We start from the raw sequence: 57,671 nt of genomic DNA, 5'->3' as shown, positions 1-57,671 counted from the left end.
GATTCCGGCGGCCGGCTGCTGATGTCCGATGTGGCGCAGCGGGTGGACGCCTACCGGCAGGTGCTGGCACCGGAAACCCAGATTGGTATCCACGCGCATCACAACCTGTCCCTCGGCGTCGCCAACAGCGTCGTCGCGGTCGAACACGGGCGCATCGCCGGTGACGGGCCGCTGGGTTCGGCGCACGGTCGGACGGTGCGGGTGGACGCGTCCCTGGCCGGGCAGGGCGCCGGAGCAGGCAACGCACCACTGGAGGTGTTCGTCGCGGTGGCGGAGTTGCACGGCTGGGAGCACGGGTGTGACGTGTTCGCGCTGATGGACGCCGCTGACGACATCGTGCGTCCGTTGCAGGACCGGCCGGTGCAGGTCGACCGCGAAACCCTCTCCCTCGGCTACGCGGGGGTGTATTCGAGTTTCCTGCGGCACGCGGAGCGGGCCTCGGACAAGTACGGGGTCGACGTGCGCTCGATCCTGGTCGAGTTGGGCCGCCGCCGCATGGTGGGCGGGCAGGAAGACATGATCGTGGACGTGGCACTGGACCTCGCCGGCAAGGAGACATCATGATCGGGCCGGACACTGTCGGTATCGCCGAGCGCCTCGGCGTGGCGGCCGACACCGCCACCGCCATCCCGCAGCTTGCTGCGGAGACGGGTCTGGACGTGGATGGCGCGTACGGGGTGCAGACCGCGTTGATCCAGCGTCGTCTCGACCGGGGTGAGCGGCTGATCGGGTTGAAGATGGGCCTGACCAGCAAGGCGAAGATGGCGCAGGTCGGTGTGGACGAGGTCATCTGGGGTCGGCTCACCGACGCCATGCGCGTCCCCGACGGCGGCACCCTCGACTCGACCAGGTTCATCCACCCGCGTGTCGAGCCGGAGGTGGCGTTCCTGCTGGACCGGCTGCCCGAGCCGGGCGAGCCGGTCGGGGACTTCACCGACGCCGTGCGCGCGGTCGCCCCGGCGATCGAGGTCATCGACTCCCGCTACGCCAACTTCACGTTCTCCCTGCCGGATGTGATCGCCGACAACACCTCCGCCGCCGCCTTCGTCATCGGCCCCTGGTCTCCGGTCCCCGACGGACTGGACAACCTCGGGGTGCTGCTGGAGATCGACGGACGCGTCGCGCAGGTCGGCTCCACCGCCGCGATCCTCGGCGATCCCCGCCGCGCCCTCGACGAAGGCATCCGCCTCGCCGGCCGCCACGGCGTACGCCTACGCGAGGGCTGGGTGTTCCTCGCCGGCGCCGCCACCGCCGCCGTGCCCCTGAAACCCGGCGCCCACGTGCGCGCCGTCGTCGAACACCTCGGCACCACCTCCCTGCGAGCGTCGGCATGACCGCCAACCAGGGCACGACCGCGAACGAGAGCACGACCGCGAACCAGGACACGCCCGCGAACCAGGGCACGAGCGCCGGCCAGGGCAGGGGCGCACAGGCGCACGTCGTGGCCGGCAAGGCCGTACCCCGAGGCGCGTTCCCGCACGTCAAGGTCGCCGGTGGGTTCGTGTTCGTCTCCGGCACCTCCAGCCGCCGTCCCGACAACACCTTCGCCGGGGTGCAGGTCGACGAGTTGGGCACGACGAACCTGGACATCCGCGCGCAGACCAGGGCCGTCATCGACAACATCGCCGACCTGCTCAAGACAGTCGGCGCCGACCTGAGCGACCTCGTGCAGGTCACCACCTACCTCGTCAACATGAACGACTTCGGCGGCTACAACCAGGTCTGGGCCGAATACTTCGACGCCACCGGCCCCACCCGCACCACCGTCGCCGTGCACCAGCTACCCCACCCGCACCTGCTCATCGAGATTCAGGCCGTGGCCCTTCTTCCGTCAGGAGGTCAGTCGTGAGTGAGATCGCGGAGCCGTTCAGCTTCCCCGGTTGGATCGCGGAGAACCAGCACCTGCTCAAGCCGCCGGTCGGCAACAAGGAGATGTTCCCGGGCGGGGACGACTTCATCGTGATGGTGGTGGGCGGGCCCAACCAGCGCACCGACTTCCATGTCGACCCGTACGAGGAGTTCTTCTACCAGGTCAAGGGCAACATGCACGTCAACCTGATGACCCCGGAGGGGCCGCGTACGGTGCACGTGCGCGAGGGTCAGATGTGGATGCTGCCGCGCAACACCCCGCACTCGCCGCAGCGGCCCGAGGCCGGCTCGATCGGCGTGGTCGTGGAGCGGGTCCGCGAGGAGGGCACGCTGGAGAAGTTCCAGTGGTACTGCGCCGAGTGCGGGCACAAGGTGCACGAGGTGGAGTTGCAGGTCCGCGACATCGCCGCCGACCTGCCCCCGGTGTTCCAGGCGTTCTACGCCGACGAGGCCGCCCGCACCTGCGGAAACTGCGGCGCGCTGCACCCGGGTAAGGGCTGATGCCTGCCGGGCCCGGGCCGGCGCGGCCTCCCGTGGTCGACGTGCACACGCACGTCGTACCGAAGGGGTGGCCGGACCTCGGCGCGGCGTGCGGTGGGTCCGGCTGGCCCTGGCTGCGGGTCGACTCAGAGCGGGCGGCCATGATCATGGTGGGGGAGGCGGAGTTCCGCCCGGTCGGGGCGGAGTGCTGGGACGCGCCGACCCGCCTCGGCGACATGGACGCCGACGGCGTGGACGTGCAGGTCGTGTCGCCCACCCCGGTCTTCTTCAGCTACGACCGGCCCGCCGACCAGGCAGTGAAGGTGGCCCGGATCTTCAACGACCGCACCCTGGAGGTCACCGCCGCCGGTGGCGACCGGCTGGTGCCGTTCTGCCAGGTGCCGTTGCAGGACCCGGAGGCGGCCTGCGCCGAGTTGGACCGCTGCCTCGCGGCCGGGCACGCCGGGGTGGAGATCGGCAACCACGTCGGCGACCGCGACCTGGACGACGCCGGGATCGTGGAGTTCCTGACGCACTGCGCCGAGGTGGGCGCGCCGGTCTTCGTGCATCCGTGGGACATGCCGGGCGGCCCCCGGCTGGACCGGTGGATGGCCCGCTGGCTCGCCGGGATGCCCGCCGAGACGCACCTGTCGGTGCTGGCGCTGATCCTCGGCGGCGTCTTCGACCGGGTGCCCGAGACGCTGCGGATCTGCTTCGCGCACGGCGGCGGCAGCTTCCCGTTCTGGCTGGGCCGCGCCGACAACGCCTGGCACCGCCGTGGCGACCTGGTACGCGGCGCCTCCACCGCCCCGCCCAGCTCGTACGTCGACCGGTTCTGCGTCGACTCGGTGGTCTTCTCCGCGCCCGCGCTGCGGCTGCTGGTCGACACGATGGGCGCCGAGCGGGTGCTCGTCGGCAGCGACTACCCGTACCCGCTGGGGGAGCGGCCGGTCGGCCGGGTGGTGCGCGAGGCGGACTTCCTCACCGGCGAGCAGCGCGACCTGCTGCTCGGCGGCAACGCGCTGCGCTTCCTCGGCACCCGCTCCTGAGCCGCGTCCGGGCGGCGCGGTCCCCGAGGGGCCCCGCGCCGCCCGGCGGGTGGAATCCGGAGCCGTCGCGGCCCCCAGTGCGCGCGACGGCTCCGGAGCATGGGGTTCAGGAGTGCGGGCAGGTGTCCCGGTACTCCTCGATCGCCGAGCCCCGCGGGGCCGGGCAGAGGAACTGCTCGTAGCGGGTGTCGTCGTCGACGAACCGCTTGAGCCAGGAGATGCTGTACTTGGCCACCGTCACGTTCGCCGAGGTCGGCGCGGAGTGACTCGCCGCGTTCAGCTCCAGGTACGCCTTGTCCAGAGTGGCCGGCAGGCTGGTGTAGAACGGCTCCGAGTGCGACGAGACCGGGGCCACGGTGTCGTTCTCGGCCCCGATGACCAGGGTCGGTACGCGCACCGTGGACCAGCTCTTCTGGGTGTGCCAGCCGGTCAGCGGGATCGCCGCCTGCAACGCGGGCCGGGTGCTGGCCGCCGACAGGCTGCCTCCGCCGCCCATCGAGTGACCCATCACGGCGAGCCGGTTCCGGTCGATCCGGGTGCGCACGGTGCTGGTGTTGGTCAGGTAGTCCAGAGCGGCCAGCAGTTGGGTGCCCCGGCTGGCCGGCTGGTCGTACACGGACCGGGTGTCGATGGTGATGACGACGAAGCCCTGCGAGGCCAGGCGGGGGCCGAGCCATGCGACCGACGTCTGGCGCGCGGTGAAGCCGGGGGAGATGGCGACCGCGCCGAAGGTGCCCTCGGCGGTGCTCGTCGGGTAGTAGATCGTCCCGCCGCCGAAGCCGCTGACGCTGCTGGCGGCCACGGTGGTCTGCGCGGTGGCGAACGGGCCCCGGGTGGCCTCGATGCTGGCCACGGTGGGCGCGGGGCCGCGCTCGTAGGGGTTGGCGGCGAGTGGCGCGGCCGTAGGCAGGTCCCGGGCGCCGGCCGGTGCGGCGGGGGCGGCGGCGAGGCTCGCGCCGACCAGGGCGAGGGCCAGCAGCGGACGGGTGGCGCGCGAGGACCAGCGGCGGCGGGGGACGGGGTGCAGAGCGGGTAGAGGTTGCACGGCGACGCTCCCTGCGGGGGTGGGGGTCGGTGGCGGCGTTGCGGGGGCCACCGCGTGGACGGTGATCGCCATCGATCGGGTCCATCCTGCGTGCCGGGTGCCGGTGGCCGGTCATCCCGATGTGGTCATGTCCGGGGGGATATGGCGCTCGTCGCACCGCCGCCCGGCCGTGTCGTACGGCACGCCGGCGGCCGGGCGGGCAGGATGAGGGAATGGCCGAGCCGCACGACCTGACCGCGCTGGAGCAGGCCGCCGCGATCGCCGGCGGCGAGCTGTCCAGCGTCGAACTGGTCGAGCACCACCTGACCCGGGTCGACGCGCTCGGCGACACCGTCGGCGCGTTCGTCACGGTCACCGGCGAGCGGGCCCGCGCGGCGGCCCGCGCCGCCGATGCCGTCCCCGCCGACGAGCGCGGCCCGTTGCACGGCGTGCCGACCGCGATCAAGGACCTGACCCTCACCGCCGGGGTGCGCACCACCTTCGGCTCGGCGGCGTTCGCCGACTTCGTGCCGCCCGTGGACGCCGACGTGGTCCGGTTCATGGCGGAGGCCGGGCTGGTCAGCCTGGGCAAGACCACCACCTCCGAGCTGGGCTGTTCGCTCTACTCGGAAGGGCTGGTCGCGCCGCCGGCCCGCAACCCGTGGGACCTGGCGTACACCGCCGGCGGCTCCAGCGGAGGGGCGGCGGCGGCCGTCGCGGCCGGGCTGGTGCCGGTCGCCCAGGGCTCCGACGGCGGCGGCTCGCTGCGCATCCCGGCGTCGCTGTGCGGCCTGCTCGGCTACAAGCCGAGCCGGGGGCTGGTCTCCGGGGGGCCGGTCGGCTCCGGGGCCTTCGGCCTGCCCACCAACGGCCCGATCGGGCGTACGGTCGCCGACGTGGCGGCGCTGCTCGACGTGCTGGCCCGGCCGGTGCCCGGCGAGCCCTACCTGGCGCCTGTCCCACCCCCGGACGGCTGGCTCGGCGCGGCCCGCGCGGCCGACCCGGGGCGGCTGCGCGTCGGGCGGTTCACCGCCCCGATGCTCGCCGACGAGCCGGTGCACCCCGACTGCCTGGCCGCCGTGGACCGGGCGGCGGCGCTGCTCACCGCCGCCGGCCACGAGGTGGTCGAGGTCCCCGCGCCCCTCGGGCCCGCCGTGTGGCCGCTGTTCGAGATCGTCTGGTACGTGCTGGCGCTCGCGCCCGTGCCGCACGGGCGGGAGAGCGCGCTGCTGCCGCTGACCCGCCACCTGCGGGCCCGGGGCGCGGAGATCTCCGCCGGCACCCTCACCGCCACGCTCGGCGAACTCCAGGCGCAGGTACGCCTCGGGGTGCGCCGCACCGCCGGCTGCGACCTGCTGCTCTGCCCGACCCTCGCCGCGCCGCAGGCGCCACTGGGCTGGTTCGCCGAGGGGGGCGACCCGGCCGAGGACTTCGACCGGCAGCGCCGGTTCTCGCCGTACTGCGCCGTGTTCAACGTCACGGGTGATCCGTCCGTGTCCCTGCCGGTGGGCGTCACCGCCGAGGGGCTGCCCGTGGGGGTCCTGCTGACCGGCCGGTACGGCGACGACGCGAGGTTGATCGCCACGGCTGCGCAACTGGAGCACTCCAGTGGCGGATGGGATCGCCACCCCGCAATCTGGCGGGCCGTGGGCTCCGCTAACGTGAATGGCAGCGGTGTCGGGAGGTCGGCGCCATGATCGTCCACCCGACCCGGATCCTTGAGGTCTCTTCTTCCGCCTGGGGGCGTTGGGATTGTCTGTAACCGAGACGTTGCTGGTCTTCGTCGGCATCCCGGCGGCCGCGGTGCTGGTGATCGCCGGTCTGGCGTACGCCGGTAGCCGTGGCGGCGGCGGTGGCGGCGCCAAGCGCTACCGGCCGGGCCGGTCCTTCGACTTCACTCCGGTCTGGTTCCTGGGCCGGCCGGAGCAGCTGGCCGACTCGGCCGGCACCGCCCTGGCAGCGGGCGCGCAGGCGCCGGCGCTGACCAGCCGCAAGCAGGAGCAGGCCGGCATCGAGGCGCCGGCCGGTGGAACCGGAGGCGCAAGTGACCGTTGGTGAGAAGCAGGCCGGGACGGGTAACCCGCCCGAGGTGCTGGACGGGCCGTTCTCGACCCGCCAGCTGCTGCGCATCGACGAGGCCCTGCGCCTGGCCGACCAGGGCACCGGCCTGGTCTTCTCGGTCTTCGTCGGCGGCCTCGACGAGCCGATCCGGGAGCACGCCGAGCGGCTGCACCGCCAGCTCGCCGAGCCCGACCGGTCGGTCCTGATCGCGGTGTCGCCCAACCAGCGGCAGCTGGAGATCGTCACCGGCCGGCACGCCCGCAAGCGCATCCCCGACACCTACGCCCGGCTCGCCGCGCTGTCGATGGTGGCGGCGTTCGGCGGCGGCGACCTGGCCGGCGGCATCATCAACGGCCTCGACCAGCTCGCCAGCCACGCCGGCAAGGGCTGACCGACCCGAACCCGACCGACATCCAACGGTGAAGCCCGGTCCGCGCCGCGGACCGGGCTTCAGCGTGTCGGGCGTACGTCAGGCGCTGCGCGCGTCCCGCTCGCGGGCCCGCAGGGCGCGGACGACTCCGTCGCGGCCCTCGCCCACCAGCCGGCGCAGCGGGGCCGAGTGGCCGTCGCCGGCCAGCCACGCGTCGGTGGCCGCCACCGTCTCGTCGTCCACCAGGTACGCCGGGTACGCCAGCTGCGCGAACTCCTGCGCCGGCTCGCTGTCCCGGCTGCCCCAGACCTGGTCCACCGTGGCGAAGTACGCGTCGCGGTAGGGCACCGTCAGCTCGACCTGCGCCGGGTGGATGAGGCCCTGCAACAGCGCCCGGTTGCGCCAGTTCGGCAGCGACTCCGGGCCGGTCAGCTCGGCCCACACGGCGGCCTTGTTCTCCGCCGTCGGCACCAGCGCGTGCGCGTACGCGGCCTCGCGCTCGCCGCTGGCCGTGCGGTCCCCGGCCAGCTCGGCCTCGATCTCGGCGGGACCGGCCGCGCCGTTGGCGACCAGCGCGCCCAGCACCGCCCAGCGCAGCTCGGTGTCGATGGACAGGCCGGCCGGAACGCCGGTGCCGGCCAGCCAGCCGCGCAGGGTGGCCAGGTCCTCGGCCGAGCGGGCCGCCGTGGCGTACGCGCGGGCCCAGGTCAGCTGGAAGCCGCTGCCCGGTTCCGCCGCCGCCAGCGTCGTCCGCGCGGTGCGGGCCAGCTCCGCCCAGCCGGTCGGCGCCCAGGCCGGGTCGGCGTAGAAGGTGAGCGCCGTCTTGGCCTGGCGCAGGGCGGCGTTGACCAGGTTGATGTCGGTCTCGGCGGGCAGCCCCGCCAGCACCAGCGCCACGTAGTCGCGGGCGGCCAGCTCGGCGTCGCGGGTCATGTCCCAGGCGGCGGTCCAGCACAGCGCGCGGGCCAGCGACGACTCGAAGCCGGCGATGTGCTGCACCACGGTGGACATCGACCGCTCGTCGAGGCGCAGCTTGGTGTAGGTGAGGTCGTCGTCGTTGAGCAACAGCACGTCGGCGGCGGGCACGCCGCGCAGCGCGGTCAGCTCGGTCCGCTCGCCGGCGACATCGATCTCGTGCCGCTCGCGGCGGACCAGCCGACCGTCGGTCAGGTCGTAGAGGCCCACCCCGATCCGGTGCGTACGCAGCGTCGGGTGCGCGGTGGGCGCCTCCTGGAGCACGACCACCTGCTCGTAGGTGCCGTCCGCGCCGATCGTCAGCTCCGGCCGCAGCGTGTTGACCTGCGCCGTCTCCAGCCACTGGGCGGCGAACTTGCGCAGCTCCCGGCCGGAGGCCGTCTCCAGCTCGGAGAGCAGGTCGTCGAAGGTGGCGTTGCCCCAGGCGTGCTTGGCGAAGTAGGCCCGCAGGCCGGCCAGGAACGGCTCCTCACCGACGTACGCGACGAGCTGCTTGAGCACGCTCGCGCCCTTGGCGTAGGTGATGCCGTCGAAGTTGACCTCGACCGCCTCCAGGTCCGGCATCTCGCAGTAGACCGGGTGGGTGGAGGAGAGCTGGTCCTGCCGGTAGCCCCAGTTCTTGCGGATGGACAGGAACGTCGTCCAGGCCTCGGTGAAGCGGGTGGCGTGGGTGTTGCACCAGTGACTGGCCCACTCGGCGAACGACTCGTTGAGCCACAGGTCGTTCCACCAGCGCATGGTGACCAGGTCACCGAACCACATGTGCGCCAGCTCGTGCAGGATCGTGTTGGCCCGCTGCTCGTACTCGTAGTCGGTCACCTGCGAGCGGAAGAGGTAGTGCGACTCGGCGTGCGTGACGCAGCCGAAGTTCTCCATGGCGCCGGCGTTGAAGTCGGGCACCCACAGCTGGTCGTACTTGGGCAGCGGGTAGCGCACGCCGAACTGCTCGTGGAAGAAGTCGAAGCCCTGCTTGGTGACCAGGAAGAGGTCGTCCGAGTCGAGATGCGGCGCCATCGAGGCCCGGCAGAACGCGCCCAGGTCGATGCCGTCGTGGCTGTCCCGCACCTCGTGGTACGGCCCGGCGCAGAGGGCGGTGATGTAGGTGCTCATCCGCACCGAGGTGGTGAGGTGGACCGTCTTCAGCCCCTCGCCCGCCGCCTCCTCCCGCTCCACCGGCATGTTCGAGACCACCTTCCAGTGGTCCGGGACGGTGGCGTGCCAGGTGTAGACGCTCTTCAGGTCGGGCTGGTCGAAGCAGGCGAAGACCCGCTGGGCGTCGGCCGTCTCGAACTGGCTGTAGAGGTAGGTCTCGCCGTCGACCGGGTCGACGGTGCGGTGCAGGCCCTGCCCGCTGTTCGAGTACGCGAAGTCCGCCTCGACGACAAGCGTGTTCTCGCTGTCCAGTCCCGACAGGGTCAGGCCCTTCTCGGCCGACCAGTCGCCCAGGTCCACCGGGGTCCCGTTCAGCGTCGCGGACCGCACCGAGTCGGCGGCCAGCTCGATGAAGGTGCTCGCGCCGGGTTCCGCGCACCGGAATCGCACCTCGGTCCTCGAACGGAAGGTGCGAGCCTCGGCCGCCGCCCGTACGGCGGACGAGAGGTCCAGACTGATGTCGTATCCGGTCACGTCGAGCAGGCGGGCCCGCTCCGTGGCCTCGACCTGCGTCAGGTTGCGCACTCCCGGCACTTTTCGTCTCCATCCCGTTTCGCCGCACGCCTTGGTGGCGCCGTCATCGACCGCTCGTGACGGCCGGATTCGAGTCTTCCATGCACGAACACCCTGTGGTGGGCGAGGTCACGCTCTCATTCCGCTGTCGGTCGATACCCGCTGGGGTGAAGATCGCAGGAGGCGCCGGGAGGCCGGCGCACCCCCGTTCTTCGAAGGGACGAGCCGTGAGCGAGCGTGCCGCCGTAGACATGTTCTTCGACCCCCTCTGCCCGTGGGCGTGGATCACCTCCCGCTGGCTGCTGGAGGTGGAGCAGGTCCGGGACGTGGACGTCCGGTTCCGTGTGATGAGCCTCTCGGTGCTCAACGAGGGCCGGGAGCTGCCGGAGCAGTACCAGGAGCTGATGCGGACCGGCTGGGGCCCGGTGCGGCTCTGCATCGCCGTCGAGCAGCGGTACGGCCAGGACGCCGTCCGGAAGCTCTACACCGCCCTCGGCACCCGGATCCACCTCGGGCAGGAGAAGCTCACGCGGGAGCTGTTCGTCGCCGCGCTGACCGACGTCGGGCTCGACCCGGCGCTGGCCGACGTGGCCGAGGGCACCGCCCACGACGAGGCGCTGCGGGCCAGCCACGAGGCCGGCATGCGTCCGGTCGGCACCGACGTCGGCACCCCGGTGATCCACGCGCCCGGCCCGGACGGCGGCACGGTCGCCTTCTTCGGCCCGGTGGTCACCCCGGCGCCGAAGGGGGAGGCCGCCGGCCGGCTCTGGGACGGCGTCCTGCTGGTCGCCGGCACCCCGGGCTTCTACGAGCTGAAGCGCACCCGCGACCGCGACCCCATCTTCGACTGAACCGCTCCTTCGCTCGGCCCCATCGTGGGCGCCTCCCGGACCGATCAGGGGGTTCGCGTCGTGAACCCCCTGGTCGGCGGCGGTGACGCGGGGCCCGGGGGAGGGCGGGGGCGTCACCGGGGTGGCGGCGGGATCGTTGGCCCGGGTGTCCGCCGCAGCGACCCGCAGGGCCGCACCCGCAGCTCGTGGAGGCAGTTCCGATGGCCAAGCACCGTGTGCCCGGTGACGACCCGTCGACCCGGGAGGGGGTGACCGAGCGCCCGGACGCGGCGTACTGGTCGGTCGACGACTCCCGCTGGCCGGCGGTCCGTCCCGACCTTCCCGCCCACATGGTGGACCTGCTCGCCCCGCCGATCGTGGTCGGCGTCGCCCGCGTGCCGGCCACCTCCCGGCTCACCCCGCCGGCCGAGCACCGGCCGGTGCCGGCCGCGCCGAGCGGGACCCGGCGGATCGTGCCCGCCGGGCCGGGCGTGCCGGGCCGGCGACCGGCGGGCGGCCCCACGCCGGGCGGCCGGCACCGCAGGGCTGCGGGACAGTCCGACCGCACCGCCTGAATCCGGCGCCCCGCCCCGGTAGCTCTTTCATCTGGTGGACCCCGCGCGGGTCCCGCGCCGGCGGGACTCGCGTCGCCGGTAGCGTCTCCGCACATGACGGTCGTGCATCCGATCGCCCGGGCCTGGATCACCACTGGCGGCACCGGCGCGCAGAACTACGACGAGTTCGCCGACGACGCGGAGATCACCGCGATCATCGAGGCGAACCCGCACAGTGCCCTCGGCATCGAGATGCCGCACCGGGCTCCGGAGAGCCTGGGCAGGTCCTTCCTCGACGCCCTGCCGGACGCGGTGACCCGGCTCGCCGAGGCCAAGGCCGACGGCAGCTACACGCCGGCCGAGCAGGTCGTGGTCCTCTACCGGATCAGCGCGCCGGGGGAGGAGAACGCGTACGGGCTCTTCGCCATGGTGGACACCGACCAGATCTCCACCCGCGCCGACGAGCCCGGCCTGGTCATCCGCAACGAGGACGTCTTCATCGCGAAGGTGCGGGAGCGGGTGGCGCTCGCCGAGGCGCTGGGGCACCTGCTGTCGCCCGTACTCCTGCTCCAGACCGGGCGCGGCGACGAGCTGCACGCCGCCCTCGCGGCGGCGACCGACGCCGCCGGCGCGCCGGCGGCGACCGACACCGACCAGGCCGGGCGCACCCACGCCATCTGGCTGCTCGGGCCGGGCCCGCGCCAGGACGAGCTGACCGCCCTGGCGGGCGGCGGCGAACTGGTCGTCGCCGACGGCAACCACCGCAGCCTGGCCGCGCAGACCGGCGGGCTGCCGCGTTTCCTGTCGGTCATCACGACCCCGGCGTCGGTGGCGATCCAGCCCTACAACCGGCTGGTGAGCGAGCTGACCACGACCGCCGACGACCTGCTCGCCCGGCTCCGCGCCGCCGGCGCGGAGATCAGCCCGATCGACGGCCCGGTCGAGGTCCCGGCGGCCGGCGGCACCGTGCACCTCCGCCTCTCCGGCCAGGGGTACGCGGTCACCCTGCCGCACGTAGGCGAGAACCGGCTGGAGAACCTGGACCACGCCCTGGTCGAGCGGCTGCTGCTGCGCGACGCGCTCGGGCTCGACCCGGGCGACAAGCGGATCACCTACGTCGGCGGCGACTACCCGGCAAGCTGGTTGACCGGCGAGGTCGACGCGGGCCGGGCCGAGCTGGCGGTGCTGGTCGCCCCGGTGACGGTGGACGACTTCGTCGCGGTCAACCTGGCGCGGGAGAAGATGCCGCGCAAGAGCACCTGGTTCACCCCGAAGGCCCGCGGCGGCCTGGTGGTCGCCGAGCTGTCCCGCTGACCCTGTGACGAATCCGCCTCCGGGACGCCGCCCGCGCGTCGTCCCGGAGGCGCGCCTGACAGACTGCGCGGTATGCGCGTCTACCTGGGATCCGACCACGCCGGTTTCGAGTTGAAGGTGCACCTGGTCAACCACCTGACCAAGGAGGGGCACGACGTGGTCGACGTCGGCCCGCACGCCTTCGACCCGGACGACGACTACCCGGCCTTCTGCCTGCACACCGGTGACCGGGTGGTGGCTGACGAGGGCAGCCTCGGAGTGGTCATCGGCGGCTCGGGCAACGGCGAGCAGATCGCCGCGAACAAGGTGGCCGGCGTCCGGGCGGCCCTCGCCTGGAGCATCGACACCGCCCAGCTGGCCCGCGAGCACAACGACGCGAACATCGTCGCGGTCGGCGCCCGCCAGCACACGCTGGACGAGGCCACCGCCATCGTCGAGGCGTTCCTGACGACCCCGTTCTCGGGCAACGAGCGGCACGCCCGCCGGATCGCCCAGGTGGCCGGCTACGAGAGCACCCGCCAGCTCCCCACGCTGCCCTGACCGCCGTGTCCCCTGCCCGGCGGTTCCCGCCAGGGTCGTGGGTCAGCGGCGGGGGAGGTCCTCGCGGGGCGTCCAGTTGCGGCGGATGATCACCACGCGTTCCTCGGCCGCCGCCAGGTCCTCGTCCGTGGGGCGGGAGGCGTCGCGGGCCCGCATCGCGGCGGTCACGCTCACCTGGGAGGAGCCGGGGCCGACGAGACCACGCAGGCCGCGGTCGCCCTCGTCACCCGGGCCGCCCCGGCGGGCACGCGGCGGCTCGGGGCCGTCGTGCACCCCGGCGGTCGTCGCGTTGGGGCCCCCCGTCGCGCCCGCGTCACTGCTCGGGTGCCGTACCCGGCGTCGGCGTCGCTCCGTGTCACCCATCAGCCGACCGTACCGCCCCGGCCCGATCGGCGCTGGCTCGTGGATCCGGCGCCGGCTCGTGGGTGCGGTGCCGGCTCGTGGGTGCGGTGCCGGCTCGCGGGTGCGGTGCCGGCTCGCGGGTCCGGCCTCGGCTCGCGGGTTCGGCGCGTATGGCGCGCGGAGTGGCCGGTGACCTCGGTCACGACGACCCGGTCGTCGGCGCACGCCGGGTCGGCCGGCGCCGCCGTGGCCAGCGGATCGGGGCCCGCGCCCGGGTGCGGCCTCGGCGACCGGTTTGCGGGCTGGCTACCCTCGGAACGGACGGCGGCCGGTGGTTGCCGTCGGTCCAGGGGAGGGGACGAGATGGTCGACCAGACGCAGCCGTGGGCCGAGCGGACCGTCGAGGTGCCGCCGCAGCCCGGTGCCGGGGTGCCGCCGCAGCGCGACGCGTACCAGCGGGGGGTGGCCTCGGTCGGGCAGTCCCGTACGACGCGTACCGAGCCGTTCCCCGTCGTCGAGCACGAGCCGACGGGCACCGGGTGGCCCAACGCGCCGGCCCCGCGCCGCCCGTTGAGCTGGCACGTCGAGCAGTTGAAGCGCGGCGGCGAGTGGAGTGCGGCCGGCGCGCTCTTCGCCTTCGTCTGCTGGGGGATCTGGGCCATCTCGGGCGGCGGGAACCTGGGCGGCCCGTTCCTGATCTTCCTGCTGAGCCTGCTGGTGGCCGTCGGCCTCTTCGCGTTGGCCCGGCTGCTCGGCCGGGTGGTGCTGGAGCGGCAGCTGGGCCGGGTGCGGCGCAGCGCGCGCGGGGCGCACCTGGTGACGGCGGTCTTCCTGGCCGGTCTCGGGATCGCCTACCTCCAGCAGACCGAGTGGGTCGTGTCGGCCTGGAACTGGATCAGCAACAACTGACCGTACGCCCGGGCGGGCCGGCCTGCGCCGCCCGCCCGCGCGCCCGGTCGCGGCGTCTCGCGACCTCCGGTCGTTCCACCAGGTCGCCGGCTGCTTACCCGGCCGGCCGCGGTTCATCCGCGCCCGGCCGGAGCTGATCCGCAGCTCAGTGCTTCCCGCCGTGGCCCTCCGAGTCGGCCTTCGGGGAGGCCACCCGGGCCGCCGGGTCCTCGACGCCGGGCTCCCCGCCGTCCGGCGCCACCATTCCGTCGTAGTTGTAGACCGTGCCGTCCTCGCCGTGCTGCTTCGTGGTCCGGACGTAGCGGTGCATCATGCCGTCGATCTCCACCTCGAGCAGGGCGTCGCCGCCCGTGTCGATGGTGCTGCCGTCCCGGGGTCCGCCAACGAGGTGTGCCTTCGTGTTCGTGTCCATGTCCAGGCCCGTACCCGGGCGGTCCCGGCGCAAAACGGGCGATGTGCGTCCGGCGCGCCGAATCCTGGTCGCCTGCGGTATGACCGACGCGGGATGTGTCGGGGCATTGCCATCCATCGATAGATATCCATAGGCTCCCGCCATCGGTTTCCGGCGCGCCGCCTCGGCCCGCCGCGAGGGTTCGGGAGGCTCCCATGGTCCGTTGGCGCACACTCGTCGGCCGGTTGGCCGCCGCGTTGGTGGCGGTCACCGCCGGCTCGTTCGTCCTGGCTGTTCCGGCCTCCGCCAAGCCCGGGCCCGAGGTGACCCCGTACGTCGTGGGCGGAACGCTGGCCGCGCAGGGCGAGTTCCCCTTCATGGTCCGGCTCTCCATGGGCTGCGGCGGTTCCCTCTACAGCCCGCGCCTGGTGCTGACGGCCGCGCACTGCGTCGGCGGGACCGGTACGAACACCAGCATCACCGCCACCCTCGGCGTCGTGGACCTCCAGTCGTCGAGCCGGATCCAGGTGCGCTCGAACTACGTCTACCGGGCGCCCGGCTACAACGGCAACGGCAAGGACTGGGCCCTGATCCGGCTGGCCACGCCGGTCACCACGCTCCCGACGCTGAAGATCGCCACCAGCACCGCGTACGACAACGGCACCTTCACGGTCGCCGGCTGGGGCGCCACCCGCGAGGGCGGCGCGCAACAGCGCTACCTGCGCAAGGCGAGCGTGCCGTTCGTCAGCGACGCGACCTGCAACTCCTACTACGGCGGCCAGATCATCGCGAACGAGGAGATCTGCGCCGGCTACGCCAGCGGCGGCATCGACACCTGCCAGGGAGACTCGGGCGGCCCGATGTTCCGGCGCGACGCGAGCAACGCCTGGATCCAGGTCGGCATCGTGAGCTGGGGCAACGGCTGCGCCCGGCCCTCCTACCCCGGCGTCTACACCCAGGTGAGCACCTTCGCCCCGGCGATCGCCTCGGCGGCGGCGAGCCTCGGCGGCTGACCCGGAACCAACCCTCGGGGCCCGGCCGGCTCGTCCGGCCGGGCCCCCGCGCGCGCTCCGGCCGGCCCTGCCTGTGCGCCCGCCCCGCCCGACGGTTCCGCGCGGCGGGCCGCTCGGGCCGCGGCCTCTACTTCAAGTGACAGAAAGCGAGGTGGCGAAAGTCGCATGCTCCCCTTCTTCGATCGGCCCCCTAATGCCCGTGATCGGCGATAGGGGCATGGATCGGCGCCGATAGGCGTAGGTCGCTTTGTCGCATGTCGATCTCGCCTGTCGATCGCCGTCTTGCGGGTGGTGAGGGGTGCGGGTAGGGGTTACCACCCCCAGTCCCTGTTCGTAATGATCGGACTGTCGTGTTTCGGGGTGTACGGGGAGGTAGTTCGTGGCACGCATGGGCGGGAATGGTCACTGCCGTTCGTTCAACGGGAACGGGAGGCTGGACATCATGGCCCGTGACGACGACACGGGTGAACTGCTGGTCTTCCCGCACAGCGGCAGCTTCCGTGGTGCCGCAACATACGACGAGCCCGTGCTGATCAGCACCGGCTTCCATCCGTACCGCCACCACGGGATGGTCCGTCCCATCGACGTCAACGGCAACGGCTACGCCGACGTCATCGGCGTCAGCATGACGCACATGAACGAGACGCACGGGATCTTCCTCTATCCGAACAGGGGTGGGCTGAACGGTCTCGACACCCTCGGCGAGCCGATCCGCATCTCCGGTGCCCGCGACGACAAGAAGTGGGAGACCCTCGGCATCGCCGACGTGGACCTGGACGGCTGCGACGACATGTTCGGCCGCGAGCAGGACGCGGGCCACGTCGACGCGTTCTTCAACAAGCGTCAGGTCACGCAGAACGAGACGTACGACCGCACCGCGCACCGCCTGGTCACGATCGACGTCGACGACTTCCCGCTCGCGATGGCCGACGTCACCGGCACCGGCCGGCCCGACCTGCTGGTCCGCCGCGCCAACGGCGACCTCGACCTGTACGAGTTCGCGCACGACACCTCCGGGGAGGGCCCCTGGTGGCGGGGCGAGGGTCAGTGGTTCACGCTCGGCAAGGGCTGGCAGGAGTTCGCGCACATCACGGTGACCGACATCGACCTCGACGGCCGCCCGGACCTGCTGGCCGTACGCGCCGACGGCACGCTCGTCGTCCACCTGCACAACGGCAAGTTCGATGCGGAGCGGCCCTCGACCACGTTCTCCGCGCCGGAGGTGCTCGCGACGGGTTGGCAGAAGTACTCGGTGGTGAGCTGACGTAGTCCGCCCACTGGAGGTCGGCCGGCCCGATGGCGCCGGCCTCTGCCCGGTGGTGGTCATCCAGTACTAAAAGGCCCATCGGTCCCGGTTACGCCCGGGGCCGATGGGCCTTTTCCGGTCCGGACGGGGTGGCCGTTCCCGTCCGGGCGGATGCGGCCCCGGCGGGTGTCTCGTACGTCCCGTGAACGGACCAGCCCCCCACCCCGTCGTACGTCGGGGTGGGGGGCGGTCGTGGCTCGCCCGGGGTCAGGCGTTGTCCAGCTCGCTGTCCAGAATGTCGAACAGGTCGTCCGCCGTGACCGAGGCGAGGTCCGTGGCCTCGGCCGGGCTGGACTTGTCGCGCCACCTGGTCAGCAGCCGTTGCAGGGCCGCGGCGATGTCCGTCTCCGCCGTCTGCGTCGCGTCCACCAGCTCCAGCGTCGCCTCGACCCTGGCGATGCTGTCGACGAGGGTGCGCAGGTTGAGCTGCGCCTGGTTGCCGCCCAGCTCCCCGATCAGGTGCTCCACGAGGGCCGCGGGCGTGGGGTGGTCGAACGTCAGCGTCGCCGGCATCCGCAGGCCGGTGGCCTGGTTGAGCCGGTTGCGCAGCTCCACCGCCGTCAGCGAGTCGAAGCCCAGCTGCTTGAACGCCTGGTCCGCCGCGATGGTCTCCACCGAGTCGTGGGCCAGCACGGCGGCGACGTTCGTGCGTACCAGGGTCAGCAGCACCTCGCGCTGTTCCGGCTCGGCGAGGCCGGCCAGCCGGCTGGACAGCGACGCCGCGCTGCCGGCCGAGGAGGCGCGCCGGGGGCGGGTGAAGGAGCGCAGCGGTGCCGGCGCCGACGTGCTCGTGCGCAGGACACCCACGTCCAACCTGATCGGGACCAGGCACGGCTCGTCGGTCCGGCAGGCCGCGTCGAACAGCGCGAGCCCCTCCTCGACGGTGTGCGCCAGCACGCCGGTGCGCCCGATGCGGGCGAGGTCGGCCTCGGTGAGCCCACCGGTCATCGCGCCACCGCTGCGCCACAGGCCCCAGGCCAGCGAGGTCGCCGTGCGGCCGGACGCCCGACGGTGCGTGGCGAGCGCGTCCAGGAAGGCGTTCGCCGCCGCGTAGTTCGCCTGGCCGGCCGTGCCCAGCACCCCGGTCGCCGAGGAGAACAGCACGAACAGCTCGACGTCGCCGGCCAGCTCGTGCAGGTTGAGCGCCGCGTCGACCTTCGCCCGCAGCACCGCGTCCACCCGTTCCGGCGTGAGCGACTCGACCGTACCGTCGTCCAGCACGCCCGCGGCGTGCACGACGCCGACCAGGTCGGGCAGGGACGCCAGGAGTTCCGCCAGCGCGGCCCGGTCGGCGGCGTCGCAGGCGGCGACCGTGATCCTGGCGCCCAGCGACTCCAGCTCGGCCGTCAGCTCCGCGGCGCCCGGCGCGGTCGGGCCACGGCGGGAGGTCAGCACGAGGTGCCGCGCACCGTGCGCGGCGACCAAATGGCGGGCCAGTTCCGCGCCCAGGGCCCCGGTGCCGCCGGTGACGAGCACGGTGCCCGCCGGGTCGAACAGCCGGCGGTCCGAGCCGGCCGCGAACGTCGCGAGCCGCGGCACGGTCAACACCCCGTCGCGGACGGCCACCTGTGGTTCCCCGGTCGCGACGGCCGCGCCGACGAGAGCCGGGTCGTCGGTGTCGACGAGGACGAAACGATCGGGATGCTCGGTCTGCGCCGAGCGGACCAGGCCCCAGACCGCCGCGCCCGCCGGGTTCGTGCCGTCGGTCGCACCCTGGGACACGAACACCAGCGGGGAGCGGTCGCCGGGCAGCCACTCCTGGACCGCCGCGAGCGCGTCGTGCACGGCGGCCCGTACCGCCTCGGCGTCCGTGCCGGTCCCGACCTGGAACACGTCGAAGGCGCCGGCGGGGGCCACGGGAATGGGGACCGGCTGCCACTCCAACCGGTGCAGCCCGTCCGGACCAGCGGTGGAGCGCAGCTGCTCGATCGTCACCGGGCGCGCGACCAGGGACTCGACCGTGGCCACCGGCATGCCGGTGCCGTCGGCGAGCGCCAGGGCGTACGCGTCGCCGGCGGTGGGCGTGATCCGCACCCGCAGGGCCGTCGCCCCGGTGGTCAGCACCCGTACGCCGTGCCAGCTGAACGGCAGGCGCAGCGGACCGTCGGCCCCGGTGGCCAAGGAGATCGGGTGCAGGGCCGCGTCCAGCAGCGCCGGATGCAGTCCGAAGCGGCCCGCCGGCGCGTCGACGGGGAGCGCGACCTCCGCGAGCAGTTCGTCGCCGCGCCGCCAGGCCGCCACCAGTCCCCGGAATGCGGGGCCGTAGTCGACGCCGAGGTCGGCGATGCGGTCGTACAGCTCCTCGACCGGGGCCGGCACGGCGTCGGCCGGCGGCCACTCACCGGCCCAGGCGGCCTCGGGCTCCCCGGCGGCGTCGAGCAGGCCGCTCGCGTGCTGCGTCCACGGCTCGCCGTCGAGCGCGTCCTCGCGCCGGGAGTGCACCCGCAGCGGCCGGCGTCCGGCCTCGTCGGGTTCCCCGACCTCCACCTGCACCCGTACCGCGCCGTCGGCCGGCAGCACCAGCGGCGCGTGCAGGGTCAGCTCCTCGATGCGGTCGAGGTCGACGTGCTCGGCGGCCCGCCGCGCGAGCTCGACGAACGCGGCACCCGGCAGCAGGACCGTGCCCAGGACGGCGTGGTCGGCGAGCCAGGGCTGTTCGCGCAGGGAAAGCCGGCCGGTGAGCACGCTCCGCTGGGAGTCGGCGAGCGCCAGCACCGCGCCGAGCAGCGGATGGTCCGCCGCCCCGAGCCCGAGCCCGGCGGCGTCCGCCGGCCCCTCGTCGGGGATCAGCCAGTACCGCTGGTGCTGGAACGGGTACGTCGGCAGCTCCACCTCGCGGGCGCCCGCCCGGTACGCGCCGGCGTCGGGGCCGGCCCCCGCGGTGAAGAGTCGCCCGACGGCCCTGAGGAGGGTCGCGGTCTCGGGCTGTCCCCGGCGGGTGGTGGCGATGGCGGTGGCGTCGCCGGTGGCGGCGGCCGTGGCGAGGACGGTGTCGGGGCCGATCTCGAGGAAGGTGCCGACGTGGTGCGTGCCGGCGAGAGCCTCGACGGCCTCGTGGAAGCGGACGGTGTGGCGCAGTTGGGTGACCCAGTGGTCGGGGGTGGAACGCAGCGGTCGGCCGTCGACGGTGGAGATGACGGGAACGGTGGGCTCCCGGTGGGTGATGGAGTCGGCGACGGCGCGGTACTCGTCGAGGACGGGGTCCATCAGGTGGGAGTGGAAGGCGTGGGAGACGGTGAGCCGCTTCGTCCGGTGGCCCTGCGCGGCGAGTGCCTCGGCGGCCGCGAGGGTGGCGGCCTCGTCGCCGGAGAGGACGAGGTCGGTGCCGGTGTTGACGGCGGCGACGCCGACGGAGTCGGAGAGGTACGGGGTGACCTGTTCCTCGGTGGCCTGCACGGCGACCATGGCGCCCCCGGTGGGGAGGGCCTGCATGAGCGTGGCGCGGGCGGCGACGAGCTTCGCGGCGTCGGCGAGGTCCCAGACACCGGCGACGTGGGCGGCGGCGAGTTCGCCGATGGAGTGTCCGGCGACGTGGTCGGGGCGGACGCCCCAGGATTCGAGGAGCCGGTAGAGGGCGACCTCGAAGGCGAACAGGGCGGGTTGGGTGTAGCCGGTCTGGTGCACCTCGTCGGTGTCGATGACCTTGCGCAGTGGTTGGTCGAGGTGCGCGTCGAGGGCGGCGCAGACCTCGTCGAAGGCGGCGGCGAAGACGGGGTACGCGGCGGCGAGCTCGGCGCCCATGCCCAGCCGCTGCGCGCCCTGCCCCGTGAACAGGAACGCCAACCTGCCGGCCCCGGGGGTGCCGGTGACCAGGTTGGTGGACTCCTGGCCGGCGGCCAGCGCGGCGAGGCCGTCGAGGAGTTCCCGCCGGTCGGTCCCGACGACGGCGGCCCGCTGCGTGAACCGGACCCGGGCGGCCAGGGTGCGCGCGACGTCGGCGTCCGGCAGTTCGGGGCGGGCCACGAGGTGGCCGTGCAGGCGGCGGGCCTGCTCCCGCAGGGCCTGCTCCGAACGGGCGGACAGCAGCCACGGCAGGGCCTGCGGCGGCGTGCCGGCGTCGGCGCTGTCGGCCTCGGCAGGGGGCTCCTCGATGATCACGTGCGCGTTCGTGCCGCTGACGCCGAACGAGGACACCCCGGCGCGGCGCGGGTGGCCGTTGCGCTGCCACTCGGCCGGCTCGGTCAGCAGCGCGACCGAGCCCGCCGACCAGTCGATCTTCGGGGACGGCTCGTCGACGTGCAGGGTGCGCGGCAGCAGCCCGTGCCGCAGGGCGAGGACCATCTTGATGACCCCGCCGACGCCGGCGGCGGCCTGGGCATGGCCGATGTTGGACTTGAGCGAGCCCAGCCAGAGCGGGCGTTCGCGGTCCTGGCCGTAGGTGGCGAGGATGGCCTGGGCCTCGATGGGGTCGCCCAGGGACGTGCCGGTGCCGTGCGCCTCGATGGCGTCCACCTGGTCGGCTGACAGCCCGGCGTTGGCCAGCGCCGACCGGATGACCCGCTGCTGCGAGGGCCCGTTGGGGGCGGTGAGGCCGTTGGAGGCGCCGTCCTGGTTGACGGCCGAGCCGCGGACGAGGGCGAGGACGCGGTGGCCGTTGCGGCGGGCGTCGGAGAGCCGCTCGACCACCAGCACGCCGACGCCCTCCGCCCAGCCGGTGCCGTCCGCGGCGGCGGCGAACGACTTGCACCGGCCGTCGCGGGCGAGGCCCCGCTGCTTGGAGAACTCGACGTACAGGCTGGGCGTGGACATGACGGTCACGCCGCCGGTCAGCGCGAGGGAGCACTCGCCGGAGCGCAGCGCCTGCACGGCGAGGTGCAGGGCGACCAGCGACGACGAGCAGGCGGTGTCGACGGTGACCGCCGGCCCCTCCAGCCCGAACGTGTACGCCACCCGGCCCGAGGCGACGCTGCCCGCGGTTCCGGTGCCCAGGAACCCCTCGACACCGTCGGGTACGGCGCTCGCCCCGGCGGCGTAGTCGTGCGTCATGAGGCCGGTGAACACACCGGTGGGTGAGCCGCGCAGCGCGTCCGCCCGGAGGCCGGCGTTCTCCAGCGCCGCCGAGCAGGTCTCCAGGAAGATCCGCTGCTGCGGGTCCATCGCCAGCGCCTCGCGGGGGCTGATGCCGAAGAACTCCGCGTCGAACCCGGCCGCGTCGAGCAGGAATCCGCCCCGGTCGACGTAGCTGGTGCCGGGGGTGTCCGGGTCGGGGTCGAACAGCGTGTCCAGCGACCAGCCGCGGTCGGTCGGGAAGCCGCTGATGCCCTCGCGGCCGTCGAGCAGCAGCTGCCAAAGCTCGTCGGGTGAGGTGACGCCGCCGGGGTAACGGCAGGCCATGCCGACGATCGCGATGGGCTCGTCGGTGGGGCGGGCGGCGACCGCCGCCACGACGGGGCGCGGTTCGTCCTCCCGGTCGCCCAGCTCGCCCCGCAGGTACTCGACGAGGGCCTCCGGGGTGGGGTAGTCGAAGGTCAGCGTCGCGGGCAGGCGCAGCCCCGTCGCGGTGTTGAGCCGGTTGCGCAGCTCGACGGCCATCAGCGAGTCGAAGCCGAGCTGGCGGAACGGTTCGGCCACGGAGACGGCGTCCGCGTCCGGCTGGGCGAGCACGGTCGCGACCTGCGTACGCACGATGTCGAGCAGCAGCCCGCGCTGCTCCTCCTCGCTGCGCCCGGCCAGCTCGCGGGCCAGCGCGGTGGCGCCCGGCCGGGTCGCGGCCTGCCGCCGGCGCGGCACTCTGGCCAGGCCGTGCAGCGGCGGCGCGGCGTTCGTGGCGGCGCGTACCGCGGCGACGTCGATGGTGACGGGCACCAGGTGCGCGAGGTCCGAGCGGCACGCGGCGTCGAACAGCGCGAGCCCTTCCTCGACGCTGTGCGGAAGGAGACCGCCGCGCGCGATGCGGGCCAGGTCGGTCTCGCCGAGCTGGCTGGTCATCGCGCTCTGCTCGGCCCACAGGCCCCAGGACAGCGAGGTGGCGGCCCGGCCCTCGGCCCGGCGCTGTGCGGCCAGGGCGTCGAGGAACGCGTTCGCCGCCGCGTAGTTCGCCTGCCCCGCGGTGCCGATGACGCTCGCGACGGAGGAGTAGAGCACGAACAGGTCGACGTCGCCGGCCAGCTCGTGCAGGTTGAGCGCGGCGTCGAGCTTGGGTCGCAGGACGGCGTCGAGGCGGTCGGGCGTGAGCGACTCCAGGATGCCGTCGTCGAGCACGCCCGCGGTGTGCACCACGCCCACCAGCGGCCGGGCGAGCCCGTCGAGCAGCGCCGACAGCGCCTCGCGGTCGGCGGTGTCGCACGCGACGACGTCGACCGTGGTGGCGCCGAGGGCGGTCAGTTCCTCGGCCAACGCGGCGGCGCCCGGCGCGTCCAGGCCCCGGCGGGAGGCGAGGACCAGGTGTTCCGCGCCGTGCCGGGTGACCAGGTGGCGGGCGAGCGCGGCGCCGAGCGTGCCGGTGCCACCGGTGATCAGGACGGCCCCCGTCGGGTCGAACAGCGCGCCGTCCGGGGTGGCGGCGGCGTGCCGCGCGAGCCGCGGCACGGTCAGCGCCCCGTCGCGGACGGCGAGCTGTGGCTCCCCGGTGGCGAGCGCGGCGGCAAGGGCGCGCTCCGACTTGTCGGTGCCGTCGGTCTCGACGAGGACGAAGCGGTCCGGGTGCTCGGTCTGGGCGGAGCGGACCATGCCCCACGCCGCCGCGCCCGCGAGGTCGCCGCCGCGGGTGACCACGGCCAGCCGCGCGGTGCCGGCCGCGGCCCGCTGAAGCGTCGCCAGCGTGTCGTGGAGGGACTGTCGTACGGCGTCGGCGGTGTCGCCCGCCTCGACCCGGAACACCTCGACGTCGGGCGTGCCGGTGCCGGTCGGGGCGGCCACGGGCACCCAGTCCGTGCGGTACAGCGCGGCGGTGGGGCCGCTCGCGCCGGCCAGGCCGTCCGTCGTGACCGGCCGGACCGCGACCGCGTCGGCGCTCAGCACCGGGTTGCCCTCGTCGTCGGTGGTGCTCACCCGCAGGGTGTTCTCGCCGGCCGGGGTCAGCCGGACCCGCAGCGCCGAGGCCCCCCGGCGGTGCAGCCGCACCCCCCGCCAGGAGAAGGGCAGCCAGGCCCGGCCGGCCGGGTTCCCGCCGCCGTCGAGGTGCAGCACGAGCGGGTGCATGGCGGCGTCGAGCAGCGCCGGGTGTACGCCGTAGCGCACGGCGGCCGGCTCGTCCTCGGTGCGCAGGGTGGCCCGGGCGAACAGCTCGTCGCCGCGCCGCCACACCTCCTGGACGCCCTGGAAGGCGGGGCCGTAGCAGAATCCGCGCGCCAGCAGCCAGCCGTAGAAGTCGCCGACGTCGACGGGCTCCGCGCCGGCTGGCGGCCACTCGTCCCGCACCGGGGCCGGCGCGGGCGCGTCGGCCAGCGTGCCCGAGGCGTGGCACGTCCACTCCGCGCCCGGCGGCTGCCCGGCCGGCTGGGAGTACACGCCGAACTCGCGGCGGCCCTGCTCGTCGGGTCGGCCGACCCACACCTGGAGGTTGACCCGCTGCTCCTCGGTCAGCGTCAGCGGGGCCTGGAGGGTGAGTTCCTCGATCGTGCCGCTGCCGGTGTGCTCGGCGGCGTGCGCGGCCAGTTCGAGGAACGCGGTGCCGGGCAGCAGGACGGTGTCGAGGACGGCGTGGTCGACCAGCCACGGCTGCTCGCGCAGGGAGAGCCGCCCGGTGAGCACGAGCCGGTCGGTGTCGACGACGCCCAGCACCGCGCCGAGCAGCGGGTGGCGCGCCGCGGTGAGGCCGGCCGTGCCCACGTCGCCCCCGGCGGTGGGCCGCAGCCAGTACGACCTGCGCTGGAACGGGTACGTCGGCAGCGGCACCTCGCGGGCGCCGGGGAAGTAGGCGTCGGCGTCGGGGCCGGTCCCGACGGTGAAGAGGTGGCCGACGGCCCGGGCGAGGCTGTGCGTCTCGGGCTGCCCCCGGCGCATGGTGGCGATGCCGGTGGCGTCGCCGGTGGTGGTGGCCAGGACGGTGTCGGGGCCGATCTCGAGGAAGGTCTCGACGCGGCCGTCGGCGGTGAGGGCGGCGACGGCGTCGTGGAAGCGTACGGCCCGGCGGACCTGGGTGACCCAGTGCTCCGGCGTGGAGCGCAGCGGCTGCCCGTCGACCGTGGAGATCAGCCCGATGCGGGGTTCGTGGTGGGTGATGGACGCGGCGACGGCCCGGTAGTCGTCGAGCATCGGGTCCATCAGGTGGGAGTGGGCGCCCAGCGGGATCGGCAGCCGCTTCGTCTTGTGCCCGAGCGCGGCGAGCTGCTCGGCGGCGGCGAGGGTGGCGGCCTCGTCGCCGGAGATGACCAGGTCGGTGGGGGTGTTGATGGCGGCGATACCGACCTGCTCGCTCAGGTACGGGGTGACCTGCTCCTCGGTGGCCTGCACGGCGACCATCACGCCGCCCAGCGGCAGGGCCGCCATGAGGGTGGCGCGGGCGGCGACGAGCTTCGCGGCGTCGGCGAGCGACCAGACGCCGGCCACGTACGCGGCGGAGAGCTCGCCGAGGGAGTGTCCCGCCACGAAGTCGGGGCGGATGCCCCACGACTCGACGAGCCGGTGCAGGGCGACCTCGAAGGCGAACAGGGCCGGCTGCGTGTACGCGAACCGGTGCAGGTCGTCGCTGCGGATGATCTCGCGTACCGGCTTGTCCAGGTGCCGGTCCAGCTCGGCGCAGGCCTCGTCGAACGCGTTGGCGAAGACGGGGTACGCGGCGGCGAGCTCGGTGCCCATGCCGAGGTACTGGGCGCCCGTACCGGTGAACAGGAACGCCAGCCCGCCGGGGCGGGCGGTGCCGGTGAGCACGTCGGCGGTGCCCTGACCGGCGGCGAGGGCGGCGAGGCCGTCGAGCAGGTCCTGCCGGGTGGCGCCGGTGACCGCGGCCCGGTGGCCGAAGGCGACCCGGGTGGTGACGAGGGACCGGCCGACGTCGGCGACCGACAGCCCGGGCCGGTCGGCGAGGTGCTCGTGCAGCCGGCGGGCCTGCTCCCGTACCGCCTGCTCGGAGCGCGCCGACAGCAGCAACGGCAGCACCGGCGGCGCGGGCGGGGCGTCGGCGGCCGGGGCGTCGGCGGCGGGCGGCTCCTCGATGATCACGTGCGCGTTCGTGCCGCTCATCCCGAACGACGAGACGGCGGCCCGGCGCGGCCGGTCGCCGGCGGGCCACGCTACCGGCTCGGTCAGCAGCGACACCGCCCCGGCCGACCAGTCCACCTTGCGGCTCGGCTCCGAGACGTGCAGGGTGCGCGGCAGCAGCCCGTTGCGCAGGGCGAGGACCATCTTGATCACGCCGCCCACGCCGGCGGCGGCCTGCGTGTGGCCGATGTTGGACTTGAGCGAGCCGAGCCGGAGTGGCTGTTCGCGGCCCTGGCCGTAGGTGGCGAGGATGGCCTGGGCCTCGATGGGGTCGCCCAGGGACGTGCCGGTGCCGTGCGCCTCGAGCGCGTCCACCTCGGCGGGTGCGAGGCCCGCGTTGGCGAGCGCGGCGCGGATGACCCGCTGCTGCGAGGGCCCGTTGGGGGCGGTGAGGCCGTTGGAGGCGCCGTCCTGGTTGACGGCCGAGCCGCGCACCACCGCCAGGACGCGGTGGCCGTTGCGGCGGGCGTCGGAGAGCCGCTCGACCACGAGTACGCCGACGCCCTCGCCCCAGCCGGTGCCGTCGGCGTCGTCGGAGAACGCCTTGCACCGCCCGTCGGGGGAGAGGCCGTTCTGCCGGGAGAACTCGGTGAAGGTCTCCGTGCCGGCCATCACGGTCACGCCGCCCGCCAGGGCCATCGTGCACTCGCCGGAGCGCAGCGCCCGTACGGCCAGGTGCAGGGCGACCAGCGACGCGGAGCAGGCGGTGTCCACGGTCATCGCCTGGCCCTCCAGGCCCAGGGCGTACGCGACCCGGCCGGACGCCACGCTGCTCGCGGTGCCGGTGATGAGGTGGCCGTCGACCCCGTCCTCCTCGCTGTGCCCGAGCCGGCCGTAGTTCTGCACGTGCAGGCCCGTGAAGACGGCGGTGTCGCTGCCGCGCATCGAGGTCGGCGGGATGCCGGCGTGCTCCAGCGCCTCCCACGCGGTCTCCAGGAACACCCGCTGCTGCGGGTCCATCGCCAGCGCCTCGCGGGGGCTGATGCCGAAGAACTCCGCGTCGAACTCGTCCGCGTCGTGCAGGAAGCCGCCGGCGGTCGCGTTGCACGTGCCCGGCCCGTCGCCCGCGAACAGCGCCGCGAGGTCCCAGCCGCGGTTGGTGGGAAACTCGCCGATGACGTCGGTGCCGTTCTCGACCACCCGCCACAGGTCGTCCGGGGAGGTGATGCCGCCCGGGTAGCGGCAGGCCATGCCGACGATCGCGATCGGCTCGCTCTCGTCGTACGACCCGACCGTGGCCGGCGCCGCCTCGACCGTGCCCAGCCCCAGGGCGTCGAGCAGGTGGCCGGCGAGGATGTCCGGCGTCGGGTAGTCGAAGACCAGGCTCGCCGGCAGGCTGAGGCCGGTCGCGGCGCAGAGCCGGTTGCGCAGCTGCACGGCGATGAGCGAGTCGTAGCCGAGCTGGCGGAACGGCGTCTCGCCGTCGATCGTCGCGGGCGCCTGGTCGCCCAGGACCTCGCCGGTCGCGGCCCGTACGAGTTCGCGCAGCAGGCCGAGCCGCTCGTCCGCCGGGGTCGCCAGCAGCCGCTCGGCCAGGGCGTTGCCGGCGCCGTCGGTGCCGGCGTCGGCGGCCAGCACGGGGCGCGCGGCGACGACGCAGGGCTCGCCCGTGGCCAGCGCGGTGTCGAGGAGGGCGCTTCGTCGTGCCGCGGGGGGCCGGGCGAACCCCGGCGCGCTCCACGCCACGGAGACGCCGGGCAGGCCGAGCGCCCGCCGGTGCCGCACCAGCGCGTCGGCGGCGACGGTGGCGGCGACGTCGCCGCCGTCGGTGAGCAGCACGAGGTCGGTCGGGGCGCGCCCGAGCGGCGCGGTGTGCAGCGCCAGCGTCTCGGTGACCGTGAGGTCCACCGCCGCGACGGTGGCGACCGGCCGGTCGCCGAGCACGGCCGCCAGCGTCTCCGGGTCGAACGGCACGTCCGGGTGCACGCAGACCTCGGCGCCGAACGCCGCCAGCTCCGCCGGGGCGCCCGCCGGCACGTCGTCCGGCCCCACCAGGACCAGTTCGCGTACGTCGTGGGCCGCCACGAGGTGGCGGGTGAGCGCCGCGTCGTACGACCGGGCGACGAGCACGAGCGTGCCCCGCAGTGGTGCGCCGCCGGGCAGGGCGGGGACGTCCGCGTACCGGGGCACGAGCAGTTCGCCCTCGCGTACGGCCAGCACGTCCTCGCCGGAGGCCACGGCCGCGCGCAGCTCCTCGGCACCGACCCGGTCGGCGTCGACGAGCACGAGCCGGCCGGGGCGGCGGAGCTGGTGGGCCCGCGCGAGCGCCCAGGCGGCGGCCTGCCCGGGGGCCGCCGCGTCGTCGCCGTGCAGGCCGCCCCGGGTCAGTACGACCAGGCGGGAGTCCGCCGGGTGGTCCTCGTCGAGCACCCGCGCCAGCAGCTCGGACAGCGCGGTGTGGTCGGGGTAGCTGTCGACGGTGAGGTCGTCGTCGGTGAGGTCGGCGGTCAGCTCGGGCGGGCCCACGACGGCCCAGGCGGGCCGACCGGAGTCCGACCCGGAGGCGGGCTCCGGTGCCGGCTCCCAGCGCAGCGCGTGCAGCCGGTCGGGCAGCGACCCGGCCACGCCGATCAGGCGGGCGGGCAGCTCGGGGAGCCGGTGCCGGGCGGGGCTGCCGAGGGCGGTGCGGGGGATCTCCCGCACCAGGTACGTCTCGACCGGTACGGCCGCGGCGGGCAGTTCCGCGCGGCACCGCGCCAGCAGGCCGGCGGCATCCACGGCGGACCCGACGACGAACGCGACCGGACCGTCGGGCCCGGCGAGGGCTGCCGCGTCGGCCACCCCCGCCGCGGCGCGCAGCACCGCGTCGATCCGGTCCAGCCGGACCCGCTCGCCGCCGACCTCGACCGCGTCGGCCAGCCGGCCGGTGACCGTCAGGTGCCCGGAGTCGTCGCGGCGGGCCAGGTCGCCGGTGCGGTACCAGCCGCCGCGCAGCGCCTCGGCCGTCTCGGCGGCGAGGTCGTGGTAGCCGCCGGCCATCACGTTCGGGCCGCTGACCCAGACCTCACCCTCCTGCCCGGGGCCCAGGTCGGCGCCCGATGCGGGGTCGACCACCCGCACGCTCAGGCCCGGCAGGGGCAGGCAGCGTCGTTCCGCGTCGCCGTTCGGCCAGCTCACCGCGATCAGGCCGGACGTCTCGGTGGTCACGTAGCCGGTGAGCAGCGGCGCGGCGAACGCGGCCTCGAAGGACCCGCGCAGCGCCGGGTCCACGGGGCCGACGGCCAGCGCGATCCGTACCCCCTGCGGGTCGGGGCCCGGCGCGTCCAGCAGGGCGCGGTGCGTCGCCCCGGTGCCCACCAGCACGGTGCTGCCCTGCGCGGCGAGCGTGGCCCGCAGCTCGTCGGGGGAGAGGCCGCCGGCGAGGCGTACCGACGCCCCCGCCGCGGTGGCGGCGAGGAGCTGCCCGAAGCAGACGTGCACGGGCAGCATCCACAGCACCCGGTCGTCCGCTGTCCACCCGAGCCCGGCCACGTACGTCGCCGCGGCGGCGGGCCACAGCGCGTTGCGCTGCGTGGACAGCACGCCCTTGCGGCGGCCGGTCGTTCCCGCCGTCCAGGTGAGGAACGCCAGGTCGTCGAGGCCGGCGTCGTCCTGGGGCGGCGACGCCGGGTCGGTCGTCGCCAGCTCCTCGAACGAGTGCCCGTCGCCGTCGTGCCCGCCGTCGACGACGAGGACCGACACGGACACCCGCGCCGCGTTGGCCGCGTCGGTGATGACCGCGTCGGCGCCGGCGTCCTCGACCAGCCGGGCCAGCTCGGCGTCGTCCAGGGCCGGGTCCAGCGGCACCGCGATGCCGCCGGCCCGGACGACGGCGAGGACGCCCTCCACCGCCGTGACCCCGTCGAGCAGGACGACGACGCGGTCCGCCGGCCACACGCCGAGGTCGGCGAGGTGGCCGGCGAGCCGCGCCGTCCGTATCTCCAGCTCCGCGTGGGTCACGTTCCGCCGCGAATCGGCGTACGCGACCTGGTTGCCGGACCGGTCGGCGTTGGTCCGGAGCAGTTCGGGCAGGGGCCGGAGCAGATCGGTACGCGGCATGGTTCAACAACCTCTTGTCGGATAGCAGTGGTGATGCGGACCGTGGGTGGGGATGCGCTCAAGACCGTGACCGGAAGGGACACCAGGGCGGGCACCGGCGGCCGTACGCCTGACCTTCAGCGACTCCCGGGGGGCGGCGAGTTCGATGTCCGGGAAGCGGGTGCACAGCTCCCCGAGGGCGGGTCGGGGAACCCCTTCGGGGCGTCGTACGCCGCGTACGGGCGCGCGAAGTGGTCGTCGTCCATCAGCTGCCGATGCCCGTGCACCGGGCACGTGTCCGCCATGTCGTCCTCGCTGTGATCGCTCGGATGGAATCGCTGTCGGATGCGGTGCGCCGGGCGGGAGGGACCGCCCGCGCGCCCATGGTGCCCCTGGCCCGTCCACGCTTGGGTAACTGCCGGGACGACCGCCGTTGGTGCGGGTGACGCCCCACTCACGGGTACGGGGGCCCGAATCGGGCCCGTGGGTGAGTTCTTCCGCTGTTACCGGGTGATGGACACGCGCTGATTACGTTCAGTTCGCACTCGTGCGCAAGGAGGAACGGCGATGACGACGTCGCGGGCCAGGCACAGCGCGGCCGACGGGCTGGCGAGCGCGGAGGGTCAGCCCGCCCGGCATGCGTTCCCAGGCCGACGCGGCGTGAGCCGCCCCCACCCCGTACGTCCACTGAGGAGGACTTGGTGACCGTTCAGTTGCGCACGCTCGTCGACGTGGCACGCCGGCACGCCGCCCAGCAGCCGGAAGCCGTCGCGATCATCTGCGAGGGCCGGCGCGTCGACTACGCCACCCTGCACCGCGTCAGCAACCAGGTGGCGCGCGGCCTCCAGGCGGCGGGCCTGCGCCCCGGGGACCGCGTCGCCTACCTCGGCAAGGAGTCCGAGCACTTCTACGACCTGCTCTTCGGTGCCGCGAAGATCGGCGTGGTGTTCGTGCCGATCAACTGGCGGCTGGCCGCCGGCGAGGTCGAGCACATCCTGCGCGACTCCGGCGCCGCCCTGCTCTTCGTCGACGCCGACTCGACCCCGGTCGCCGAGAAGCTGGCGCCGGAGCTGCCGATGCTGCGGCAGGTGGTCGCGCTGGACGCCGACGGCGTGGCCCGCGCCGGCTTCGCGGCCTGGGTGTCGGCGCAGCCCGACGCGAACGTGCTGGCCAAGGTCACGTCCGACACGCCGCTGGCGCAGATGTACACCAGCGGCACGACGGGTCTGCCGAAGGGCGTCGTCCTCGCGCACCGCAGCTTCTTCGCGGTACGCGACGGGCTCGCCTCGGAGAACCTGGACTGGCTCGACCTGCGCGAGAGCGACGTCAGCCTCCTCTGCAACGGCGGATTCCACATCGGCGGCCTGTCGTGGGCGGCGATGGGTTTCGCCGCGGGCGCCACGAACGTGCTGATGCGCGAGTTCAACACTGCGGGCGCGGTCGAGCTGATCCGATCGCTGCGCGTCACCACCATCCTCGCGGTGCCCTCGATGCTGCGACTGCTGCTCGCGGAGCCCGGCGTCACCAAGGCGGACTTCGCCTCGCTGAGGAAGATCGTCTACGGCAGCGCGCCCATCTCGACGGCGCTGCTGGCCCGCTGCATCGAGGGCTTCGGCTGCGAGTTCGCCCAGATCTACGGCCTGACCGAGACCGGCAACTCCGCCGTCTGCCTGCCCCCGGCCGACCACACCCCGGACGGCGGCAAGATGCAGTCGGCGGGGCTGCCGTACCCGGGCTTCGAGGTCAAGATCGTGGACGACAAGGGCGAGCCGCTGCCGGCCGGCGAGGTCGGCGAGGTCTGGCTGCGTTCGCCGGGCGTGATGGTGGAGTACTGGAACCTGCCGGAGGCCACGGCGAAGACGCTCGTCGACGGGTGGGTCGTGACCGGGGACGCCGGCTTGCTGGACGAGGACGGTTACCTGTACATCCGCGACCGGATCAAGGACATGATCATCGTCTCGGGGGAGAACGTCTACCCGGTCGAGGTCGAGAACGTGATCAGCCGGCACCCGCTGGTCGCCGAGTCGGCGGTCGTGGGCGTGCCGGACGAGCGCTGGGGCGAGGCCGTCTACGCGTTCGTGGTGCCGGTGGAGGGGCAGCGGCTCACCGAGCGCGACCTGGCGCTGCACCTGCGCGGCCAGCTCGCCGGTTTCAAGCAGCCGCTGCACTACGAGTTCATCGACCGGGTGCCGCGCAACCCCAGCGGGAAGATCCTGCGCCGCGAGCTGCGGGAGCGGTTCTGGCAGGGGCACGACCGCCGGGTGAGCTGATCGCGATGACGGCGGTGACCAGCGAGCGGGGCGTCCGCGCCCCGCTGTGCCGGCGCGAACGGTCCGCGCGTCGCTGGCTACCGTCCGTCATCGCGCCTGCTCGTCGCGTGGCGGGGGCGTCCGTCCGCGCCGCCGGTGCGCCTCCGCGCGTGGCCGACGGTCCAGCGTGGAATCTCCGCGTACGCCGGCAGGTGGGCGAAGGATTCCCTGGTGGGAGGGCTGCCCGCCGGACGGGCGGCGCGCGGGGAGTGCTCTCACTACTTCCAAGTGACGGGAATCGATGTAGCAGAAAGTTGCATATTCCCTCCCATCGATCGGCCCTCTAGTGTCCTTGACCAGCAGCCAGGGCATCGACCGGCGCCGATAACTACCCTTGCTGCGCGTCGGGTCGGATTCGTCCCGTCCGCAGCATGACGACAGGCCTGCGGGCACGGGGACAGGAGGCGTGATGAGGGCGGGCGACACCGGATCCACGGCGGCGGTTCCCGCCTCCGACGGGCCCACCTGCCGGTGCACCGCCACCACTGCGGCGGCCGCCGGGAGGAGTTACGACGACCGGCCCTTCCTGGCCGTGCCCGGCATGGTCGAGGAGCGCGTCGACCGGCACCCGCACCGCCGGGCGGTGTCGTTCCGGGGCCGCTCGCTGACGTACCGCGAACTCGACGACCTGGCCAACGGCGTCGCCGCCGCCCTCACCGGGCGGGGCGTCCGGCGGGGCGACGTGGTGCCCGTCCTGATCGCCGACGGGCTCGAACTGCCCGTCGTCGACCTGGCGCTGATGAAGCTCGGCGCGGCCTTCGTGCCCGTCGATCCCGGCTGGCCGGCGGACCGGCTGCACGCCTCGCTGCGGGAGGTGCGGCCCCGGCTCGCGGTGGTACGCCGCACCGGCCCGCGTGCCGACACCGGTGACGTCCCCTGCCTGCCCGTCGACCTTGACGAGATCGTCCCGACCCGCCGCCGGCCCGGCGTGCCGATCGGCCCGGCCGACCTGATCTACGGCATCTTCACCTCCGGCACCACCGGCACCCCGAAGTGCGCACTGAACCGGCACGACGGCATCGCCAACCGGCTGCGGTTCATGACGCGGCACTTCGCGGCGACCGGCGACGAGGTGGTCCTCCAGAACAGCCGGCACACCTTCGACTCGTCGGTGTGGCAGATGTTCTGGCCGCTGACCACCGGTGGCCGCGCCGTGGTGCCGGTCGAGGGCGGGTTCCTCGACGTCGAGCGGACAATCCGGACCATCGCCGACGAGACCGTCACGATGACCGACTTCGTGCCGAGCGTGCTCGGCGCGCTGGTGTCGGTCCTGGACCGGGACCCGGCGGCCCGGCGCGCCGTCGCCTCGCTGCGCAACGTGATCGTCGGCGGCGAGGAGATCGACCCCTGGGCGGTGCACCGGCTGGCCGAGTTGGTGCCGGGCGTGGCGGTCACCAACGGCTACGGCCCGACCGAGGCGTCGATCGGAATGATCTTCCACACCGTCGCCCGCAGCGACGGCGACGTCATCCCCATCGGCCGGCCCATCGACAACTGTCACGCCGCCGTCGTGGACGACGAGCTGCGCCCCCTGCCGCCGGGCGAGACCGGCGAGATCGTCATCGGCGGCGTGTGCCTGGGCGAGGGATACCTCGGCGACCCGGCCCGCACCGCCGAGGTGTTCGTGCCCAACCCGCTGCCCGACATCCCGGGCGCCCGGCTCTACCGCACCGGCGACCTCGGCCGGATCGCCCCCGACGGCCGGCTGCACTTCGCCGGCCGCCGCGACCACCAGCTCAAGGTCAACGGCGTCCGGATCGAGGCCGGCGAGATCGAGACCGCCGCCACCCGGCTGCCCGGCGTACGGCTGGCGAAGGTCCTGCTGGCCCGCGAGCACCGGGGGAAGTCGCTGGCCCTCTTCCTCGCCGCCGACCCCGAGGTGACCGAGCCGCAGGTGCGGGCGCACCTGCGCGGGCTGCTGCCCCGCACCCACGTGCCCCGGCACGTCGTCGTGCGCGACGCGCTGCCGCTGACCGGCAACGGCAAGGTCGACCGGCAGGCGCTGGAGGCATGGCTGGACCGTACGCTCGCCGACCGGACCCGCCCGTCGGCTGCGCCCGCCGAGGCGCGGACGCTGGCCGACCGCGTGCTCGGGGTGTTCCGGACGGTCCTCGGCCGGCCCGACCTCGACCCCGACACCGACTTCCTCGACGCCGGGGGCGACTCGCTCCAGGCCCTCGACGCGGTCACCGCCCTCGGCGCGGACCAGAGCGTGCGGGTCGGCGTGCAGGACCTGTTCACCCACCGCAGCGCCGCCCGGCTCGCCCGCGCACTCGCCGTACGGCTGCGCACGGCCGATCCCACCGAGACCGAGGACGAGCTGGTGGAGCGGGACGCGAAGATCCCGGCCGACCTGCCCGTACGCCCCGTCGGCCGGCGCCGGGCGCCGCGTACGGTCCTGGTCACCGGGGCCACCGGCTTCGTCGGCGCGCGCCTGGTGCACGAGCTGCTCGCCACCACCGACGTCCGGGTGCTCTGCCTGGCCCGCGCGGCCGACGACGCCGAGGCCACCGCCCGCGTCGTGCGCGCGCTGGCCGAGCGGGGCCTGTGGCGGCCCGGCCACGACCCGCGCCTGCACGCGTACGCGGCCGACCTCGGCAGCCCGGCCCTCGGCCTGACCCCGCAGGCGTGGGACCGGCTGGCCCACGACTGCGACCTCGTGCTGCACGCCGGGGCGCTCGTCAACTTCCTGTTCGACTACCGGGCCCACCGCGCCGCGAACGTCCTCGGCACCGCCGAGCTGCTGCGGTTGTGCCTGACGGGGCGGCCGAAGCCGCTGCACCACGTCTCCACCCTCGGCGTCCTCGACAGCGAGGCCGCCCGCCACCCGCAGCCGCTGCCCGAGACGTACGACCCGGCCCTCGCCGTCGCGCCGACGAGCGGCTACAGCCGGTCGAAGTGGGTGGCGGAGCGGTACCTCGACGACGCCCGGCGGCGCGGCGCGACCGTCACGGTGCTGCGCCTCGGCGAGGTGATGCCGGCGGCCGACGACGGCCACCCCAACCCCCGGGCCCTGACCCACCTGCTGCTGGCGGCCTGCCACCGGCTGCGGATGCGGCCCGACGCGCCCGTGCGCTCCGACTGGACGCCGGTGGACTGGGCCGCCCGGCGGATCGTCGCCACGGTCGTCGACCCGCGCCAGTGGGGCGGCACGCTGCACGTCCTGCACCCGGTGAGCGTCGACTTCACCGACCTGCCGCTGGGCGGCGCGGACGCCCTGCCCCGGGTGAGCTGCGCGCGGTTCCTGGCGGGGCTGCGCGAGGCGGCCGGCGAGGGCGACCGCGACGCCGCCGTGCTGCTGGCCCTCTTCCCGCCCGGCGCGGGCGCCGACGAGGAGCGGCTGCGCGCGGTCTTCGCGACGCTGCTCACCGACAACCCCCGGCTCTTCCGGCGCGACGGCTGCGCCGAGCTGGAACGCCGCCGGGGCTTCACCGACCACCGGCTCGGCCCGTCCGTCGGCGCCTACCGCGCCTGGCTGGGCGCGCACGAGGGGCGGGAGGCCGACCGGCTGCTGCTGCCGGCGGGACCAGGGTGAACGGTCGCGCGCGACGCAATTTCGGGCACGGATGAGGGAGTGGAATGCGATACCGCAGGATGGGTCGGCTCGGCTGGCAGGTCAGCGAGGTCGGATACGGGATGTGGGGCATCGGGGGCGGACCCGGCGGCTTCACCGGCTGGGACTACGACACCGCGCCGGCCTGCCTGGACGAGGCGGTGGAACGGGGCTGCAACTTCTTCGACACCGCCTGGGTCTACGGGCGGGGCGTCAGTGAGCAGCTCCTCGGCGGCCTGGTGCGCCGGCACCCGGACCGCCGGCTGTACCTGGCCACCAAGATCCCGCCGAAGAACCGCGAGTGGCCGCCCGGCCCCCAGGACACCCTGGACGACGTCTTCCCGGCCGAGCACATCCGCGAGTTCACCCACCGCAGCCTCGAGAACCTCGGCGTGGACCGGATCGACCTGCTCCAGTTCCACGTCTGGGAGGACCGGTGGGCCGCCGACGGCCGCTGGCAGGAGGCCGTCGCGGACCTCAAGCGGGAGGGCGTCGTCGACGGCGTCGGGATCAGCGTCAACCGGTGGGAGCCGACGAACTGCCACGCCGCCCTCGACACCGGCCTGATCGACGTCGTGCAGGTCATCTACAACATCTTCGACCAGGCGCCGGAGGACGAGCTGTTCCCGCGCGCCCAGCGCGACGACATCGCGATCATCGCCCGCGTCCCGTTCGACGAGGGGACGCTGACCGGCACGCTGACCGCCGACAGCACCTGGCCGGAGGAGGACTGGCGCAGCACGTACTTCGGGCCGGAGAACCTGCTGCCCAGCGTGGAGCGCGCCGAGCGGCTGGCCGCCGACGTGCCGGCCGGGATGACCATGCCGGAGCTGGCGCTGCGGTTCATCCTGCACCACCCTGCGGTGAGCACGGTGATCCCCGGCATGCGCCGCGTCGAGCACGTCCGCGCCAACCTGGCCGTCAGCGACGGCGTACCGCTGGACGCCGGGGTGCTGGACACGCTGCGCGGCCACCGGTGGGACCGCAAGCCCACGTCGTGGTCGCAGTGAGCGCGCCCCGCCGCGGCGCCGCCCCGGGGCGGCGGGAGACGCGCCACGGGGGGCCCACATGCCGGTGATCGCCATGTGGGCGCACCCCCGGGCGCTCTCCACCGCGTTCCTGCGCATGATGATCGCCCGCGGCGACGTCACGGTCGTCCACGAGCCCCTGGTCACCCTCGTCGACGAGGGGCACGTCGAGCTGCCCACCGCCGACGGCGGCACCCTCACCGTGACCGACGCGGCCAAGGTCGTCGCGCACCTGACGGAGCTGGGCCGGGACCGGACCGTCTTCGTCAAGGACACGCTCGAATACCGCTACCGGCACCTGTTCGACGACCCCGGGGCGGTCGCCGACGTCACGCACACCTTCATCGTCCGGGAACCGGCCCGCACGATCAGCTCGCACTACGCGATCAAGCCGACGGTGACCTGTCCGGAGATCGGCTTCGAGCACCAGTGGGAGCTGTTCGACCTGGTCAGCCGGACCGCGCACCGGCCGCCGGTGGTGATCCGGGCCGAGAACCTGCTGCGGCACCCCGCCGAGACGGTGTCGGCCTGGTGCGGGGCCGTGGGGCTGCCGTTCCTGCCCGAGGCGCTGAACTGGGCGCCGGGGGAGCGCACCGAGTGGCGGCGTACGCGCAAGTGGCACCTCGACGTCGAACGCACCTCGGGCTTCTCTCCGGTCGAGAAGTCCTTCGAGGTGACCGTCGCCAACAACGACACCCTGCGGTCGTACCACGACCACCACCAGCCCTTCTACGAGCGGCTGATCCGGCACGCCATCTCCATCGGGGAGGACTCATGACCATCACCACCGCGCCGCCCGTGACCGCGCCGTCGACGCTGTCGCCCGGTGAGCTGTTCGCCCGCGCGTACGCCGACGATCCCGCCGGCGCCGAGGTGCGTTTCGACTACACCATCACGGACGCCTTCCAGCCGACCAAGGAACGCCCCCGGGTGACCGTGCGCAACCTGTTCCGCAAGCGGCCGGTCGGCATGGAGCCGGTCCGGTTCTGGTCCGAGGGCCGGCCCGACGCGGGTGAGGCCGCCGCCGTGCACGAGTCGGGCCTGCGCCGGGAGGCCGCCTTCCGCTTCGGCACCGCCTCCGCCGGGGTGCACCCGATCCGCGCCTGGGTGCGCATCCCCGAGGAACTCGCCGACGACCCGGAGGCGCTGGCCTCCTTCATCGACTACCGGCTGCTGGTCCGCCTCGCCACGGCCGAGAACCAGGCGCTGACCATCGGCGAGGGCGGCCTGCTGCGGCACCCGGAGATCGGGCGGCTGCCGTACCGGCACGACTGGCTCAGCGGCCTGCTCGCCGCCTGCGACGAGATCGAGCAGACCGGGGCCACCCCGCACGCGATGATCGTCAACCCGCGGGACTACTACACCCACCTGCTCGGCAAGGGCTCCCTCCTGACGGACCTGACCCGCAACGGCGTCCAGATCAGCCGTACGCGGATGGTGGCGCCGGGCGAGGCGGTGGTCGGCGACTTCGCGATGGCGGCCCGCCTGCTGGACGCGGGGCGGTCCGCGATCCGCGTCGACACCCCGCCGCCCGGCACCCTGTCCACCGACGGCCCGGCCGTCTGTGCCGAGATCCACGAGGGACTGGCCGTGCACCTGCCGACCCACTTCTTCCACGTCGTGCCGGCCTAGCGCCTCGTCGTACACCCTCGGACGGGTGATCCGTGCCGCGTGGGACGGTGGTGGTCGCCGAGCCGGTCTGGGGCGAAAGAGTATGTGACGCTGTCGAGCTGAGTCGTCTGTGACATCAGGCGTCGTCCGGGCCATCGTGGCGCCAGACGGCGGTGAATCGTCTGCGACATCAGCTCGACAGCGTCCCACGTGCGGACACTTCCGCCGACGGGCACCATGACGGACCCGGGGGTTCATCGCGAACCCGCATCTGGGTCGGAATGCTGGTCCCCCCAGCGGTAACCGACCGAACTGTTCTACTCGGATTTCCTGGCGGTCGTCGGATGACCTCACGCGACGCGGAAGTTCGCCCCAGGGCTGCTTCGTCAGCAGGCTGCCGCCAGGGCTGGCGCGTTCGCGGACCCGGTTGAGGGGTCGTGGACCCAGGTGGTGGTGCAGCCGTCGGCGACGTCTTCAGTCGCTGATTGGATCGTTCCGCTTCGATGCCGCTATCCTGAGCGCGAGGTGCCCGGCCGGCCTTCGGTCTGCCCGGTCGCTGGTCGATCCACTGGGGACTCGACCTGCGTCGGCAACCGCGACGCCGGACCACCTCACCGCCCAGCAAGGCCTCACGGAGCACGGGCTAGGAGCGTCACCGCATGACCACGACCGGCGGGAAACTATCGTTCTACCGGCCCATCGTCCCGCTCTTCGCCGCGATCTTCCTGTGCCTGCTCGGCGTGGGCGCGTCTCTGGCGGTGCTGCCGTTCTACGTCCTCGACGAGCTGGGCGGCAACCGGGTCGAGGTGGGGGTGGTGATCGCCGCGATCGCGGTCTCCGCCGTGATCGCCCGGCCCATCGCCGGCCGGCTCGGCGACCGGCACGGGTACCGGACGGTGATGCTGGGCGGGGCGGTGGTGTGCGCCGCCGCCGGGGCGGCCTACCTGGTGGCCGGCAACGTCGGCGTGCTGGTCGGCGTCCGGGTCCTGCACGGGATCGGTGAGGCGGCCGTCTACACCGCCGGCGCGGCCTGGCTGGTGGCGCTGGCGCCGGCCGACCGGCGGGGCCGCGTCGTCGGCCTGTACGGCATCTACATGTGGCTGGGCATCACGCTGGGCGCCCTGCTCGGCGCGGTGCTGCTGCGTACCTCCGGTTATCCGGCGGTGTGGCTGTTCGCGGTCCTGGCGGCGGCCGTCGGGGCCGCGCTCGTCGCCACCCGGCCGCGGCCGCAGCAGGCGAGCCCGGCGGGCCGGGCCGGCATCCTGCCGCGCAGCGCGGTGGCGCCCGGCGTCGCGCTCTCCCTGGCCGGGTTCGGCTACGCCGCGCTGGCCGCGTTCGTGGCCCTGCACATGGCGGAGCGGGGCATCGAGAACGGCATCGTCGCGTTCAACGCGTTCGGCTTCACCTACGTGGGGGTCCGGCTCGTCGTGGGCGGGCTGCCCGACAAGCTCGGCGCCGGCCGGGTGGCCGTCGGGTCGGCCCTGGTGGAGGCGGTGGGGCTGCTCCTGGTCGCGGTCGCGCCGAACCTGCTGGTCGCGGTCCTCGGCGGGCTGGTGATCGGCGCCGGGCTCTCGCTGCTCTTCCCGGCACTGGCCCTGTTGGTGATCAACCGTACGGACCCGGCCCACCAGGGGACGGCGCTCGGCGCGTTCACCTCGTTCTGGGACATCGGCCTGGTGGCCGGGGCGCCGCTGGCCGGCCTGGTCGCCAGCATGGCCGGCTACCCGGCGGTCTTCCAGGTGATGCTGCTGGCGGCGCTGCTGTCGGCGGCCCTCTCGGCATGGACGATGCTGCCCCGCCGCTCCCCGTTGCACCAACACTCCGGCTGACTCCCCGCCCTCGCCCCACGCTCCGCGGGTCATGCGGTTGGCGGCGAAGCCGGTCTCCCCGGCTGCCGCCGACCCCATGACACCGACGCGCGTGGCCGGGCGGCGGGGTGGCCGGGCGGCGGGGTGGCCGGGTCGGGTCAGGGGAGGCGGGACGGCGACAGCGGGGTGGGATCGACCGGGGGCGCGGCGTCGACCGCCAGCGCCGCGAGCAGGGCGCCCGCCGCCGGCGAGGTCTGGACGCCGTAGCCGCCGAGCCCGGCCATCCAGAGGAAATCCGGGGCGTCGGGCGCCGGGCCGATCACGGGCACGTCGTCCGGGGCGGAGGTCCGCAGCCCGGCCCAGGGCTGGTGGACGCGACGGATGTCCAGTGTGGTCGCCGCCTGCACCCGGTCGGCGCCGATCGCCACGTCGAGGTCGTCGGGGCGGGCGTCGCCCGGCGGCGCGGGAGTGGTGTCGCACGGGGAGACCAGCAGGCGCCCCGACTCCGGCTTGAAGTAGAAGGTGCCGTCGACGTCGTTGACCATCGGCCAGTCCCCCGCCGGGACGCCGGCCGGCGCGTCCACCAGGAAGGCGGTGCGCCGCAGGGGCGTCAACCCCGCCGGTCGTACGCCGGCCGCCGCCGCGACCTCGTCGGCCCAGGCGCCCGCCGCGTTGACGACGACCCGGGCGCTGAACTCGCCCGCGTCCGTGCGCACCTGCCAGCCGTCGCCGCCGCGCCGCAGCCGGCGCACCCGCGCGCCGCACACGACCCGGCCGCCGGCCGCCCGGATGCCGCGCAGGTAGCCCTGGTGCAGCGCGGCGACGTCGAGGTCCCGCACGGCCGGCTTCACCATCGCCCGCCGGCACCACTGCGGCCGCACGACGGGGCAGTGCCGGGGCAGGTCGGCGACGTCGATCTCGCGGGCCGGCGGGTCCACCTCGGCCCCGTCGCGCAGGGCCGCCTCGAAGGCGTCCTCGCTGCCCGGTGGGCAGAGGCTGAGCGTGCCGCGCGGAGTGAGCAGCGGATGCTCGGCGAACCCCGGCGGCGGCGCGGTGAGGAAGCCCCGGCTGGCCCGGGTCAGCGCGCGCACCGCCGGCCCGCCGTAGTACTCGGAGAACACGGCGGCCGAGCGGCCGGTGGAGTGCTGGCCGGGAACCTGCTCCATCTCCAGCAGCACCACGGTCCCGTACGGAGCGAGGTGGTGTCCGGCGCTGGCGCCCGCGATTCCGCCGCCGATGACCAGATAGTCGATCATCGATTGAACTTAGTCGGCGGGCCCTGCGCGGACAAGGCCCGCCGAACATCGATCTCCCGCCGCGGCCGTGGCCGTAGCCGGAGTTCGCGGCCACGGCCGCAGCCGTGGCCCCGGCAACGGCCGGAGCCCACGGCCACGGCTGCGGGTGAGTCCCCCGGCCCGCCGGTGCGGCGGGCCGCGTGGGTCAGGGGCCGCAGTAGAGCAGGCGGTTCGGCGTGCCGCTGACCACGCCCGTCACCACTCCGGTCGTCGCCCGGCCGACCAGGTACGCGGCCACCTGCGCGGGGCTCCAGGTCGGATTGGCCGAGAGGGCGAGCGCGGCGCAGCCGGTGACGTGCGCGGCGGCCATCGAGCTGCCGCTGATGGTGTTCACCGCCGCGTTGCCGGTGTGCCAGGTGGAGGTGATGTTGGCGCCGGGGGCGAACAGGTCGATGCAGCTGCCGTGGTTGCCGCTCGGCATCCGGGCGTCGGTGCTGGTGGTGCCCGCCACGGTGAGCGCCGCCGCCACCCGCGCCGGGGAGTAGTTGCAGGCGTTGGCGTTCGAGCTGCCCGCCGTGACGGCATAGGTCACCCCGGACGAGATCGACCGGTTCACCGCGGCGTCCAGCGCCGTGCTGGCGCCGCCGCCGAGCGCCAGGAGCGCCACCGCCGGCCGCACGGCGTTCGCGGTGACCCAGTCCACCCCGGCGATCACCTGGGAGAAGGTGCCGCTGCCGGCGCAGTTGAGCACCCGTACCGGCCGCAGCCGGATCTCCTTCGCCACCCCGTGCAGGGTGCCGCCGATGGTGCCGGCCAGGTGGGTGCCGTGACCGTTGCAGTCGTCCGCCGGACCGCCGTCGACGAGGTCGACGCCGCCGCCGGCCCGGACGCCGAAGTCGCCGTGCGTGCTCCGGATGCCGGTGTCGATGACGTACGCGTGCACGTTGTGCGCGGTGTTCGGGTAGGCGTACCGGCCGTCGAGCGGGAGGTTGCGCTGGTCGATGCGGTCCAGGCCCCACGACGGCGGGTTGAGCTGCACGCCCGGCCCGACGAGGGTCACCACCCGGTCCCGCTCCACGTACGCCACGGCCGGGTCGGCGGCGAGCCGCCGGGCGGCCCGCTCCGGCAGGTGCGCCACGAATCCGTCGAGCGCGTGCCCGTAGACGCGGTCGACGGTGGCCCCGTAGCGGTCGGCCAAGCGGCCGGCGGTGTCCGCGACGGTGGCCCGCCGGTCGCCGGCGCGTCCGACGGCGTCGTCCCTGAGCACGACGACGTATCCGTCGGTCACCGCGTTCGGGGCGTCGGCGTGCAGGATCTCGCCGGTGGCCGGGGTGGCCGCCGCGGGGGTGCCCATCGCGGCGACGACCGCGGCGGCGGCGAGTACGCCCACCGTGCGGGCCCGCCATCGCCGGGTGCGGGGAAGTGTCATCTGCCGGTCCTCCTCCTGTCGGCCCCGCGCCGGCTCGTGACCGGACGCGGAGCAGCCTGGCCGTTGAGAGGAGGCTATCGGCTATATAGATCCATCTGAATGCCTGTGGGGGTGTCGGCTACCCGGCGAACCGGTAGAGCACGAATCCGTACGGGGACTCCGCCCCGGCGTCCCCGCTCTGCCTGCCGGCACCGCAGGCGATCACGCTGGTGTTCCACGAGCACGTGTCGCTGCGTACGTCCGCCAGCTGGCCCAGCTCGGCCACCTCACCCGAGCCCACCGACAGCCCGGCGACGCTGCGGTCGTCCTCGACCGAGCTGGGCGGGTCGGCGAGGAGCAGCAGGTTGCCCCCGTCGAGCCGGACCGCCACCCCGCGACGGTCGGCGAGCACGGCGCGACCGTCGGGGCCGAACAGCGTGCCGGCCGACTCCGGGGTGGTCCGCCGGGCGAGCAGGTGCTCGCCGAGCGGCACGAGCCGGGTCGCCCGGGGTGCCTTCCACCGGCTCATTTTCTCCTCGGTGGCCGCCACGACCTCGGTGGTCTCGTCGTCGCCGCCGGTCACCTCCAGCAGGCACGCCCGCCGCTCGCCGCAGGGCACCAGAGCCTCCGGCCGGCGCTTGTCGTCCTCGGCCGTGTACAGCACCTTCGGCTGGGCGTCGCTCGTCAGGTCGTACGCGAGCAGCTGGTAACCGGCGTCGTCGCGGGCCACGTAGAGGCGGTCCTCGTGCGCCACCACCAGGTCGTCGTGGTCGGCCACCCCGGCGCGGGTGCGGACCACCCGGCCGCTGCCCATGTCGATGAGTCGGACCGACCGGTCGGCGCCCACCTGCACGATGCGGTTGACCTCGCCGCGCCAGGGATCGCGCGGGGAGCCGTCGAGGAAGGCCGGGCCGCCCAGGGCCTTGTCGGTGGTGACCGGGTGGACGCTGGTGCGGGTGTTGTCGTACTCGTCGCGCGGGCTGGGCTGCGACCAGACCTCCCCGCCGTCGCCGAGACGCAGCCCGACGAGCCGTTTTCCGGCGCGGTCCACCTGCACCGCGACGCCGTCGCCGAAGATCACGTCGTCGTTGCCCAGGATCGACCGGCGCCACCGCTGGTCGCCGGAGGCGCCGTGGAGCAGCACGAGGTCCCGGGGGGTGTCGTCGCCGATGGCGTCGGCGAAGACCGCGACCGCGCCGGGCAGGGCGACGATCCCCTTCCACCGGTCGGAGGACGCCGCGGTCTGCCTGCGCCACTTCACCGCGCCGGTGCCGGCGTCGACCGCCACCACCTCCAGCCGCCCGTCGCCGAGCGGATACCCGAGATAGGCCCGCTGCCCGAGGAGCGCGGTGAACATGTCCGCCGGTCGTTCCGTGCCGGCGGGCACCCGGGTCAGCTGGTCGACGGTCCGGAACTCCAGGGCGGGGTAGCGGTCCCGGGTCAGGTACAGCACCGCCGCCGTCGCCACGCCGGCGAGCGCGAGCACGGCGGCGAGCGAGACCCACAGCGCCCGGCGTCGGGGGAGCGCCGGCCCACTCCGGCCGCCGCCGGGCGACACCGACACCGGCGTGCCGGAGACGGGTACGCCCGGCCACGCCCCCGCAGGACCACCCTGCGGTACGCCCGGCGCTGCGTAGGGTGCCGCGCCGCCCGCCGGTGCACCCGAGGCCGGGGCGGCGGCCGGAGTCCCCAGCGGTGCGTACGGTGCCGGGCCTTCGGCGGGTGCGCCCGACGGGCCCGCAGCCGGCGCCCACGGCGGCGCGAACGGTGACGGGCCTGCGCCCGGCGGCGCGAACGGTGACTGGCCCGCTCCCGGCGGTGGGAACGGGTCGGCCGGTGCCGGTGCGGCGGGCACGGTCGGGGCGGTCGACTGCCCGGCGACCATGGTCGGCGTCAGCCCGGCGGGCAGGGCCGGCGTGACGCCCTCCGGTCCGGCGACGGCCGTCGGCGTGGGGGCCGGGCCGGCGGGCACGGTCGGCACACCGCCGTCGTGGCCGCCGACGCCGTCCCCTGGTGCGGCGGGCGCGTGCGGCGAACTGCCGGCAGATGCGGGCTGCGCCGGCACGGCGGGCGCTGCCGGTGCGAGGGCCTGTGGTGCCGGTGCCGGGGCCTGCGGTGCCGGCGCGGCGGGATCAGGCGGTGGTGCTCCGGCCGGTTGCGCCGGGGCGGGCGGTGGCGCGGGTGCGGCGAAGGCGTCGGCGGCCCGGGCGCGCCGGGGCAGGGGCAGGTCGGTCAGCGCCCCCTCGGCCACCGGCAGCTCCGGCTGCTCCAGCACGGTCGGGGCGATGCCCAACTCGGCGTGCAGCAGCCGGGCCACCATCGGCATCCGGGTGGCGCCACCGACCAGGAACAGGCCGGAGAGCTGCTGCGGGTCGAGGCCGGCCGCGCCGATCACGTCCCGGGTCACCGCCACCGCCCGGCCCAGCAGCGGCCCGGCCACCCGCTCCAGGTCGGCCCGGGTGAGCGTGACCGCCGCCTCCACCCCCGGCACGGCCACCGGCGCCGCCGGCACCCGCGACAGCATCTCCTTCGCGCCCCGGACGTTCTCCCAGAGCTCGTGCCGCTCCCGCCACTGGGTCGCGGACTCCGGGCGGGTCAGCCGCTCCCACCGCGCCGGATGCGCCTCGGCCACCAGTTCGCCGAGCCGACCCAGCAGGGCGGCGTCCACGTCCAGGCCACCGAGGTCGTCCGCGCCGCCCGCGGTGACGACCGTGAACCCGGAGTCGCCCCACGGGTCGGCGCCCTCGTTGCGCAGCACCGCGACGTCCAGAGTCCCGGCGCCGAAGTCGAAGACCGCGATCGTCCCGCCCACCGGCACCGGGCGGCGCAGCACCTGCGTGTAGTAGCGGGCGGCGGCCACCGGTTCCCGCAGCAGCCGGGTGCCCGGCGGCGTGGGACCGGAGAGCGTGTGCTCGGCCGCCGACGGCCAGCCCGCCGTCGCCAGGGCGTCGGCCAGCACCTGGCGGCGGGCGGCGTCCCAGGTCGCCGGGCACGTCAGCACCGCCGGGGGCAGGAACCCGACCGCCTCGACGGCCGCCCGGGCCACCGCGTGCAGCGTCGCGGCCAGCAGTTCGGCCGGCGGGTACCGGCGGTCACCCAACACGACGGCGGGCTCGTCGATGCGCCGCTTCGGGTTGGGCTCGTACCGGCCCGGATCGGTGCGGGCCAGCCGCTGGGCGTCCCGGCCGGCGTGCAGCAGCCCGTCCGCGTCGGCGTACACGCCGGAGGGGATGATCGGCTGGCCGTCCACGAGCAGTGCTCGGGTGTGCCCGTCGGGTCGGCGCAGCACGGCGACGGTGTGGGACGTGCCGAGGTCGACGCCGAGGGCGTACCCCTCGTGCTGGCCTGCCATCTGCCGTTACCTCCGCGGGACGAGGGGATGCCCGGCCCCGAATCGTACGCAGCAGCCGCACCTGCGCCGATCGCGCCCTGACGGGCGGCTCAGGCGGCGCGGACCGTCACCCGACGACCAGGTCCAGGCCGGCGATCTGCGCGGGGTCGGCGACCACCTCGATGCCGAGGATCCGGTCGGTGACCACGAAGCTGAGCACCAGGCGGGTACGGCCGTCGACGAGCACCACCGCCCCCGGTGCGCCGTCCACGAACGCCGGCACGGCCCCCTGCGCCTTGCCGGAGAAGAAGTTGGCGACCGTGGCCGAGCCGCGTGCCTCGCCGGCCCCGCCCATCCGTACGGCCGCCGCGTCGGAGCGCAGGACGACGTGCGGGTCGAGCAGGGTGAGCAGGTCGTCGAAGCGCCCCTCGCGGGACGCGGCGAGGAACGCCTCGACGGTCCCACGCTGCCGGGCCCGGTCGGCCTCCGGCGCCGGCGACCCGCCCTGCACGCGCCGGCGGGCCCGGCTGGCGATCTGCCGTACGGCGGCCGGGCTCCGGTCGACCACGGGCGCGAGCTCGTCGAAGGAGACCGCGAACATGTCGTGCAGCACGAACACGAGCCGCTCGGTGGGGCCGAGGGTCCGCAGCACCACGTCCAGCGCGCGCCCGACCGACTCCGTGAGCATCGCCTCCCGCTCGGGGTTGGCCTCGCCGGCTCCGGGCGTGGTCGACTCGTCGGCGGCCACGTCGGCGGGCCGCTCGTGCCGCGCGGCGCTGGAGCCCAACCGGTCGAGGCAGACCCGCCCGACGGTGGTGGTGAGCCAGCCCGGCAGGTTCTCGATGCCGTCGACGTCGGCGCGGCTGAGCCGCAGCCAGGTGTCCTGGACCGCGTCGTCGGCCTCGGCCCGCGAGCCGAGCATCCGCTGGGCCACGGAGCGCAGCCGTTGGCGCTGCTCCTCGAAGCGCTCGGCGAGCAGGTCGGTGTCGCTCACGGCCTCGCCATCCCGGTCGACCTCCGGCCTTTGTGTGGCCCGGGTCACATCTGTCACGTCGCCCCTCCGGCTGTCGACAGCAGGGTGACGGAGAAGGAAGCGCTGCGGCGGGGGCGTCGGCAGCGTAACAGGAAGGACGGCACACGATGTCCGTACAGGCCCGTATGCAGAACCCCGCGACCCTGCTTCCCGACGCGGTGAAGGCGATCAATCTGCTCTACAAGGCGGCCCACTCGGCCGGGGTCCCGGGGAGCACCCTGGAGCTGGTCCACCTGCGGGCCAGCCAGATCAACGGGTGCAGCGCCTGCGTCGATTCCGGTGCCCGCAACGCCCGCAAGGCGGGGGAGACCGAGGAGCGGCTGTTCGCGCTGGCCGCCTGGCGGGAGACGCCGTACTTCACCGACGCCGAGCGGGCCGCACTCGCGCTCGCCGAGTCCGCGACCCGGCTCGCCGACCGGGCCGACCCCGTGCCCGACGAGGTGTGGGACGAGGCCGCCCGGCACTTCGAGGAGAAGGAGCTGGCCGCGCTGGTGCTCTGGCTCGCCACCACCAACTTCTTCAACCGGTTGAACGCCACCACCCGCCAGCCCGCCCCGCAGAACTGGGGCTGAGCGGGCGACCGACCCGGGCGTACGGCGCGTGCCGCCGCGCGCCCGGGTCGCGCGTGCGGCAAGGGGCGCTCAGACGGTGTGCACCAGCCGGAAGCGCTCGAGCAGCACCTCGGTGTCGTCGTCGACGGTGAAGCCCGGGTCGCCCAGCTCCGCGCGCACCTCCGCGCTGTGCCAGAACGTCTCGTGCCCGGCCCGCCACTGCGCCACCGACTCGTACCCCTCGCCCTCGTCGAGGGCGTGCGGCTGGTCGACGTCGCCGAGCCGGACCACGCGTACCTCGGTCACCTCGATCACCGCCACCCGCCGGCCCGCCGAGTCGATCACCGCCGAGCGTTCACCCACCTCGGGCATCGGCTCGTCCGTCCGCTCGTAGCCGAGCACGAGGCTGGACGTCGACGTCTTCGCGCCGGACAGGATCGCGGCCACCAGCTGGTCCCGCAGCGGCCCGGGGAAGGCGAACTCCGCCGTCGGAAGATCATCAAGCTCCACGCCGAAAGACTACCCACGTCGTACGGCGGTCGCCTTCCGATCGTCGCGGCGTCGCTCGCCGATAAGTACCCGAGGACTCACCTGACGGTGGTGCGGCTCGGGCTGCGCATATCACCGTCCGTCAGGGCGCTCGATCCTCGGGGCCGGCGATGGCGAGGACCGCCGCCAGTCGGCGTCTCCGCCCCGCAACGAGAACGACCCAGGTGCGGCGGGAACGCCGGCGACCTGGGCCGGAACCTGTGGAGCAGACGACGGGCTGGAACCTGCACCCTCAGAGTGAGGAGCGCTCCCGGCGCTGCCATGCACCCGCCGCAACGGCTCTCGGCGCTAACTACCTTTGATGTACGCGATCGTGGGCTTCTCCGAGTTGTACCGAACGAAATGGTCCGTATTGCTGAAGGTGTTGCACCCGTAACTGTCGCCTTCCTGGTCGAAGAAGTCGTAGTCGTAGTGCTCTTCGTTGGAGAATTCCAGCCGGTAGGCATATCCGCCGACTTGTTCCCCCGACATGTCCGTATTGGAGTGCAGCTTGTACCTCGAGATAGCCGTCGTGGTCTTGAAACTGGCCTCGGTGGTTATCCAGTCGTTTCCACCAACGGGCCAGTTGCAGCTGATGCCGAAGTCGGACTTCCCCTCGGGCGCAGCCGATCCTCCCTGGTCCGCGTCGGGTTCGCTGAGGTAGCCCACCTCGTACTTCTTCCCCTTGGCGCTGGTGAACTCCTTCCAGACGATGGCATCCTCGTTTACTTTGACGGCAACCTTCTTCGCCATTTTCCACCTTTTCGGCAGGGCGGTTGTTGCTCCGCCTCGACATGCCCTGGTGTGCGATCAATGGCCACGATAGGTGAGTGATCGGCATAGCGATCTGATTTGCTCACTACCGCCTCGGTCTGGCGCTGTTTCGGTACCATGTCGCGGTGCCGTGCCGCCCGGTCGTGACCATGGCTGATCGAGGTCAAGCGCACGCATGGTCCCTCGGCGGTGCGTCCCCCGTTGCACCCGGTGGTGTTCGTGCCGCGAGCGCGCGTTGCACGCCTCGACGCATTCGTCTCGATGCGCCAGGAATGTGCCGCAGGCGACGCACCTCGGGGGATGTCAGCTCACGCCGGCTGGCTACCGCTGTCGCTGCGGCTTCGTGGTGGAACCTGCGCCTCGCAGGGCGTCGCTGGAGCCATGCGAGCGTGCGGTTGGGCGTGCCGGCCGCAGTGACGGTCGTGTTGATGACAGCCGCCATCCGTCGTTCGACTGCTCTGCTGTGGGTGGGTGCCCTCGTGACGGGAGTGCTGTTCGTCCCGTGTGGCGGCTGGGCGTTGTTCATCGCCGTTCGGGCCGGGGGCGGCTTGCCGTGTCGCTGGCTCTCCGTGCGCCTGGGCCCCCGGTACCCGGTGGCAAGCCGCGGAGCGGCACGGCAGCCGATCGCTCCGACCTCGGTGCCAGCCGGCCGTCCACGCGATCGGTACGGCGTCGCCGCGTTCTGCGGTAACGCTTCACGCCGATAGCTCAGCCACGTACCGTGCATCCCGTGGTCAGTCGGGTGTTCGTCGATGACATCGGCATCAACCTGGTGTACACCGCCGGCACGGCCCTATACCGATGGCCGGAGATAGCCAACGTCTCCGTCCAAGCCTGGCTGCTGCCTCCCGAGAATCAGCGGTTCGTGGAACTGGACATCAGCCACGTCTCCGGAGAGTTCGTCACGGCCAGCGAGCTGTTTGAGGGCTTCTACGAGGCTGTGGCCGCTGTCGCGGCACAGGCTGGTGCCCGGCTCCCTGACCTGTCGACCCTGGATCCCTCGGACGGCGTCGTTCAGATCTATCCCTAAGGCAGGGCATGGCCCACCGCGTCGGCCGATGCCGGCCGGAGGCCGCCAGCAGGGCGGCGCCCCGACTCCCGAATGAGGGCGACTGTCCGGTGATCATCGTTCGCTCTGAGGAAAGCCCGCCATGCGGGCGAAGTCCCGGCTACCGTCCTGCCGTGAGAGAGCGGAACTGTGGCTCGGCCTGACGCCAGATGCTGATGAACTCCAAACGGGGAACGCTCAACCGCATCCATACGCCCACCGGTGGCGCCCACGGCGGTGGCATATCCCACTCCAAACGGGGGCGGGTGGTGAAAGTGAACACCACGTCGAGCTCGGTCATCTCCACGTACATATTCAGGTGGTCGAAGGTGTCGCCGAGGTGCAACGGCTCCCGCTCCCGTATGCCAGGCTGCTCCGCCAGCCTGCACAGGCGGCAGAGATCCGTGTAGTGCGGGTACCAGGCAGTTGTGCTGCCGTCCCCGATCGGGACGCCACCCACGTAGAGCTGGAACTCACCGAACCGACCGTCCTGACTGGTCGGGACGAACTCCACGCGAAACGCATCGCGGGAACCCGCAGCCGGCACCGGCATGGCGGAGTCGACAACACCGTCGTTTGCATCCATCTGGGAAACCACCGGGTCGATGCTACGGACGGCATCTCCCGATACCTCGCACCCACGAAGCGCGACCGGTCTCGCCCTGCCAGTCCAACCAGGAGATGCAGCCCGCCGCGCCGGCCGGAGGCCGTCAGCAGGCCGGGCGCGGCGGACGGGCCGCGCTTGCGCGGCCCGCTGATCCAGAAGGGACCTGCAAGGACGCGAAGCCGAAGCGGCCGGCACGCGAACCCGCCTCGGACGGCACGGCCGGCGCTACTGGCACGTTAGTGGCACGCAAGATCAAAGAGCGCTGGAACGAGAACGGCCCAGGCTCGGCAGCAACACCGCTGACCTGGGCCGGAAGTTGTGGAGCGGGCGACGGGAATCGAACCCGCACCGTCAGTTTGGAAGACTGAAGCTCTGCCATTGAGCTACGCCCGCGTGCGCCCGGATGCCGTGGGCGCGCCGACAGCGTACCCAATGACCCGCCCGCCTCGCGCAGCTGTATCCCGCCCGGGGGAGCGACGGGCGGGTCCTGGCCGCGCCGGATGTCCGGTTGGTCCCCCTTCGGCGCGTTGAGGGACGCCCCGGGACTTCCGGCGGGTCGCGACGGCATAGACTGCTCGTCGCCACGGGGTGTGGCGCAGCTTGGTAGCGCACTCGCTTTGGGAGCGAGGGGCCGTGGGTTCAAATCCCGCCACCCCGACTGTCGTCCGCGGCCGGTCGCCGGGGTCGCCCTCTGTGCGGTCCCCGGCCGCTGCCGGTGCGCCCGGCCGGCTCGCCTACACTCGATGGGCTAATCACGCCCAGACTAAAACCGAGATCCGTCAAGGAGTACGCCTGTGAAGAGCACCGTCGAGACTCTGAGCCCGACGCGCGTGCGGCTCGCCATCGAGGTGCCGTTCGTCGAGCTCGAGCCGAGCCTCAGGAAGGCGTACCGGGAGATCGGGCAGCAGGTCCAGGTGCCCGGCTTCCGCAAGGGCAAGATTCCTGCGGCCGTGATCGACCAGCGGGTCGGCCGGGGCACCGTCCTCAACGAGGCGGTGCAGGAGGCCATCCCGCAGAACATCCTCGCCGCCGTTCGCGAGCACGACCTGAAGACGCTCGGCCGTCCCGAGGTCGAGATCACCGAGTTCAACGACGGTGACTCGCTGAACTTCACCGCCGAGGTCGACGTCCGCCCGGAGATCACCCTGCCGGACCCGGCCACCATCGAGGTGACCGTCGACGAGCTCCAGATCGACGACAGCGAGATCGACGAGCAGGTGAAGAACCTGCGCGAGCGGTTCGCCACCCTGAAGACCGTCGAGCGGGCCGCCCAGGAGGGCGACTACGTCCAGATCGACCTGAACGCGACCGTCGACGGCGAGGACGTGCCGGGCGGCTCCGCCAGCAACATCTCCCACGAGGTCGGCAGCAAGCAGCTCCTCCCGGGCCTGGACGAGGCCGTCGTCGGCCTGGCCGCCGGCGAGGACACCAGCTTCACCACCCAGCTCGTCGGCGGCGACTTCGCCGGCCGTGACGCCGAGGTGGCGGTGACCGTCCGCACGGTCAAGGAGAAGGAGCTGCCGGAGCTCAACGACGAGTTCGCCCAGATGGCGAGCGAGTTCGACACCATCGAGGAGCTACGCGGCGACCTGCGGGAGCGGGTCACCCGGGGCAAGCGGGTCGAGCAGATCTACGCCGCCCGCGACAAGGCGCTGGAGCAGATGGTGGCCGCCGCCGAGGTGCCGGCGCCGGAGGGCATCGTCCGCGAGGAGGTCGAGAGCCGCAAGCAGGCGATGGTCGACCAGCTCGAGCGGATCGGCGCCTCCCTGGAGGAATACCTGGCGGCCGAGGAGAAGACCGAGGAGCAGATCGACGCCGAGCTGACCGAGGCGGCGACCGAGGGCGTCAAGGTCCAGCTGCTGCTGGACACCCTGGCGGACGCCGAGGACGTGCAGGTCTCCGACGACGAGTTCGGCCACGAGATCGTGCACCGGGCCCAGCGCGCCGGGATGGCTCCGCAGCAGTACTACGACCAGCTGGTCCGCTCGGGCGCGGCCGGTGCCGTCTTCGGTGACGTGCGGCGGGGCAAGGCCCTGGCCTCGGTCATGGAGCGCATCAAGATCAAGGATTCGGCGGGCAACGAGGTCACCCTCGACGCGCTGCGCGCCGAGAACGAGGCCGAGCACAACCACGAGCACTGACAGTGCGGGGAGGCCGCCGTCCGCCGCCTGCGGTGGACGGCGGCCGATTCCCTTTTCGGGTACGCCTCGGCGGTACTGCGCTGATAGCGAACACTGCCCGGACCGGCGCTCTGCCATCCGGCTGAGCGGTTAGTGTCGGGTAGGACGGTACGGAGAGCGAAGGGCTGCCATGACCGACATGCACATCCAAGCGAAGCCGCTCCGGGCGATCGATGCCCGCGGTGGCGACACCATTGGCAACCTCGACGACTCGGTCTACAACCGGTTGCTCAAGGAACGCATCATCTTCCTGGGCAGCGAGGTGACCGACCAGGTCGCCAACCGCATCTGCGCGCAGCTCCTGCTGCTCGCCGCGGAGGACCCGGACCGCGACATCAACCTCTGGATCAACTCGCCGGGCGGTTCGGTCTACTCCGGCATGGCGATCTACGACACCATGCAGTTCATCGACAACGACGTCTCGACCGTGGCGATGGGCATGGCGGCGTCGATGGGTCAGCTGCTGCTCTGCGCCGGCACCAAGGGCAAGCGCTACGCCCTGCCGCACGCGCGGATCATGATGCACCAGCCCTCCGGCGGTCTGGGCGGCACCGCGTCCGACATCGCCATCCAGGCGGAGCAGATGCTCTACACCAAGCGGATGTTCCAGGAGCGGGTCGCGCACCACACCGGTCAGAGCCAGGCGCAGATCGAGGCGGACTCCGACCGCGACCGCTGGTTCACCGCCCAGGAGGCCCTGGACTACGGCTTCATCGACAAGGTGATCATCGGGGCCGCCCAGGTTCCGGATGGCGCCGGGACCCTGAGCTGAGGAGCTGACGATGACCGACCTGAGCCTGCCGCCCCAGTTCGCGGCCGTGCACAACCGCTACGTCCTGCCGTCGTTCGTCGAGCGCACGTCGTACGGGGTCAAGGAGTCCAACCCCTACAACAAGCTCTTCGAGGACCGGATCATCTTCCTCGGCGTCCAGGTCGACGACGCGTCGGCCAACGACGTGATGGCGCAGCTGCTGACGCTCGAGGGCACCGACCCGGACCGCGACATCATCATGTACATCAACTCGCCCGGCGGTTCGTTCACCGCCATGACGGCGATCTACGACACCATGCAGTACGTCCGGCCGGACATCTCGACGGTCTGCCTCGGCCAGGCCGCAAGCGCGGCGGCCGTGCTGCTGGCCGCCGGCACCCCGGGCAAGCGGATGGCGCTGCCGAACTCGCGGATCATCATCCACCAGCCGGCCACCGAGGGCGGCTACGGGCAGGGCTCGGACATCGAGATCCAGGCCCGGGAGATCCTGCGGATGCGCACGCAGCTCGAGGACATGCTCTCGCGGCACTGCAACCAGCCGATCGAGAAGGTCCGCAAGGACATCGACCGTGACAAGATCATGACGGCCGAGGAGTCCAAGGAGTACGGGCTGGTGGACACCATCCTCACCAGCCGCAAGAAGGGCCTGCTGGCGGCCAACGCCGCCAGCTGAACAGCTCGGGTCGCGGTCGGCCGGGAGTCCGCTCCCGGCCGACCGTCTGACACACCCGTTTTGGGGGTCGGAGAAACCTCCGCCAGCGGGTAACGTCGGGTCTGTGCCGCTCCACCGGTACGTTGGCGGGGTGGACGAGCGGGGTGAAACGAGGCGGACGCTTCCACGTCCGCAGGCGAGGGCCGGGTCTCCGGCCGACGAGTGCAGGGAGAACGTAGGTGGCACGGATCGGTGACGGCGGCGACCTACTGAAATGCTCGTTCTGCGGTAAGTCGCAGAAGCAGGTCAAAAAGCTCATCGCGGGCCCTGGGGTCTACATCTGCGACGAGTGCATCGATCTCTGCAACGAGATCATCGAGGAGGAGCTGGCCGAGTCCGGCGAGGTGAAGTGGGAAGAGCTTCCCAAGCCGATGGAGATCTGCCAGTTCCTCGACACCTACGTCGTCGGGCAGGACCAGGCCAAGAAGGCGCTCGCCGTCGCGGTCTACAACCACTACAAGCGGATCCAGGCCGAGGCGGCCGGCGCGCCGGGCTCCGGCAGTGACGCCGTGGAGCTGGCCAAGTCCAACATCCTGCTGCTCGGCCCGACGGGGTGCGGCAAGACCCACCTGGCGCAGACCCTGGCCCGGATGCTGAACGTGCCGTTCGCCATCGCCGACGCCACCGCGCTCACGGAGGCCGGCTACGTCGGCGAGGACGTGGAGAACATCCTCCTCAAGCTGATCCAGGCCGCCGACTACGACATCAAGCGCGCCGAGACCGGCATCATCTACATCGACGAGGTCGACAAGATCGCCCGCAAGTCGGAGAACCCGTCGATCACACGGGACGTCTCCGGCGAGGGCGTCCAGCAGGCGCTGCTCAAGATGCTGGAAGGCACGGTGGCCAACGTGCCACCGCAGGGCGGGCGCAAGCACCCCCACCAGGAGTTCATCCAGATCGACACCACAAACGTGCTGTTCATCTGCGGTGGTGCCTTCGCCGGGCTCGACCAGATCATCGAAGCCCGCACCGGCCACGGCGGCACGGGCTTCGGCGCCCGGCTCCGGTCCGTCTCCGAGCGGTCGACCGACGACATCTTCAGCCAGGTCATGCCGGAGGACATGCTGAAGTTCGGCCTGATCCCCGAGTTCATCGGCCGGCTCCCGGTGATCACCAATGTGCGCAGCCTCGACCGCACCGCCCTGGTGCGCATCCTCACCGAGCCGCGCAACGCCCTGGTCCGGCAATACCAACGCCTCTTCGAGCTCGACGGCGTCGAGCTGGAGTTCGAGCCGCCGGCCCTGGAGGCGATCGCCGACCAGGCGATGTTGCGCGGCACGGGCGCCCGCGGCCTGCGCGCGATCATGGAAGAGGTCCTGCTCTCCGTGATGTACGAGGTGCCGAGCAACCCCGACGCCGCCCGGGTGCTGATCACCCGCGAGGTGGTGCTCGAGAACGTCAACCCGACGATCGTTCCCCGCGAGTTCACCGGCCGGCGTGCCCGGCGGGACCGCGAGGAGAAGTCGGCCTGATCCACCGCCGCCGCGCCCGACCGCTCCGGTCGGGCGCGGTGTCGTGTCCGGCCCGACCGACGCCTGGAGGCTCGACCCACCCGTGGCCCGGGAGCCCCGCCACCGCTTCGACGCTGTCGCCACGCCCCCTCCGGTCGTACGCTGATCCCCATGCGCGTCGCCGTCTGTCAGCTGAACTCCCGGGACGACCGTAAGGCGAACCTCGCGGCCGCGGAGGCCGTGCTGGAACGCGCGGCGGCGGCCGGCGCGGACCTGGCGCTCCTGCCGGAACTCGTCGACTACCTCGGCCCCGCCGCAGGGCTCCCCGAACCGGAGCCGGTCGACGGCGAGGTGGGCCGGTTCTTCGCCGGCGTCGCCCGGCGGCTGGGCATCTGGTTGATCGCCGGTTCGATCCACGAGCGCGGGCCGGATCCACACCGCACGTGGAACACCTCCCTGGTCTTCGACCGCTCCGGCACGCTTGCCGCCAGTTACCGAAAGATCCACCTGTACGACGTGGAGATCCCCGGCAGGGTCTCCTATCTGGAGTCGGCCACCGTCGTCCCGGGTGACCAGCCGGTGGTCGTCGACGTCGAGGGCCTTCGCGTCGGCCTGTCGATCTGCTACGACCTGCGGTTCCCGGAGCTGTACCGGCAGCTCGTGGTCGAGGGCGGCGCCCAGCTGCTCGTGGTGCCGGCGGCCTTCATGGTCCACACGGGGCGGGACCACTGGGAGGTGCTGCTGCGCGCGCGGGCGATCGAGAACCAGTGCTTCGTCGCCGCGGCGGGGCAGGTCGGCGACCACGAGCCGAGCCGGACCTGTTACGGACGCAGCATGGTGGTCGACCCGTGGGGGATGGTGCTCACCCAGGTGCCCGACGGCCCGGGCCTGGCCGTGGCCGACCTCGATCTCGACCGGCTGCGGACCATCCGCGCCGAGCTGCCGAGCCTCGCGAACCGCCGCCTCTGACGCTCACCCCTGAAGCAGTACGCCCAGCACGGCGAAGCCGGCGATCGCGGCGGCTGTGACCAGGAGTGCCGTCGTCATGCGGGACCGACCACGGCGGGCCAGCCGAGCCACCGAGACCAGGACGACGAAGACCACGAAGGCGCCGATGACCAGCTGCCAGAACGGCAGCAGCAGTCCCGTCAGCGCGTCCTCGGCGAGCACGGTCACCCGGATGCGCGGGAGGTCAGCCATGACAGACACTCTGGCACGCCGGGACCGCCTGCGGACCCACGCGGTCATCACGAATGCGCGACCGCCGGCGGCCGCTCGGGATCCACAGTGACGAACGCCGATTTGCCTTCTCCGGGCGGGCGGCGTAACTTTCTCTCTGCACGCGGGAGGCCGGACAAACCGGCCGACAACGGCACCAGGCTCGTGGCGGGAACGCCGGGCGAGGCTGAGGACCGGGCGGTGCGAGGACACTCCAAGACGGGGTTGCGATCGCGAGACCGACCGGGTAGAGTTCGGAAGCCGGCAGGAGCCGGGCGGATAGCCACGAAGTGGCGATCGGCCGGTCTGCGGATTCCCACGACAGCAACGACCGCCCTCATACGGCGAGCGTCATCGTGGACTTCGGAGCATTTCCTTGATCACCTCGGACACGAGGTTGACGACAGGAAGTGAGCCGAGTAAGGTAGAGGAGTTGCCCCAAGCGGGTTCCCACAATGTGGGACGCCCGAGTGGTGTGTGGTTGTTCTTTGAGAACTCAACAGGGTGCTTGATAAGCCAGTGCCAATTATGATTTATACCCTGGACTGGTCGGGCTTCGGTTTGGCTGGTCTTGGATTCCTTTGGCAACACTTTTTGTTGTCGGGACAGTTTTTCAACAAGTTTTTGTTGGAGAGTTTGATCCTGGCTCAGGACGAACGCT

42 protein-coding genes and 2 tRNA genes (1 of these 44 running past the window's edge) are annotated in these 57,671 nt (G+C 73.4%); 29 read left to right on the top strand and 15 right to left on the bottom strand.

Annotated elements, in window-relative coordinates; all coding sequences use genetic code 11:
- The 5 genes from dmpG to EV374_RS24680 form a co-directional block, all read left to right on the top strand.
- Nucleotides 1–564: the 3' portion of a 4-hydroxy-2-oxovalerate aldolase gene (dmpG, locus tag EV374_RS24700; RefSeq protein ID WP_132239305.1), read on the top strand. The gene continues 492 nt to the left of window position 1, outside the view; only the last 564 of its 1,056 coding nucleotides appear in the window; its start codon lies beyond the left edge, outside the window; its stop codon occupies nt 562–564.
- On the top strand, nt 561–1,334 hold the full coding sequence (locus EV374_RS24695) for a fumarylacetoacetate hydrolase family protein (RefSeq protein WP_132239303.1): 774 nt from the start codon (nt 561–563) through the stop codon (nt 1,332–1,334). The genes dmpG and EV374_RS24695 overlap by 4 nt, the downstream gene beginning before the upstream one ends.
- A gap of 107 nt (nt 1,335–1,441) precedes the next feature.
- Nucleotides 1,442–1,849, top strand: a complete 408-nt coding sequence (locus EV374_RS24690) for a RidA family protein (protein WP_486485948.1) — start codon at nt 1,442–1,444, stop codon at nt 1,847–1,849.
- Nucleotides 1,846–2,370: a 3-hydroxyanthranilate 3,4-dioxygenase gene (locus tag EV374_RS24685; RefSeq protein ID WP_132239299.1), complete on the top strand. Its 525-nt coding sequence runs from the start codon at nt 1,846–1,848 to the stop codon at nt 2,368–2,370. Before EV374_RS24690 ends, EV374_RS24685 begins: the two co-directional genes overlap by 4 nt.
- The gene (locus EV374_RS24680) at nt 2,370–3,398 is read left to right on the top strand and encodes an amidohydrolase family protein (protein WP_132239297.1); all 1,029 of its coding nucleotides are present in this window, start codon (nt 2,370–2,372) and stop codon (nt 3,396–3,398) included. The genes EV374_RS24685 and EV374_RS24680 overlap by 1 nt, the downstream gene beginning before the upstream one ends.
- Nucleotides 3,399–3,504: 106 nt before the next feature.
- Here EV374_RS24680 and EV374_RS24675 read toward each other — a convergent pair whose 3' ends face one another.
- Entirely contained in the window at nt 3,505–4,443 is a 939-nt protein-coding gene (locus tag EV374_RS24675; protein ID WP_486485938.1) for a poly(ethylene terephthalate) hydrolase family protein, read from the bottom strand.
- Between the two features lie 212 nt (nt 4,444–4,655).
- Between EV374_RS24675 and EV374_RS24670 the strand changes: the two genes are divergently transcribed.
- The 3 genes from EV374_RS24670 to EV374_RS24660 are packed head-to-tail and all read left to right on the top strand — an operon-like array spanning nt 4,656 to nt 6,874.
- Complete coding sequence (locus tag EV374_RS24670; RefSeq protein ID WP_132239295.1) at nt 4,656–6,119, top strand: amidase; 1,464 nt, start codon at nt 4,656–4,658, stop codon at nt 6,117–6,119.
- A 55-nt stretch (nt 6,120–6,174) separates the two neighbouring features.
- Nucleotides 6,175–6,480, top strand: coding sequence for an aa3-type cytochrome oxidase subunit CtaJ (gene ctaJ, locus EV374_RS24665; protein WP_449560154.1), 306 nt, complete (start codon nt 6,175–6,177; stop codon nt 6,478–6,480).
- Nucleotides 6,467–6,874 carry a DUF5130 family protein gene (locus EV374_RS24660; protein WP_132239293.1) on the top strand — a complete coding sequence of 136 codons (408 nt, stop codon included), beginning with the start codon at nt 6,467–6,469 and terminating at the stop codon, nt 6,872–6,874. The genes ctaJ and EV374_RS24660 overlap by 14 nt, the downstream gene beginning before the upstream one ends.
- A gap of 78 nt (nt 6,875–6,952) precedes the next feature.
- Here the strand turns inward: EV374_RS24660 and pepN are convergent, their stop codons facing one another.
- Nucleotides 6,953–9,505, bottom strand: coding sequence for an aminopeptidase N (gene pepN, locus EV374_RS24655; protein ID WP_132239291.1), 2,553 nt, complete (start codon nt 9,503–9,505; stop codon nt 6,953–6,955).
- 215 nt (nt 9,506–9,720) lie between these two features.
- Between pepN and EV374_RS24650 the strand changes: the two genes are divergently transcribed.
- The 4 genes from EV374_RS24650 to EV374_RS24635 all read left to right on the top strand — a co-directional run bounded on the left by EV374_RS24650 (nt 9,721) and on the right by EV374_RS24635 (nt 12,731).
- The gene (locus EV374_RS24650) at nt 9,721–10,344 is read left to right on the top strand and encodes a DsbA family protein (RefSeq protein ID WP_132239289.1); all 624 of its coding nucleotides are present in this window, start codon (nt 9,721–9,723) and stop codon (nt 10,342–10,344) included.
- A 200-nt stretch (nt 10,345–10,544) separates the two neighbouring features.
- Nucleotides 10,545–10,898 (top strand): hypothetical protein, encoded by a 354-nt coding sequence (locus EV374_RS24645; RefSeq protein ID WP_132239287.1) that lies wholly within the window; start codon nt 10,545–10,547, stop codon nt 10,896–10,898.
- 93 nt (nt 10,899–10,991) lie between these two features.
- Nucleotides 10,992–12,191, top strand: a complete 1,200-nt coding sequence (locus EV374_RS24640; protein ID WP_132239285.1) for a DUF1015 family protein — start codon at nt 10,992–10,994, stop codon at nt 12,189–12,191.
- Nucleotides 12,192–12,263: 72 nt separating this feature from the next.
- Nucleotides 12,264–12,731 (top strand): ribose-5-phosphate isomerase, encoded by a 468-nt coding sequence (locus EV374_RS24635; protein ID WP_132239283.1) that lies wholly within the window; start codon nt 12,264–12,266, stop codon nt 12,729–12,731.
- Between the two features lie 42 nt (nt 12,732–12,773).
- Here the strand turns inward: EV374_RS24635 and EV374_RS24630 are convergent, their stop codons facing one another.
- Nucleotides 12,774–13,094 (bottom strand): hypothetical protein, encoded by a 321-nt coding sequence (locus EV374_RS24630; protein ID WP_132239281.1) that lies wholly within the window; start codon nt 13,092–13,094, stop codon nt 12,774–12,776.
- A gap of 342 nt (nt 13,095–13,436) precedes the next feature.
- Between EV374_RS24630 and EV374_RS24625 the strand changes: the two genes are divergently transcribed.
- On the top strand, nt 13,437–13,982 hold the full coding sequence (locus EV374_RS24625; RefSeq protein ID WP_132239279.1) for a cation:proton antiporter family protein: 546 nt from the start codon (nt 13,437–13,439) through the stop codon (nt 13,980–13,982).
- A gap of 145 nt (nt 13,983–14,127) precedes the next feature.
- Here EV374_RS24625 and EV374_RS24620 read toward each other — a convergent pair whose 3' ends face one another.
- A complete protein-coding gene (locus EV374_RS24620; protein ID WP_132239277.1) occupies nt 14,128–14,394 on the bottom strand; it encodes a hypothetical protein in 267 nt (88 codons plus the stop codon).
- A 194-nt stretch (nt 14,395–14,588) separates the two neighbouring features.
- Here EV374_RS24620 and EV374_RS24615 point away from each other — a divergent pair, with 194 nt between their 5' ends.
- Complete coding sequence (locus tag EV374_RS24615) at nt 14,589–15,386, top strand: S1 family peptidase (protein WP_132239275.1); 798 nt, start codon at nt 14,589–14,591, stop codon at nt 15,384–15,386.
- Nucleotides 15,387–15,774: 388 nt separating this feature from the next.
- The gene (locus EV374_RS24610) at nt 15,775–16,650 is read left to right on the top strand and encodes an FG-GAP repeat domain-containing protein (protein WP_486485947.1); all 876 of its coding nucleotides are present in this window, start codon (nt 15,775–15,777) and stop codon (nt 16,648–16,650) included.
- Between the two features lie 249 nt (nt 16,651–16,899).
- Here the strand turns inward: EV374_RS24610 and EV374_RS24605 are convergent, their stop codons facing one another.
- The gene (locus tag EV374_RS24605; protein WP_132239271.1) at nt 16,900–29,871 is read right to left on the bottom strand and encodes a type I polyketide synthase; all 12,972 of its coding nucleotides are present in this window, start codon (nt 29,869–29,871) and stop codon (nt 16,900–16,902) included.
- Nucleotides 29,872–30,551: 680 nt separating this feature from the next.
- Here EV374_RS24605 and EV374_RS24600 point away from each other — a divergent pair.
- The 6 genes from EV374_RS24600 to EV374_RS24575 all read left to right on the top strand — a co-directional run bounded on the left by EV374_RS24600 (nt 30,552) and on the right by EV374_RS24575 (nt 40,180).
- Complete coding sequence (locus EV374_RS24600) at nt 30,552–32,120, top strand: fatty acid--CoA ligase (RefSeq protein WP_165947904.1); 1,569 nt, start codon at nt 30,552–30,554, stop codon at nt 32,118–32,120.
- 448 nt (nt 32,121–32,568) lie between these two features.
- Nucleotides 32,569–35,694 carry an amino acid adenylation domain-containing protein gene (locus EV374_RS24595; protein WP_132239267.1) on the top strand — a complete coding sequence of 1,042 codons (3,126 nt, stop codon included), beginning with the start codon at nt 32,569–32,571 and terminating at the stop codon, nt 35,692–35,694.
- 44 nt (nt 35,695–35,738) lie between these two features.
- A complete protein-coding gene (locus EV374_RS24590; protein WP_132239265.1) occupies nt 35,739–36,722 on the top strand; it encodes an aldo/keto reductase in 984 nt (327 codons plus the stop codon).
- 58 nt (nt 36,723–36,780) lie between these two features.
- A complete protein-coding gene (locus tag EV374_RS24585; RefSeq protein WP_132239263.1) occupies nt 36,781–37,518 on the top strand; it encodes a sulfotransferase-like domain-containing protein in 738 nt (245 codons plus the stop codon).
- Nucleotides 37,515–38,372: a family 3 encapsulin nanocompartment shell protein gene (locus tag EV374_RS24580; RefSeq protein WP_132239261.1), complete on the top strand. Its 858-nt coding sequence runs from the start codon at nt 37,515–37,517 to the stop codon at nt 38,370–38,372. Before EV374_RS24585 ends, EV374_RS24580 begins: the two co-directional genes overlap by 4 nt.
- Before the next feature lie 638 nt (nt 38,373–39,010).
- Entirely contained in the window at nt 39,011–40,180 is a 1,170-nt protein-coding gene (locus tag EV374_RS24575; RefSeq protein WP_132239259.1) for an MFS transporter, read from the top strand.
- Between the two features lie 137 nt (nt 40,181–40,317).
- Here the strand turns inward: EV374_RS24575 and EV374_RS24570 are convergent, their stop codons facing one another.
- The 4 genes from EV374_RS24570 to EV374_RS24555 form a co-directional block, all read right to left on the bottom strand.
- Nucleotides 40,318–41,415, bottom strand: coding sequence for an FAD-dependent oxidoreductase (locus tag EV374_RS24570; protein ID WP_132239257.1), 1,098 nt, complete (start codon nt 41,413–41,415; stop codon nt 40,318–40,320).
- Between the two features lie 184 nt (nt 41,416–41,599).
- On the bottom strand, nt 41,600–42,823 hold the full coding sequence (locus EV374_RS24565) for a S8 family peptidase (RefSeq protein WP_132239255.1): 1,224 nt from the start codon (nt 42,821–42,823) through the stop codon (nt 41,600–41,602).
- 118 nt (nt 42,824–42,941) lie between these two features.
- Nucleotides 42,942–46,154: an Hsp70 family protein gene (locus EV374_RS24560; protein WP_132239253.1), complete on the bottom strand. Its 3,213-nt coding sequence runs from the start codon at nt 46,152–46,154 to the stop codon at nt 42,942–42,944.
- A gap of 106 nt (nt 46,155–46,260) precedes the next feature.
- Nucleotides 46,261–47,127, bottom strand: coding sequence for a sigma-70 family RNA polymerase sigma factor (locus tag EV374_RS24555; RefSeq protein ID WP_132239251.1), 867 nt, complete (start codon nt 47,125–47,127; stop codon nt 46,261–46,263).
- A gap of 146 nt (nt 47,128–47,273) precedes the next feature.
- Here EV374_RS24555 and EV374_RS24550 point away from each other — a divergent pair, with 146 nt between their 5' ends.
- The gene (locus EV374_RS24550; RefSeq protein ID WP_207914526.1) at nt 47,274–47,738 is read left to right on the top strand and encodes a carboxymuconolactone decarboxylase family protein; all 465 of its coding nucleotides are present in this window, start codon (nt 47,274–47,276) and stop codon (nt 47,736–47,738) included.
- Nucleotides 47,739–47,807: 69 nt separating this feature from the next.
- Here EV374_RS24550 and EV374_RS24545 read toward each other — a convergent pair whose 3' ends face one another.
- A complete protein-coding gene (locus EV374_RS24545; protein ID WP_132239249.1) occupies nt 47,808–48,227 on the bottom strand; it encodes an ASCH domain-containing protein in 420 nt (139 codons plus the stop codon).
- A gap of 327 nt (nt 48,228–48,554) precedes the next feature.
- Nucleotides 48,555–48,998 carry a hypothetical protein gene (locus tag EV374_RS24540; RefSeq protein ID WP_132239247.1) on the bottom strand — a complete coding sequence of 148 codons (444 nt, stop codon included), beginning with the start codon at nt 48,996–48,998 and terminating at the stop codon, nt 48,555–48,557.
- 751 nt (nt 48,999–49,749) lie between these two features.
- Between EV374_RS24540 and EV374_RS24535 the strand changes: the two genes are divergently transcribed.
- A complete protein-coding gene (locus EV374_RS24535) occupies nt 49,750–50,049 on the top strand; it encodes a PH domain-containing protein (protein ID WP_165947903.1) in 300 nt (99 codons plus the stop codon).
- 139 nt (nt 50,050–50,188) lie between these two features.
- Here EV374_RS24535 and EV374_RS24530 read toward each other — a convergent pair whose 3' ends face one another.
- A complete protein-coding gene (locus EV374_RS24530) occupies nt 50,189–50,665 on the bottom strand; it encodes a hypothetical protein (protein ID WP_132239243.1) in 477 nt (158 codons plus the stop codon).
- A 328-nt stretch (nt 50,666–50,993) separates the two neighbouring features.
- A tRNA-Gly gene (locus EV374_RS24525) sits at nt 50,994–51,067 on the bottom strand.
- Nucleotides 51,068–51,258: 191 nt separating this feature from the next.
- On the opposite strand from EV374_RS24525, the gene EV374_RS24520 reads away from it, so the two are divergent.
- The 6 genes from EV374_RS24520 to EV374_RS24495 all read left to right on the top strand — a co-directional run bounded on the left by EV374_RS24520 (nt 51,259) and on the right by EV374_RS24495 (nt 56,761).
- Nucleotides 51,259–51,332 (top strand) — tRNA-Pro (locus EV374_RS24520).
- A gap of 136 nt (nt 51,333–51,468) precedes the next feature.
- Nucleotides 51,469–52,815: a trigger factor gene (gene tig / locus EV374_RS24515; protein WP_132239241.1), complete on the top strand. Its 1,347-nt coding sequence runs from the start codon at nt 51,469–51,471 to the stop codon at nt 52,813–52,815.
- Between the two features lie 169 nt (nt 52,816–52,984).
- A complete protein-coding gene (locus EV374_RS24510; protein ID WP_091628855.1) occupies nt 52,985–53,626 on the top strand; it encodes an ATP-dependent Clp protease proteolytic subunit in 642 nt (213 codons plus the stop codon).
- A 10-nt stretch (nt 53,627–53,636) separates the two neighbouring features.
- Nucleotides 53,637–54,299, top strand: coding sequence for an ATP-dependent Clp protease proteolytic subunit (locus EV374_RS24505; RefSeq protein WP_132239239.1), 663 nt, complete (start codon nt 53,637–53,639; stop codon nt 54,297–54,299).
- Between the two features lie 218 nt (nt 54,300–54,517).
- A complete protein-coding gene (gene clpX, locus EV374_RS24500; protein WP_132239237.1) occupies nt 54,518–55,813 on the top strand; it encodes an ATP-dependent Clp protease ATP-binding subunit ClpX in 1,296 nt (431 codons plus the stop codon).
- 150 nt (nt 55,814–55,963) lie between these two features.
- Nucleotides 55,964–56,761, top strand: coding sequence for a carbon-nitrogen hydrolase family protein (locus EV374_RS24495; RefSeq protein ID WP_132239235.1), 798 nt, complete (start codon nt 55,964–55,966; stop codon nt 56,759–56,761).
- A gap of 3 nt (nt 56,762–56,764) precedes the next feature.
- Here EV374_RS24495 and EV374_RS24490 read toward each other — a convergent pair whose 3' ends face one another.
- Together EV374_RS24490 and EV374_RS33015 are read right to left on the bottom strand one after the other, a co-directional pair.
- Entirely contained in the window at nt 56,765–56,992 is a 228-nt protein-coding gene (locus EV374_RS24490) for a hypothetical protein (protein ID WP_132239233.1), read from the bottom strand.
- 369 nt (nt 56,993–57,361) lie between these two features.
- On the bottom strand, nt 57,362–57,671 hold a 310-nt coding region (locus tag EV374_RS33015), incomplete at its 5' end, for a hypothetical protein (protein WP_207914524.1).

This window comes from Micromonospora sp. CNZ303 (assembly GCF_004345505.1).
This window is presented reverse-complemented; position numbering and strand designations above follow the sequence as displayed.

Excerpts from the sequence above, each read along its gene's own strand:
- EV374_RS24695 (WP_132239303.1), top strand. The coding sequence starts at position 561 with ATGATCGGGCCGGACACTGTCGGTATCGCCGAGCGCCTCGGCGTGGCG.
- EV374_RS24510 (WP_091628855.1), top strand. The coding sequence starts at position 52,985 with ATGACCGACATGCACATCCAAGCGAAGCCGCTCCGGGCGATCGATGCC.
- EV374_RS24575 (WP_132239259.1), top strand. The coding sequence starts at position 39,011 with ATGACCACGACCGGCGGGAAACTATCGTTCTACCGGCCCATCGTCCCG.
- EV374_RS24570 (WP_132239257.1), bottom strand. The coding sequence starts at position 41,415 with ATGATCGACTATCTGGTCATCGGCGGCGGAATCGCGGGCGCCAGCGCC.
- EV374_RS24625 (WP_132239279.1), top strand. The coding sequence starts at position 13,437 with ATGGTCGACCAGACGCAGCCGTGGGCCGAGCGGACCGTCGAGGTGCCG.
- EV374_RS24505 (WP_132239239.1), top strand. The coding sequence starts at position 53,637 with ATGACCGACCTGAGCCTGCCGCCCCAGTTCGCGGCCGTGCACAACCGC.
- EV374_RS24580 (WP_132239261.1), top strand. The coding sequence starts at position 37,515 with ATGACCATCACCACCGCGCCGCCCGTGACCGCGCCGTCGACGCTGTCG.
- EV374_RS24550 (WP_207914526.1), top strand. The coding sequence starts at position 47,274 with ATGTCCGTACAGGCCCGTATGCAGAACCCCGCGACCCTGCTTCCCGAC.
- EV374_RS24645 (WP_132239287.1), top strand. The coding sequence starts at position 10,545 with ATGGCCAAGCACCGTGTGCCCGGTGACGACCCGTCGACCCGGGAGGGG.
- EV374_RS24630 (WP_132239281.1), bottom strand. The coding sequence starts at position 13,094 with ATGGGTGACACGGAGCGACGCCGACGCCGGGTACGGCACCCGAGCAGT.
- EV374_RS24670 (WP_132239295.1), top strand. The coding sequence starts at position 4,656 with ATGGCCGAGCCGCACGACCTGACCGCGCTGGAGCAGGCCGCCGCGATC.
- EV374_RS24640 (WP_132239285.1), top strand. The coding sequence starts at position 10,992 with ATGACGGTCGTGCATCCGATCGCCCGGGCCTGGATCACCACTGGCGGC.
- EV374_RS24605 (WP_132239271.1), bottom strand. The coding sequence starts at position 29,871 with ATGCCGCGTACCGATCTGCTCCGGCCCCTGCCCGAACTGCTCCGGACC.
- EV374_RS24560 (WP_132239253.1), bottom strand. The coding sequence starts at position 46,154 with ATGGCAGGCCAGCACGAGGGGTACGCCCTCGGCGTCGACCTCGGCACG.
- EV374_RS24615 (WP_132239275.1), top strand. The coding sequence starts at position 14,589 with ATGGTCCGTTGGCGCACACTCGTCGGCCGGTTGGCCGCCGCGTTGGTG.
- EV374_RS24490 (WP_132239233.1), bottom strand. The coding sequence starts at position 56,992 with ATGGCTGACCTCCCGCGCATCCGGGTGACCGTGCTCGCCGAGGACGCG.
- EV374_RS24495 (WP_132239235.1), top strand. The coding sequence starts at position 55,964 with ATGCGCGTCGCCGTCTGTCAGCTGAACTCCCGGGACGACCGTAAGGCG.
- EV374_RS24565 (WP_132239255.1), bottom strand. The coding sequence starts at position 42,823 with ATGACACTTCCCCGCACCCGGCGATGGCGGGCCCGCACGGTGGGCGTA.
- EV374_RS24620 (WP_132239277.1), bottom strand. The coding sequence starts at position 14,394 with ATGGACACGAACACGAAGGCACACCTCGTTGGCGGACCCCGGGACGGC.
- EV374_RS24585 (WP_132239263.1), top strand. The coding sequence starts at position 36,781 with ATGCCGGTGATCGCCATGTGGGCGCACCCCCGGGCGCTCTCCACCGCG.
- EV374_RS24590 (WP_132239265.1), top strand. The coding sequence starts at position 35,739 with ATGCGATACCGCAGGATGGGTCGGCTCGGCTGGCAGGTCAGCGAGGTC.
- EV374_RS24540 (WP_132239247.1), bottom strand. The coding sequence starts at position 48,998 with ATGGCGAAGAAGGTTGCCGTCAAAGTAAACGAGGATGCCATCGTCTGG.
- EV374_RS24635 (WP_132239283.1), top strand. The coding sequence starts at position 12,264 with ATGCGCGTCTACCTGGGATCCGACCACGCCGGTTTCGAGTTGAAGGTG.
- EV374_RS24610 (WP_486485947.1), top strand. The coding sequence starts at position 15,775 with ATGGGCGGGAATGGTCACTGCCGTTCGTTCAACGGGAACGGGAGGCTG.
- EV374_RS24595 (WP_132239267.1), top strand. The coding sequence starts at position 32,569 with ATGAGGGCGGGCGACACCGGATCCACGGCGGCGGTTCCCGCCTCCGAC.
- EV374_RS24680 (WP_132239297.1), top strand. The coding sequence starts at position 2,370 with ATGCCTGCCGGGCCCGGGCCGGCGCGGCCTCCCGTGGTCGACGTGCAC.